Origin of the sequence: Levilactobacillus suantsaii, assembly GCF_014069315.1 — a bacterium.
Taxonomy (GTDB): Bacteria; Bacillota; Bacilli; order Lactobacillales; family Lactobacillaceae; genus Levilactobacillus; species Levilactobacillus suantsaii.
This window is the reverse complement of record NZ_CP059603.1, coordinates 919,638-977,308: the sequence shown is the minus strand read 5'-3', so window position 1 is coordinate 977,308 and position 57,671 is coordinate 919,638. Positions and strand designations below refer to the sequence as shown.

The 57,671-nt window shown below is 50.6% G+C and carries 44 protein-coding genes, 1 tRNA gene and 5 pseudogenes (1 of these 50 only partly in view); 13 read left to right on the top strand and 37 right to left on the bottom strand.

Features of this window, described 5'->3' with window-relative positions; genetic code table 11:
- A protein-coding gene (locus H3M12_RS04505) for a heavy metal translocating P-type ATPase (protein ID WP_404820028.1) crosses the window boundary here: on the top strand, nt 1-537 show its 3' portion. Its footprint begins 1,527 nt before the window's first position; the window shows 537 of its 2,064 coding nt (coding positions 1,528-2,064); its start codon lies off the left edge, out of view; the stop codon is at nt 535-537.
- A gap of 219 nt (nt 538-756) precedes the next feature.
- Here the strand turns inward: H3M12_RS04505 and H3M12_RS04500 are convergent, their stop codons facing one another.
- Nucleotides 757-1,566, bottom strand: a complete 810-nt coding sequence (locus H3M12_RS04500) for a sialate O-acetylesterase (protein WP_129032771.1) — start codon at nt 1,564-1,566, stop codon at nt 757-759.
- 45 nt (nt 1,567-1,611) lie between these two features.
- Complete coding sequence (locus tag H3M12_RS04495; RefSeq protein WP_233449223.1) at nt 1,612-3,660, bottom strand: glycosyl hydrolase 115 family protein; 2,049 nt, start codon at nt 3,658-3,660, stop codon at nt 1,612-1,614.
- Between the two features lie 186 nt (nt 3,661-3,846).
- Here H3M12_RS04495 and H3M12_RS04490 point away from each other — a divergent pair, with 186 nt between their 5' ends.
- Nucleotides 3,847-4,704, top strand: coding sequence for a helix-turn-helix transcriptional regulator (locus tag H3M12_RS04490; protein ID WP_129032769.1), 858 nt, complete (start codon nt 3,847-3,849; stop codon nt 4,702-4,704).
- 872 nt (nt 4,705-5,576) lie between these two features.
- Here the strand turns inward: H3M12_RS04490 and H3M12_RS04485 are convergent.
- The 3 genes from H3M12_RS04485 to H3M12_RS04475 all read right to left on the bottom strand — a co-directional run bounded on the left by H3M12_RS04485 (nt 5,577) and on the right by H3M12_RS04475 (nt 9,027).
- Nucleotides 5,577-5,879, bottom strand: a complete 303-nt coding sequence (locus H3M12_RS04485) for a hypothetical protein (RefSeq protein ID WP_129032768.1) — start codon at nt 5,877-5,879, stop codon at nt 5,577-5,579.
- Between the two features lie 494 nt (nt 5,880-6,373).
- Nucleotides 6,374-7,798, bottom strand: coding sequence for a C69 family dipeptidase (locus H3M12_RS04480; RefSeq protein ID WP_182150973.1), 1,425 nt, complete (start codon nt 7,796-7,798; stop codon nt 6,374-6,376).
- Nucleotides 7,799-7,977: 179 nt separating this feature from the next.
- Nucleotides 7,978-9,027 carry an FAD-binding protein gene (locus tag H3M12_RS04475; protein ID WP_182150972.1) on the bottom strand — a complete coding sequence of 350 codons (1,050 nt, stop codon included), beginning with the start codon at nt 9,025-9,027 and terminating at the stop codon, nt 7,978-7,980.
- A gap of 95 nt (nt 9,028-9,122) precedes the next feature.
- Between H3M12_RS04475 and H3M12_RS04470 the strand changes: the two genes are divergently transcribed.
- Nucleotides 9,123-10,154 carry an IS30 family transposase gene (locus H3M12_RS04470; protein WP_004270929.1) on the top strand — a complete coding sequence of 344 codons (1,032 nt, stop codon included), beginning with the start codon at nt 9,123-9,125 and terminating at the stop codon, nt 10,152-10,154.
- Between the two features lie 61 nt (nt 10,155-10,215).
- Here H3M12_RS04470 and H3M12_RS04465 read toward each other — a convergent pair whose 3' ends face one another.
- Nucleotides 10,216-10,764 carry an FAD-binding protein gene (locus H3M12_RS04465; RefSeq protein ID WP_182150971.1) on the bottom strand — a complete coding sequence of 183 codons (549 nt, stop codon included), beginning with the start codon at nt 10,762-10,764 and terminating at the stop codon, nt 10,216-10,218.
- A gap of 130 nt (nt 10,765-10,894) precedes the next feature.
- On the opposite strand from H3M12_RS04465, the gene H3M12_RS04460 reads away from it, so the two are divergent.
- Nucleotides 10,895-11,788 (top strand): LysR family transcriptional regulator, encoded by an 894-nt coding sequence (locus H3M12_RS04460; protein WP_129032765.1) that lies wholly within the window; start codon nt 10,895-10,897, stop codon nt 11,786-11,788.
- A 91-nt stretch (nt 11,789-11,879) separates the two neighbouring features.
- On the opposite strand, the pseudogene H3M12_RS04455 reads toward H3M12_RS04460, so the two are convergent.
- From H3M12_RS04455 to H3M12_RS04425, 7 genes and pseudogenes are all read right to left on the bottom strand, one after another.
- A pseudogene (locus H3M12_RS04455) lies at nt 11,880-14,880 on the bottom strand (type I restriction endonuclease subunit R).
- A 63-nt stretch (nt 14,881-14,943) separates the two neighbouring features.
- Nucleotides 14,944-15,582 (bottom strand): restriction endonuclease subunit S, encoded by a 639-nt coding sequence (locus H3M12_RS04450; protein ID WP_129032764.1) that lies wholly within the window; start codon nt 15,580-15,582, stop codon nt 14,944-14,946.
- A complete protein-coding gene (locus H3M12_RS04445; RefSeq protein WP_129032763.1) occupies nt 15,575-17,164 on the bottom strand; it encodes a type I restriction-modification system subunit M in 1,590 nt (529 codons plus the stop codon). Before H3M12_RS04445 ends, H3M12_RS04450 begins: the two co-directional genes overlap by 8 nt.
- A gap of 167 nt (nt 17,165-17,331) precedes the next feature.
- Entirely contained in the window at nt 17,332-17,547 is a 216-nt protein-coding gene (locus H3M12_RS04440; protein ID WP_129032762.1) for a hypothetical protein, read from the bottom strand.
- A gap of 331 nt (nt 17,548-17,878) precedes the next feature.
- Nucleotides 17,879-20,623: pseudogene (locus H3M12_RS04435) on the bottom strand (HAD-IC family P-type ATPase).
- 281 nt (nt 20,624-20,904) lie between these two features.
- Complete coding sequence (locus H3M12_RS04430; protein ID WP_129032761.1) at nt 20,905-21,753, bottom strand: aldo/keto reductase; 849 nt, start codon at nt 21,751-21,753, stop codon at nt 20,905-20,907.
- Between the two features lie 356 nt (nt 21,754-22,109).
- Nucleotides 22,110-22,571, bottom strand: coding sequence for a MarR family winged helix-turn-helix transcriptional regulator (locus tag H3M12_RS04425; RefSeq protein WP_182150970.1), 462 nt, complete (start codon nt 22,569-22,571; stop codon nt 22,110-22,112).
- Between the two features lie 75 nt (nt 22,572-22,646).
- Here H3M12_RS04425 and H3M12_RS04420 point away from each other — a divergent pair, with 75 nt between their 5' ends.
- The gene (locus H3M12_RS04420) at nt 22,647-23,201 is read left to right on the top strand and encodes an NADPH-dependent FMN reductase (protein ID WP_182150969.1); all 555 of its coding nucleotides are present in this window, start codon (nt 22,647-22,649) and stop codon (nt 23,199-23,201) included.
- 114 nt (nt 23,202-23,315) lie between these two features.
- Entirely contained in the window at nt 23,316-23,888 is a 573-nt protein-coding gene (locus H3M12_RS04415) for a GtrA family protein (protein WP_129032758.1), read from the top strand.
- Here H3M12_RS04415 and H3M12_RS04410 read toward each other — a convergent pair.
- From H3M12_RS04410 to H3M12_RS04395, 4 genes are all read right to left on the bottom strand, one after another.
- Complete coding sequence (locus H3M12_RS04410) at nt 23,818-24,738, bottom strand: IS30-like element ISLsa1 family transposase (RefSeq protein WP_182150673.1); 921 nt, start codon at nt 24,736-24,738, stop codon at nt 23,818-23,820. The two genes, H3M12_RS04415 and H3M12_RS04410, sit on opposite strands and share 71 nt — an antisense overlap.
- 217 nt (nt 24,739-24,955) lie before the next feature.
- Entirely contained in the window at nt 24,956-25,735 is a 780-nt protein-coding gene (locus H3M12_RS04405; RefSeq protein ID WP_129033322.1) for a hypothetical protein, read from the bottom strand.
- Nucleotides 25,736-25,888: 153 nt separating this feature from the next.
- Nucleotides 25,889-26,584: a glycerophosphodiester phosphodiesterase gene (locus H3M12_RS04400; protein WP_129033321.1), complete on the bottom strand. Its 696-nt coding sequence runs from the start codon at nt 26,582-26,584 to the stop codon at nt 25,889-25,891.
- Between the two features lie 93 nt (nt 26,585-26,677).
- Complete coding sequence (locus tag H3M12_RS04395) at nt 26,678-27,814, bottom strand: vitamin B12 independent methionine synthase (RefSeq protein ID WP_129033320.1); 1,137 nt, start codon at nt 27,812-27,814, stop codon at nt 26,678-26,680.
- A 534-nt stretch (nt 27,815-28,348) separates the two neighbouring features.
- Between H3M12_RS04395 and H3M12_RS04390 the strand changes: the two genes are divergently transcribed.
- Nucleotides 28,349-29,584 (top strand): ArgE/DapE family deacylase, encoded by a 1,236-nt coding sequence (locus H3M12_RS04390; RefSeq protein ID WP_129033319.1) that lies wholly within the window; start codon nt 28,349-28,351, stop codon nt 29,582-29,584.
- Nucleotides 29,585-29,823: 239 nt separating this feature from the next.
- Here H3M12_RS04390 and H3M12_RS04385 read toward each other — a convergent pair whose 3' ends face one another.
- The 7 genes from H3M12_RS04385 to H3M12_RS04355 all read right to left on the bottom strand — a co-directional run bounded on the left by H3M12_RS04385 (nt 29,824) and on the right by H3M12_RS04355 (nt 38,338).
- Nucleotides 29,824-31,953, bottom strand: a complete 2,130-nt coding sequence (locus H3M12_RS04385; protein WP_129033318.1) for a lectin-like domain-containing protein — start codon at nt 31,951-31,953, stop codon at nt 29,824-29,826.
- 28 nt (nt 31,954-31,981) lie between these two features.
- Nucleotides 31,982-32,992 (bottom strand): DUF916 and DUF3324 domain-containing protein, encoded by a 1,011-nt coding sequence (locus tag H3M12_RS04380; RefSeq protein ID WP_267905797.1) that lies wholly within the window; start codon nt 32,990-32,992, stop codon nt 31,982-31,984.
- 134 nt (nt 32,993-33,126) lie between these two features.
- Entirely contained in the window at nt 33,127-33,756 is a 630-nt protein-coding gene (locus H3M12_RS04375) for a WxL domain-containing protein (RefSeq protein ID WP_129033316.1), read from the bottom strand.
- A gap of 207 nt (nt 33,757-33,963) precedes the next feature.
- Entirely contained in the window at nt 33,964-34,626 is a 663-nt protein-coding gene (locus H3M12_RS04370) for a hypothetical protein (RefSeq protein WP_129033315.1), read from the bottom strand.
- 19 nt (nt 34,627-34,645) lie between these two features.
- Nucleotides 34,646-36,010 (bottom strand): amino acid permease, encoded by a 1,365-nt coding sequence (locus H3M12_RS04365; RefSeq protein ID WP_129033314.1) that lies wholly within the window; start codon nt 36,008-36,010, stop codon nt 34,646-34,648.
- A 448-nt stretch (nt 36,011-36,458) separates the two neighbouring features.
- Entirely contained in the window at nt 36,459-36,977 is a 519-nt protein-coding gene (locus tag H3M12_RS04360) for a GNAT family N-acetyltransferase (protein ID WP_129033313.1), read from the bottom strand.
- Nucleotides 36,978-37,339: 362 nt separating this feature from the next.
- Nucleotides 37,340-38,338: a tRNA dihydrouridine synthase gene (locus tag H3M12_RS04355; RefSeq protein ID WP_404820041.1), complete on the bottom strand. Its 999-nt coding sequence runs from the start codon at nt 38,336-38,338 to the stop codon at nt 37,340-37,342.
- Nucleotides 38,339-38,546: 208 nt separating this feature from the next.
- Here H3M12_RS04355 and H3M12_RS04350 point away from each other — a divergent pair, with 208 nt between their 5' ends.
- Both H3M12_RS04350 and H3M12_RS04345 read left to right on the top strand, forming a co-directional pair.
- Nucleotides 38,547-39,101: a cysteine hydrolase family protein gene (locus H3M12_RS04350; RefSeq protein WP_129033311.1), complete on the top strand. Its 555-nt coding sequence runs from the start codon at nt 38,547-38,549 to the stop codon at nt 39,099-39,101.
- 96 nt (nt 39,102-39,197) lie between these two features.
- Entirely contained in the window at nt 39,198-40,085 is an 888-nt protein-coding gene (locus H3M12_RS04345; RefSeq protein WP_129033310.1) for a C39 family peptidase, read from the top strand.
- A 246-nt stretch (nt 40,086-40,331) separates the two neighbouring features.
- On the opposite strand, the gene H3M12_RS04340 is transcribed toward H3M12_RS04345, so the two are convergent.
- From H3M12_RS04340 to H3M12_RS04330, 3 genes and pseudogenes are all read right to left on the bottom strand, one after another.
- A complete protein-coding gene (locus H3M12_RS04340) occupies nt 40,332-41,471 on the bottom strand; it encodes a glycerate kinase family protein (RefSeq protein ID WP_129032841.1) in 1,140 nt (379 codons plus the stop codon).
- Between the two features lie 23 nt (nt 41,472-41,494).
- A pseudogene (locus H3M12_RS04335) lies at nt 41,495-43,003 on the bottom strand (AMP-binding protein).
- Nucleotides 42,939-44,123: an acyltransferase gene (locus tag H3M12_RS04330; RefSeq protein WP_233449221.1), complete on the bottom strand. Its 1,185-nt coding sequence runs from the start codon at nt 44,121-44,123 to the stop codon at nt 42,939-42,941. Before H3M12_RS04330 ends, H3M12_RS04335 begins: the two are co-directional and overlap by 65 nt.
- A gap of 361 nt (nt 44,124-44,484) precedes the next feature.
- Here H3M12_RS04330 and H3M12_RS04325 point away from each other — a divergent pair, with 361 nt between their 5' ends.
- Nucleotides 44,485-46,224 (top strand): aryl-sulfate sulfotransferase, encoded by a 1,740-nt coding sequence (locus H3M12_RS04325; protein ID WP_137975626.1) that lies wholly within the window; start codon nt 44,485-44,487, stop codon nt 46,222-46,224.
- 161 nt (nt 46,225-46,385) lie between these two features.
- Here H3M12_RS04325 and H3M12_RS04320 read toward each other — a convergent pair.
- The 4 genes from H3M12_RS04320 to H3M12_RS04310 form a co-directional block, all read right to left on the bottom strand.
- A tRNA-Gln gene (locus H3M12_RS04320) sits at nt 46,386-46,457 on the bottom strand.
- Between the two features lie 98 nt (nt 46,458-46,555).
- The gene (locus tag H3M12_RS12860) at nt 46,556-46,912 is read right to left on the bottom strand and encodes a hypothetical protein (RefSeq protein ID WP_225423533.1); all 357 of its coding nucleotides are present in this window, start codon (nt 46,910-46,912) and stop codon (nt 46,556-46,558) included.
- 7 nt (nt 46,913-46,919) lie between these two features.
- Nucleotides 46,920-47,186, bottom strand: coding sequence for a hypothetical protein (locus tag H3M12_RS12855; RefSeq protein WP_225423532.1), 267 nt, complete (start codon nt 47,184-47,186; stop codon nt 46,920-46,922).
- Nucleotides 47,183-47,614: a MarR family winged helix-turn-helix transcriptional regulator gene (locus tag H3M12_RS04310; protein WP_170954985.1), complete on the bottom strand. Its 432-nt coding sequence runs from the start codon at nt 47,612-47,614 to the stop codon at nt 47,183-47,185. The genes H3M12_RS12855 and H3M12_RS04310 overlap by 4 nt, the downstream gene beginning before the upstream one ends.
- Before the next feature lie 197 nt (nt 47,615-47,811).
- On the opposite strand from H3M12_RS04310, the gene H3M12_RS04305 reads away from it, so the two are divergent.
- The gene (locus H3M12_RS04305; protein ID WP_182150966.1) at nt 47,812-48,819 is read left to right on the top strand and encodes a LacI family DNA-binding transcriptional regulator; all 1,008 of its coding nucleotides are present in this window, start codon (nt 47,812-47,814) and stop codon (nt 48,817-48,819) included.
- Between the two features lie 65 nt (nt 48,820-48,884).
- On the opposite strand, the pseudogene citC reads toward H3M12_RS04305, so the two are convergent.
- The 4 genes and pseudogenes from citC to citD form a co-directional block, all read right to left on the bottom strand.
- Nucleotides 48,885-49,945, bottom strand: a pseudogene (citC, locus tag H3M12_RS04300) ([citrate (pro-3S)-lyase] ligase).
- A gap of 26 nt (nt 49,946-49,971) precedes the next feature.
- Nucleotides 49,972-51,520: pseudogene (gene citF, locus H3M12_RS04295) on the bottom strand (citrate lyase subunit alpha).
- Nucleotides 51,517-52,416: an aldolase/citrate lyase family protein gene (locus tag H3M12_RS04290; protein WP_129032837.1), complete on the bottom strand. Its 900-nt coding sequence runs from the start codon at nt 52,414-52,416 to the stop codon at nt 51,517-51,519. The pseudogene citF and the gene H3M12_RS04290 overlap by 4 nt, the downstream one beginning before the upstream one ends.
- Nucleotides 52,417-52,710, bottom strand: coding sequence for a citrate lyase acyl carrier protein (citD, locus tag H3M12_RS04285; protein WP_182150965.1), 294 nt, complete (start codon nt 52,708-52,710; stop codon nt 52,417-52,419).
- Between the two features lie 172 nt (nt 52,711-52,882).
- On the opposite strand from citD, the gene H3M12_RS04280 reads away from it, so the two are divergent.
- Entirely contained in the window at nt 52,883-53,746 is an 864-nt protein-coding gene (locus tag H3M12_RS04280; protein WP_170954984.1) for a LysR family transcriptional regulator, read from the top strand.
- Nucleotides 53,747-53,813: 67 nt separating this feature from the next.
- Here the strand turns inward: H3M12_RS04280 and H3M12_RS04275 are convergent, their stop codons facing one another.
- Complete coding sequence (locus H3M12_RS04275) at nt 53,814-54,779, bottom strand: beta-galactosidase small subunit (protein ID WP_129032834.1); 966 nt, start codon at nt 54,777-54,779, stop codon at nt 53,814-53,816.
- Nucleotides 54,760-56,652, bottom strand: coding sequence for a glycoside hydrolase family 2 TIM barrel-domain containing protein (locus H3M12_RS04270; RefSeq protein ID WP_182150964.1), 1,893 nt, complete (start codon nt 56,650-56,652; stop codon nt 54,760-54,762). The genes H3M12_RS04275 and H3M12_RS04270 overlap by 20 nt, the downstream gene beginning before the upstream one ends.
- A 277-nt stretch (nt 56,653-56,929) precedes the next feature.
- Between H3M12_RS04270 and H3M12_RS04265 the strand changes: the two genes are divergently transcribed.
- Complete coding sequence (locus H3M12_RS04265) at nt 56,930-57,637, top strand: MIP/aquaporin family protein (protein WP_129032832.1); 708 nt, start codon at nt 56,930-56,932, stop codon at nt 57,635-57,637.
- Nucleotides 57,638-57,671 lie beyond the last annotated feature (34 nt).

Genomic DNA, 57,671 nt, shown 5'->3' with positions numbered 1-57,671 from the left:
ACCGCTGGTAAATTGATTAAGGCCCTGAAGCGCCATGGCATTACCCCGGTCATGTTAACTGGGGATAATCGGGAGACCGCCGACAAGGTAGCCCACGCCGTTGGTATCGACGACGTGCAAGCCCGCCTGTTGCCTGAGGACAAGGAAAAGTTGGTCCAAGAGTACCAGCAACGCGGCAAGGTCCTCTTTATCGGTGACGGGGTCAACGATGCCCCCAGCCTGGCCCGCGCCGATATCGGTATGGCGATTGGCTCCGGGACCGATGTCGCCATCGAAGCCGCCGATGTCATCTTAGTGGCCAGCAAGCCGGCCGATGTGATTCAGTTCTTAGCATTGGCCCGCGCCACCAACCGCAAGATGACCGAGAACCTCTGGTGGGGGGCTGGGTATAACCTAATTGCCATTCCCCTCGCCGCCGGGATTCTGGCACCTATCGGCTTCATCTTGAACCCAATGGTCGGGGCTATCGTCATGTCGTTGAGTACCGTTATCGTGGCTATCAACGCGTTGACGTTACACTTAGAGAAAATCGATTGAGCTTCGGCTTAAACTCAGTTTAGCGCAAACACCGTCAAACCCTTTCCGTTTGGCGGTGTTTTTGGTGTCTTGGTAATTTGTGTGTCCCAACATGAAAAAGGCCGGGAACTTTTTGAAGGGGTCATCATGGTTAAATCACTAACACTGAAGTGTCCCTTCATTTCATTTCCGGCCTTTCGGTCATTCACCATGTATGGCACCGTCATTTCATTGCCAACGTCAAAACACGTGTGTTTGGATATCAATTCTGGGTCCCATGATAATCTTTTGCGTAATCAACTCGTTATAAATCGCTTGGCCAAAGTACTGGCTACTTTGGGCATCAAAGTGGAAGTCATCGCGTAAGGTTGCGTGTTGGAGGTCAATCACGTGCAGGTCAGAGTCTTCTTGAGCCAATCGTAACAATCCCGCTTCTACCGTGGGGTCATACTGCTTGGAGTGGTGACTGATTGTCCCACAGATAATCGGGAGATCCGGCTTGCCCACAAACTCGCGACAGGCTTGAAATACAGCCTTTAAATTGTGGTAGTAATTGACCGGTGACACGGGAGAGAAGGTGCCCCGGTCGCCCTCTCCTTGGTGCCAAAGCATCGCTTGAATATCCAATTCATCCTGTGACGCTTGCAGGCAAGTCTGAACCAATCGCTTAAATTGTAAAAGCAATGAATGGCCCGGACTTTCCAGTTGACTGATATCTGCGGTCCAGTGGTCGTTGAACTTACCCGCTTCCCCATGAACGTCGATCGAGGTGCCGCCTTCGGAACACTTCATCACGTACAAATCGTACTTGGCGACCTGGGTAATCTGGTAATACGTAACTAAATCAAAACCCCAGCGATTATCTGACAGGTCACTAGCCTTCAAGGTTGGCTGGAAGACCCCTTCTTCATGTTGTGGGGTGTCATTACTACAGTAATGACAGTTGGTCAGTGGTAACGCCATTGCCGAAGGTAGCTCCGTGAGTGGTACCCGTCCGTCGATGTTCGACTGCCCCGCTGAAATCAAAGCTAATTTTTTCGCCGTTGCCATACGACTAATCTTCTTTCATACATTCATTTTGTATCACGACTTCTGTCAGGACTTCGAATGCTTCTGGGTTTCTATCCCCTTCGCTAGTAATCGTGACGCCAGCTCATGATCATCGTAAGCCTGATGGGTATTGGATAGTAACATAATGCGAGCATCCCCCTTGGTCATGAGGTAGTGGCGTTCCCATTGATCTTCGTCTGGTCCATCCCCCGTTATACGGAGATACCCCGCCAACGTCTTAAGGACCTGAATCGTCAATGAAATGTTCGTGTAGCAATCATTGTCGTAGAAGTGAGCCCACTTTTTAAGCGGATTGGATTGCCAAGCGGTCAAAATTCGTTGTAACGCCTGCTCTGCGGCGTCAATCTGCAGAAAAGCTGTAATCAAGTTTGGCGACTCTGGTTGGGTTGCAGCCTTAAACGCCGTCAACGTTCGTTGTAACGCCTCACTAGCGGCCGCATGAACGACCACACTCAACCACAAGTCGTTATACAGCCGATTAGCGTCCATCGTTGGTAAACTGGCCATTGCGGTTTGAATTTGCTGGTCCAGCCGGATAAATGGCGTGACGTGTCCGTGAAGCAGGTCCGCAATTTCGTCTAATTCCGCCTGAAGTGGCTTATCCCCCGTCAGCCAGGTCATAGCGGTCAATTGTTGGCTGTGGGCCAACCAAGCCGCCACGATTTTCCGTAGGGTGTAAGTGTAAAATTCGTCACCGGCCTTTTGGTCCGCTAACTGGCCGTAATTGAAAACCGTCGTGAAGTAGCGTTGATACAACGCCACGATCTTTTGCTGATTGGTCTCATAATACTGTTGCACGTAGGTGGTCAAGATGTCTGCGGTAGAGCGGACCTTAAAGTCCGTTCGCCACGATTGGGCCATGAGTGCTAAGAAAAGGATACTGGGCTTGATATTCCCCGTGTTACACAACACAAAGTCATCCATTCCAGCCTGGTGAACTTTATCCAATTCTGCCGCTACCGTATGGGGATCAATCTGCAACAGAGTCAAGAAATTCGATGCTTGTAAATCATGAAAGGCAACGTGGTAGTAAATCCCTTGCGATAGATTAGGATTCTGTCCGCTTAACACATCCGTCCGCGGATCGTCCTCGCCTTGCCGGCGTGACACCATCTTCCCGTAACCGTTATCCGCCCAAATCTGAATCACGTCTTGGGGGATCTTGATGAGACCCGCATGGTACAGCCCCGTTAACTCACCGTAAATATTGATGGCACATTGGGCATCCGGCACTGCCGCTTTGACCAGCCGATATTGCGTTTGAATCACATCGTTAATGACCTTGGCCCGGTCCGCTAACGTGTAGTGGTGGTCATCGTCTAACCAGAACGGTCGGTCACCCTGGCCCCGAAAACCCAAGGTCCACACAGTTTCGCTATCTTGTTGTTCCGCGATGGCCTTTTGCCATAAGCTCTTAAATAGGTCCGGGTGCTTAACGTACGATGCCGTTAAATCGGGATAGACCCGCGCAAACATTTGCGCACCCAAAGGTTCAGCGTGGTGATGGGTCACAATCAGCCCCATGGCTGCCGCGATTGCCCGGTGCGCGTGCGCATTGTTCCCCGTTCCCGGAATAATGATATTGCCACCGCAACGTAAAAGCGTCTCGTACACCATCTGCCAAACATTTTGGTTGGATTCTTGATATTGCCAATGATTTAAAAGAACTTCATCGTTAACGAACCACCCGCGATAGCTGACCCGATAATCGGGAAGCTTGAGTCGTGTAGGATTTCCCACAACGGCTTGCGGTACTTTTTTTGGCAACTTATCCAGCCAAAACCAAAAGTCGTTGACTTTCAGCACATTCTTGGAAATAGCCAACGCACCATACATCACCCCCCGAAGCGTACCAGATTGTACGACTAAGTGTGCCGCATCGGGTTGCGCCACGCTAAACTGTTCTGTTCTGGGTAACGCTGATGTGACTCGAAGGTCAATCTCATTATCAGTCTGTATTGTTGTCACCGTCATTTGAATGTCCCGAGTCAAAATTTGGGCGGCATTTCGTAAAACATCATTACCAAAATCCGTCACGATACGGGTAGCCTTTGAAATGACAAATTCTTCCATCATAAATCCCTCTTTTATTTCATTAAGATCAATTTAATCCACAATAAGAGCCAAAAAGCGGTACAACGTTTGCGAAACGACCATTTACTTCCAGTATCGCTTTCGCTACACTTATATTGTAAGCGCTTAACTTGACGTATTCCTTGCATTTATGCTATTAAACCTTACAAAAAAGGGGGTAATTTTTTGATTGATAATCTATCGATTGACGGGACCATCCCCATGCCCGTCTTCTGTAATCACGTCACTAGCCGGCACCATAATAGTCCGCTGCACGTTCATCCTCACCACATTGAAATGTTGCTATTGCTTTCCGGCAATGCGAGTTTTTACACGGAGAAACAGGCCTTCTTGCTCCTACCACGAACACTCGTCTTGGTTCCAAATGGCGTGTGGCATTGTATCTTGACCCACGACGACACACCTTACGAACGTGTGTACATCAATATCGAGCTTAACCTAATTCACCAATTATCGACTACCCGTACTAATTTATTGAAGTGTTTTGACCGTGCTCGGCATCAAGAAGTTGGTACTATGGCGTTGAATGAACAAGAAAGTACGCGGTTCACATCACTCTGCGATAACCTCGTTGACGTTATCGACCAACAACACGATGCGGCCGATATTTATCAACGTATCCTCCTGACCGAAATTCTACTGCTCGGTAACCAAGTGGCGCCGGTCCCACAACACCGGGAAAACCAAATGCCTCAACTCTTTTCAAAAATCATGCAATACATTGCCGAAAATATCGCGGGGGATTTACGATTATCGGCTCTAAGTCATCACTTTTATTTAAACCCCAATTATATTGACAAGTACTTCAAGAGCCAGATGAACATCTCTATCCACACCTACGTCATCGAAAAACGCATCGAGCTAGCCAAGCAGCTACTCGGGGGCGGTGAAAGTGTTGGCGAGACCAGCGTCCACTGTGGGTTTAGGAATTACAGTAGTTTTATCCGCACGTTTAAACAACACGTCGGCCAGTCGCCTGGTAAATATAAACAAACTCACCAACGAAAAACGCCACTATCCTAAAACTAGTTTGAAATAAAATGCTAAAGTGCACCGCCTTTAACTGAAAGATCCATTTGCAGGTGGTGCCCTTTTTAAATTATTTCAGTATCCGTATATGGTACCGAAACGTGTGCCAAAAGGCCGTTAGTTGCGCTTAGTTCAAATCCCGGGGATTCCATCAACCATAACGACCCACAAGTTTCGTTATAAAAAAAGGTCCCCGCTCCCAAGCGAAGACCCGCTCAACGCCTCATATAGAGGGAATCCTTAGGATGATGGTAGCCGCCGGACGACCCGTCTACTAAATTTGTTGACGGTGGGCGCCGGTCAAACCGCCGCCCACCTTGTCTGTAGTCTACCTGATTGGACCCCGTCACCTTGGCCGGGCCACTCAGTAAAGCAAGTCAACAACGTTTGCCCCTCAGCCACTAAGGGCCTCAAAACGACCGGTAGATTATTAGGGCTCTGATTGCTCTAAGCCAGCCGTAATTTTGATTAGCTGCCAAGCGTAGCCGTTGACGTTCGCGCCATCATCGTGAAAATCTCAGTTGATAATCCCAGGACATCGTTGATTTCTTGAAACTAAGTGTTGTCCCTTGGTCATCTCACAACTCAAAATAGCGTCAATGAATTTTAGCCATCAACACAAAATATCATAGACCTCAGATTAAAGGCCGCATCGATTATAAATAAGTTATTTTCTCTCGGGTGCTATGTATTCAACAAACTCAATAACCACGATGGCAACCAACAATCCAATAAACTTCCGCTTTAAGCTTGCCCAGTCGAATCTAAAAGTTGCTGGCCAAAGGAGAGGCAAAACAACTGCCATGATCCCTACCGTCACATAACATATCAGATAGTTGCGTAGTCTGATGTTCATATTATTGCCATCACCATTTAAATAACAACCCCAAAGCTAAGGTAGTTAGCCCAAATACTATGAAAGAAACGATGACCCCTAACAAGATACTAAAGATAAAATTGATACTTTTTTGTGCTAATTTAACTGATAAATAATCTGCAAACATAAAAAAGTCCAACCCAATTAGGCTAAATTCCCAAGATGCACGATCTGCCACAATAAAGGCAATGCCGATTAACAATACAATTATCATAACGTATGGAATCTTTTTCATTGTTGATGACCCATATTGACTAGCCAAAGCTACCGTCCAACGCGAGTTAGATTGCATTTAAATCACGCCCCCCCTTAGTTTGATAGGACCAGCTTTTATATTTCCTAACGTGAAAAATTCTTCCAGCTTTGAAATGAGACACATTAGCAGATGTTGCCGCCGCATAAGCCCCCTACTGGAGCGAATAGTGGCAATATTAATAAAACTGAGCAAAACTAATAATTCTATCTTTTCTCGTCATAAATCCCGCTAAAATAATTGTATAATCATTTCCCTTGAACTATGACATGATTTTAAGTGTACCATTATCTTAGTAATGTGTATACCTTTTAACTATTAAATTCAAATGTTGTTTAGTTAGCAATGGATTCCTTCTATGTGAAGGAATCCTTAGGCTGATGGTAGCCGTCAGACGATTCATCTCCTAAATCTATTAAATCACTACGCATCTTAGCTGAGTTCTTCAGTCACTAAGGGCCTCAAAACGACCGGCCAAATCCTCCATCCGGAGGACTTGACCGGTCGTTTAGTATTTTATTTCAACTCATCACTTACAGGTTTTGCCCCTTTTCCCAAGCGGTCAGTGACAGGTTCAAGCCCTGCTTGACCAGTTGGTCGAAGAGCGCGTGGGTCCGCTTCGAAATCTCCCCGGCGGTCTGCGCGTTACTCTGAGTCAAGAAGGCCGGCATATCGCTAGCGTCCTGGCTCGCTTGATCCGTAGCTTCGACCCGTTGACGGGCGTAGGACTGGCAGGCGTCACGGTAGGCGTTGACAGTCGCCACGTAGTCGTGGAAGTGCGGTTCGATAATTACGGACAACGTCTTTTCTAACCAGTACACGTTGTCGGTGGCCACCGTGGTGGTCGTGTTCTTGTAGTCGACCGGGGTGTCGGTGATGTTGGTGAAGAACGGCACGTAAGGACTGTAGGCAAAGAAGCCCATGGCGACCCACTGGATGGCCGCGTGATCCGCGTCGACGTCGTTTCGAATCTGCAAGATGGATGAGCATTGGTTGCGGTCCATCGCAATCGGCCGGTAGCGACGTCGCTGGTCAACCGTGCCGGACGCGTAGGTGCCAAATGGGTCGTACACGGTCCCGTTGTAGTGCGACGACAAGAAGAACTGCACGTCTTCGATGGCCAGCTTTTTAGCGGGCTTGCGCGTAAACGGCATGTCTTGACTCGTGGGTTCCTGCTCGATTTCAGGGTTGAACAACTTTTGGCCGTACCAAGTCCGTGGCGTGTTGTAGTAGGCGTCGGCTTCACTATGCGTGCCAAAGATCTCCCGGAAATTAAAGTGACCGGGCCGCGGGTTCAAGTGGTGTTGGGCCACAAACTGGGCCAAATCACTGGCCACCAAAAAGTTGGCGTCATCAGTCAAATCGATTTCCTGCATCAACGTCTGGTTGGGCGCAATGGCGTAACAGTCATCCGGCAGACGCATGGCAGCCCAGTGATGGCCCCCAGCCGTTTCTAAGTACCAAATCTCGTTTTGATCATTGAAGGCGATGCTGTTACTTTCGCCGGTCCCGTACTTCTCCAGCAGGGCGCCTAAGCGTTGGGCCCCCTCCTTAGCGGTCTTGATGTACGGTAAAACTAAGGTGACCATGGCCTCTTCATTGATGCCATCGTTCACTAATGGGTCATAGCCCAAGACCCGCGCGTTGGTCGCGGTAGTCTCCGTGGCGCTCATCCCCACGTTGAACGAATTGATGCCGGCCTCTTCGTACTGGCCGTCACTCTGGTCCGCTTGGGGCGTTCCGGTATAGCGAAACGCGTGCGCGGGCAGTGGGACCGTGACCCCCGTGGTGATGGAAGTAAACGTAGCGTTGGATTGGTCCTTCGCTGGATGCACGACAAACTTAATGGGATTGACCGGACCGTAACCATCTTCGTTGCGGGCGACAATCGTGGAACCGTCCATACTGGCGGCTTTACCGACTAAAATCTCGGTACAATCGGAACTCTTAGTAGTCAAAATGTTCCGCCCCCTTTGTTTAATAGTATAGGAGTCCGGGACGGTCCTGACCAGTGAGTTGACGAAAGTTCAACCGTTCATCTCAATTTCATCACAAAAATAATGATTCCAGTAAAGAATTGGTTTGCAATTCTCTACTGGAATCATTATCCTCAATCATTAAATTCAGCCAACGTTACTTAGTTTTCGGCAGCCTGTTGACCAGCTAATCTGCCAAAGGTCTGGGCATGGCTAGCTGCTAGACCAGGAACCCGATCTGGGTAGCTCCCAAAGAAGAAACCACCACTATCGTTTCCAGCTGCGTAGAGATGTTGGATAGGGTCAAACTGGTCGTTAACAACTTCCATTTTCTTGTTAACGCGTAACCCATCAAACGTGCATAAGATTCTGCCACCTAAGATACACCCATAATAAGGTTTCTTATTAATCGGCGTTAACCGAAAGGCTTCTTTTCCAAAGTCCTTATCAATATTATCAACGACAAGTTCATTGTTCCGCTTTACCGATTGCTTAACAGTTTTTACAGGAAGGTGCAACTTTTCTGCTAATTCTTCGATGGAATCAGCCTTAACAACTAGTCCTTTATCTACATACTGTTGTGTATCTTCGCGTAGTTTTTGTGCACTGGCCATATAACCAGGGAAGCCCACTCGAGCGCACCCTAACATGTGGAACTGCTTAGCGTACTCGGAAAAGTTGTCATCCCAAATCATACTGTAAAGGTAGCCGGGTTGCTTGCTGGCAGCATTCACAATAAATTGGTAAGGGATGGATTCGTTCGCAAACCGTTCTCCACGCATATTGAGTTTTAATAGCGGGTGACTAGCTAACCAAAGCCAATCTTTGTAAGTTGCCGTTTGAACATACATATCACCGGTCTTTGTCCCCACGGGAACCAATCCCCGATCAAAGATACATTCAGCAGGTTCCTCATCTTTAATCGCACCAACGTTCAGCGCCGAGGTAATTCCAGCACCATTATTGCGTGGACTGTCATTATAAACATTTTTCTTCAAAGCAACCGGATTCCATTGTTTCAACAAATCTTTGTTGGCTGAATAACCACCCGTGCAAAGAATGACACCTTTAGAAGCATTGATTTGAATGAATTCATCATTCTTTAAATCTTTGACGATAGCACCGGTGACTTGGTCTTCCGTTGTTAATAGTTTAACCAATGCCGTCTTAAATTGAAGTTTAACCGCGCGTTTTATAATCAAGTTAGCCAAATACTTTTAGCTAATTGATAAAATAAAAAACACCAAGACAAATCTCTGTTATCATTGATGTTCCTACACAAACAATGAAAGAGGTTATTGTCTTGATGCAAGAACAGAATACCACAGTCAGAAAAAAAGGTCAGCACCTAACTTCGTTTGAACGAGGCAGAATTGCTACGCTGCACAGCCAAGGCTATTCCAATCGTGCAATTGCCAGAGCGCTTAATGTTTGTCATCAAACAATCAATAATGAATTGTGCCGCGGCGAGATCGACCAAGTAAAAAAAGTGAATGGTCAACGCCAATATTACGCTGTATACTCACCAGAAACAGCACAAGCTAAGTACGAAGCTAATCGAGCCCACTGTCATCGACCTTTGAAACTCGTCGGTGTCGCTGATTTTATCGACTATTTTACGACTCATTTGCGTCAAGATGGTTGGTCGCCTGATGCAGCAGTAGGACGGGCCAAACTTGAAGGCTTATATCAGCCTGAGGAGATGGTCTCGACCAAGACGCTATACCACTATATTGATGCCCAGTTACTTGAAGTCCGCAATCTTGATCTACTCGAAAAAACGCGCCACCGTGCCAAACATCATCACTCGATCAAGCACAAGCGTCTGGCCGGACGGAGTATTGATGAACGGCCTAAAAGTATCGACCAGCGCCAAGAGTTCGGCCATTTCGAATTGGACACCGTGGTGGGCAAGCGCAACGGTCAAGAGAGTGTGATCTTAACGCTGATCGAGCGTCAATCCCGCTGCCAAATTCTACGTTTGATCGATGGTCGTGATGCCGATTCAGTCAACTATGAGCTGGCCAAGATCTGTCAAGAATACGGATCAATCATGAAGTCAGTTACTGCCGATAATGGCGCTGAGTTCTCGGAAGTTGGCGCTGTACTTACCGGTGTCGCTGACCTTTATTATGCCCATCCATATCGTTCCTCTGAGCGTGGGACTAACGAAGCGCATAATCGAATGATCCGCCGCGATGTACCCAAGGGTCTATCCATGGATATTTTGGGTCCTCATGATATCCAAGCAGTTGAGTCAAAGCTAAACAATTTACCGCGCCGGCAAACTGGCTATCAAACACCCAAAGAGCTTTTCTCCGCTGCTTCCGCCGGTTAAGTTAAGTCCATAAAATATGAATATTAATGAAAATACTGATTTAATAGGATTTGTCGTGTGGCTAATTTGTTCTTGCAATTTGGGATTGAAGTTTAACGCCCATATCTTCAACTTTTTCTTGGAACCATTTACCATAAGACGCAAACGTTTTATCATCAGTAGTAGGGTCATTTTCAGTTGGAAAGCCTTCATAAGCTGAGCTTGTAACCATGGCATCTGGTTCAGACCGTAAGTGAGCACCATGGGGCTTCAGAATATTATCTTCAACCCAATTAACAGCCTCGGCACTATGGTTTGCCCAGTGGTAAATCAAGCCTTCATCAACGTTGTGTTGTGCAAATGCCGCTAAGTATTCTACTAAATCATATTTATTAATAGTGAGACCGGCCCGCTTTTGAGCATTTGTTCCAACACCACCAATACCGAGTCGTAGTAAATTAATACTATCTTCCTTTTCAACGACTGTTACTTTTGTCCCCTTTTCGGCAGCGGCCGCAGCAGCCATCATCCCAGCGTTGCCAGCACCAACAACTAGTACTTCTGTATCAATCGTCTTCTGGACATCGCTGTCCTTAAATTGGTAATGATCAACATTTTGCAATTTTAACATTTCAAAGCCTCTATGTCTTTAAAGCATTGGTATCGCTTACATAGTTAAAATTATCACAAATACTAATTCCTGTGAAACGCAAAAATGTGGTCGCTTATAAGCAAAACTGATTACTAAATGGGGGGCTCAAATGAACATTGATCATTTAAAAATTTTTATTAATCTAGCAGAAACTTTGAACTTTTCTTTAACCGCTAAGACGTTGAATCTCTCTCAATCAGCGGTTTCCCAAGCCATTAAGTCCATTGAAAACGAGCTAGGCTTTTCACTGTTCAAACGTACCAAGCGCCAAGTTCGCTTAACAAAGAGTGGCACATTATTTTACCAGCGAGTTTTAACCATTCTAAGTAGTTTCGACAAAGCTGTCTGCGACAGTCGCGATGTTTATCAACGAGAAAAAAGCACCTTGACGATTGGGACTACCGGAACTAGTTTTGAAGCTCATACATTACCGCTCATCATTAAAGATTATCGAAAGCAACATCCAATGATTAAATTCTATCTGGAGTATTTTAGCCATAACCAGTTAAAACAACATTTACTTAACGAAGAATGTGATTTGATTTTTACAACCAAAGATGATTTAGACGACACCCCACAAATTGAATTTTCCCAATTAGCTAGTGGCTATTTTTGCGCACTAGTCCCTAACGAAAATCCACTAAGCCAACAAAAGAAATTAAAGTTTTCGGATTTCAACCACCAGAATCTAATTCTATTAAATGATAATTGGTGCCCGCCGGAACAACTTAAATTCCAGCGTTTATTGCAGACGTATAACACCAATCTCAAAGCCACTCTTGTAGATAATGTTTCAGTTGCGAATACCATGGTTGAAGCTGGTCTCGGTATCACCGTGATGCCCGACTTTATCAGCTTTTCAAGCCATCAGTTCTTTAATACTATTCCCATTGACTACCCTATTCAACTGATCTATGGTGTCGGAATTTTGTCACATCCCACTTCAAAAGCGACAGTTGATTTTACGAAGTGGCTAGCTACTTGCAAGGCTTTTAGTTATTAATAATCAGATATCTACTAAAAAGCTAACCCAAAATCGTCCCATTTACGGAACCTACTTTGAGTTAGCTCTTCTGGTATCTTATTCTGTTAGTTTAGAGTTTGCTAAAGAATCCGAGCAATTCATCTTCAAAATCCGCCGTTTCAAAGAAGCCCAAATTCTGGTCCTGTTCAATTCCAATAATCTTAGCCTTTAACTTCGGATTGTCATTTAAATCGACTCCTGGCAAATATACCTCATAAGCTTGATAGATATCATTTCCATTAGAGCCATGATCTGCCGACCAGCGCCGGAGCTTTAATTCTTTTTGTTCCGTCCGAATCATCTGTCGTACTTCTTGCAACATTAAAGTGTCGAAATGTTTCGTATACTGCCCATTTTTAATTCCATCCAAAACAGCTTCAATTTCAGCCCGATTAGCATCATCTAATGGCGCAATGTGCTTTTCCACGGCCGCATGCTTTTCCGCCGTAATTTCATCCATGTATTAGTTCTACTAATTTATCATAGTCAATGATTTCGTGGTTATACAAGTCAATGGCAATTTTAACATTCGTCAAATCGACCTGCTTGTCCGGTGGCAGCAACTCATTGACATCATTCAACCGGGCCTGGAGGGCGCTAAATTCCGATTCATCGGTAATATTTAACGTAAGCTTACTCCCCGTCGGTTGCCCTTGTTTATCTACCACATCAACCGCAGCACCAAATTGATAGCCTTGTTGGACTAACCGTTGAATCTTTTGATTGACTTCTGCTGCCAGTACCGCAAATTCTTGTTGCGCGTCTTCCGATCGCGGTGTTTGGCTAAAGTCTTCTCCGGCAATGGCCTTTAATCGTTCCAGTTTAGGTTGAAGTGCTTCGACCTGAGTAGCAAACTTAGGTGCCAAAATATCCGCATCCTCCAGATCCTGTTGATCAGTATCTTTTGGTGGCTTGCCAGTATCAGCTGCTGTGTCATTACCATCCTTAGTGTAAATAACTAAAGCTTCCTTAACGTTATCTTTCATGACATCACCTTTACGGAAAAAGCGAACTTTTCCGTGAGGCTTAGCATCCTTATCAATTGTTCGATTGGTCCGTGACATTGCCTGAATTAGGAGCCCTTCTTTAAGAATCTTATCCATATAGATAATGTTCACATATTTCGAATCAAATCCAGTTAACAGTTGATCGGAAACAATGACTAAATCTAATCGTTGCGGGTGGGCCGCCTCTTGTTTGTCCGTGAGCTTTTGGTTGTACGGCTTCTTGTGAGCTAAACGCTTGGTGATATCATTTAGATAATTTTGTTCGGCGTGCTTGTCATCCAAAAAGTTACGTGTTTGAAATCGAGTTGCATAGTCAAGCATGCCCTGTTTTAAGGCCGCTTGTAAATCAGATGATCCCTCACCATTGGTCTCATCACGCGAATAAGTCATCGCTACCCGTAACTGTGGGGCCAATTGTTTAAATAATTGGTAATAAGCCACCACGGCCTGCTTCCCCGACACCGCAAATAATCCGTGAAATTGATTAGGCCGGCGAACTCCCATCCGAATGGGCCCCGAATGATTTTCCGGCCAATGTTTAAGAATATCTTCTACGACCGCTTTCCGGTATGGCAAAGAACTATAGACTTCCTTTTCCAGCTCTTCTTCGGTAAGTTTTGTCTTTTCTGCAGCTTCAATATCCGGGGTATAGTAGCTGACGTCAAACCCCAGGACGTTACCATCCCCGATAGCGTCCTTAATCGTATAACGATGAAGCCGCTGACCAAAAATATCATATGTCGAAATATCGCGGGAAGTCTTAACTTCATTAGCTTCATTGCTATAAAAGTTAGGGGTCCCAGTAAAACCAAACCAAGTCGTTTGTGGAAAGTTCTTTTTAATCCGTTCGATTGCATCTCCACTTGCCGACCGATGAGCTTCGTCCATTAAAATAACGTTGCGTTCTGTTGAGGATAGTCCCCGTTTAACAGCTTTGTCCAGGCCTTGAACCGTAATTAAATAGATATGCGAGGGTGCTGATTTTTGCGCCAATCGTTTCCGTAGCATGTACCCTTTTACAACTTGGATCCGATTTTCAAAAGTTTTGTAGGCATACGACTTAAAGTTCTCATAGGTCTGATTTACTAAGTCGACCCGATCCACAATGAATAGGACATTACGAACCCGGGGCATCGCTGCCAATAATTGTGCAACTTTAAATGCTGTGACAGTTTTCCCAGAACCAGTGGTGTGCCAGATGTATCCCCCCTCCTTCTCAACGAAGTGATTGGCTTCCATGGTTCGCATCCGATCCATAATAGCGCGGGTGGCCTGAATCTGGTAGGACCGCATCACCATCAAATTATCATTAGAGGCATCGGGAATCATATTAACGGTAACCAAGCGGTGTAACGCCGGAATGCCCATTACCTGGTGAATAAACGTCATAGTGTCTGTGACGTCCTTACCGTTGGCATCTCGCCAACCAAAGACAAAATCTTTATTGTACGCCTCGGCGTTCCTTGGCCGAGCAAAATAATGGGCCGAATGTTGCGACAGGATAAATTGAACCTGCACAAACGAGAACAATCCGGTATACATCCCATCACTATCGTACTTTTGCAATTGTTCAAAGGCATTCCATTGATTTTGTAACGATTCATCCTTTTCTTCAATGTGGGCGACTGGTAACCCATTAATTAGTAGCATAATGTCAATTCGCCGTTTTTGACTTAACGTAAAAGGTAAATCGTTAAAGGTTACTTGATTCACCACCTCGTAACGGGACTGCCCACCTGCAACTTCGTCACCATAAAAAATTTCAATCTCTAGTCGAGTCCCATCATCACGAGTCAACGGAAGTGTTCCTACACCACCTGATCCAGCCAGGAGTAACTGAGCATCATAGGGTGTCTTATTTTTATTTAATTCAAGTTTCAAATTCTCAAATTCAGTATCGGATAATGGTACATTATCCAGTTTACGGACATTATTCTGATTTAAAATATGCCGCCAATGTTCATATAAAGCTTGTGTGCTTACGCCGGACAAATCATCACGATAAGTCCAACCCTCCGTTTTGAGCTTCGCAATCACGGCATCTTCAAATTTATTTTCTGCCATCCTCTTTGACTCCTTTCACGCCGTTATGCTATGTATCTGGAGAATAACTCCCCAGGTAAGCTTCTAAATAAACATTTTTTGTAATAACGCTTGCTTCATCTTTTTTAGAGCTTCGACTTTTCGTTGATTGGAAGCGATAAGGTTGTCAAGTCGCTGAAAAAGAATACCAACATTTCGTTGTTCATTTATATTCGGAAGCAAAATTTTTATCTTCTCAATATCACGGGCATTATATGAAGGTAACGCTCCGATTTGAACAAGTGAAGCCAAGTTTATTGTCTCAAATAATGCTTTTGTAAAACGAGTATCTAGAACGTTTTTATCCATAGAGTAAGCCATAGTATTATTATCTAAAAGGAATGGTACTCGGCATAACCTTTTTCGATTCAACAAAACGGCAGCTCCTACTTTTGCAAAAAAGATTGCAGGAACATCTTCAATTGGTTTCCATTTCTTTCGAGAAATCTGATTAGTTGTAACATAATTATTTGCACTGATCATTTCCTGTTCATTACCTGGAGTAGTCATATCTGAAACCTTATAAAAAGGTATTCCTTCTTTTCCGCCCTGTTCGGAAGCTGGGAAACCAATTCCTGAACGTACTTTCCCAAGTTCTCCAAGCTTACGCTGTTCCCAAGCGTCCGTATAACCTTTAAAGCGAATTTCTGGTTCTGTTGGTAGCTGTTTCCGAACATTACTCATAATCTAAGACTTCCTTTAAGTCATCTAAAATTTGCTGATCCTTAGGATTAGTCACGACTAAATCAGCCATCATATCTTTTAGGTTGGCTTTCAGCTGCGTCTCCTCAACAGATATTGCTTTCACATCAGCCACTAATTTTGCGGTATCCACGGGAGGTTCTTCCTCAAACGTATCCACGTAACGTGGAATGTTTAAGTTATAATCATTTTCCTGAATTTCAGCCAGGGACGCCACATGCGCATATTTCTCAACGTCCGTCCGGTTCAAATAGGTTTGGACAATTTTATCAATATCGACCTGCCGTAATTGGTTACTGTTCTTCTGTTTTTCGAAGCCCTTAGACGCATCAATAAAGAGGACGTCGTCTGCCTTTCGGTTCTTTTCTAATACTATGATGACCGTTGGAATGCCAGTATTGGTGAAAATTTTCTCCGGTAAACCAATAACTGTTACAATATTGTGGTTTTTAAGTAGCTCCTGACGAATTCGTGCCTCAGCAGCTCCGCGGAACAATACCCCATGTGGTAACACAATAGCCATCCAACCGTTTGATTTCAAATGATATAAACTATGTTGAAAAAAGGCATAATCCGCTTTCGTCTTTGGTGCGATTCCCGCCTTAAACCGTGGATCATCTTCTCGATTAGTATTATCCCAATGTTGAGAATACGGCGGGTTGGCCATCACCGCGTCAAACATGCGTGGGTTATCCTGGCCATCAACCACACCATCTGGCCAATCACCATCTAGTGTATCTGCATTTCGAAAGCTAATATCGTTATAATCGACGCCGTGCATCATGAGGTTCATCCGCGCTAAGTTATACGTGGTGGTATTTAGTTCTTGACCATAGTACTTGATAGCTCCTCGAACACCAGCCTCCTGCATGTAAGATGCCGTCGTCAACAGCAAAGATCCTGAACCTAGTGTTGGATCATAAAGACTATACTCTGCCATATCTTGGCGACCAGCCGTTAAAATCCGGGCCATCACGTCTGACACTTGATGTGGCGTATAAAATTCTCCTGCTTTAGCACCCGAATTGGCCGCAAACATCCCAATTAGATATTCATACAAATCTCCTAAAACATCCGTATTTTCGTCCAATTCAATCTGGTCCATCAAATTAATCCAGTCGATCATTGTTGCTGTTCGTGTTTGTGCGTTGACACCCAAACGCGATGAGGATAGATCCATATCCGCAAAAATACCGGCAAAATCATCCTTAGCGTCCGGGCTAATGCCTTGGTCAAATCGAGTCAAAGCATCCGCAACCATCATAATATTAAACTTATCCTCGTTGATGGCACGCTGCCAATCGGTAAACATGTCACCTGGTTGAATCACATATCCTAAGTTACGTTGCATAAATTCAGCGGCTTTCTCAGAATTTTGATTCCAAACGTTAGCCCAGGTCTCTCCCTTTAAAACGCCATCAAGCCATCGTTGAGCCTTTTCTGACAAAAACTTATAAAACATTACACCAAATATGTAGTTTTGATATTGAGAGGGCGAAATCTTTCCCCGCGTGTCATTTAACGTTTTCCAAATCAACGCTTCTTTTTCAGCTGTTAGTGCCATAATCTTTCCCCTATTCATATTCAATTTTGATTCATATCACTATTTTAACCATAATTATACCGTTTTCCCTAATTCTTTGACAAACCAGTTCAATTTTCAATCCAAAACAAAAAACGACCGCCCACCAATCTCACGGTGGTCCGGTCGTCATGCGTATTTAGCTGGTCTTAAGAGCCCCAGACATGCCCCATGACCCGTTGGCCATCGGCATGTTGGTACACCGTAATCTGTTCATTCTTAGTCACATTGCGGAATAAGAACACGTCTTTTTCGGCGGAAGTGGCAAATAGTTGCCACTTGCTGGCATCGCGACCACGACGCGTCAGTTCCTGTGCGGTCCAGGTTTTAATATCTTCGGTACTAATAGGGGGTCTTCCTTTCACGTGATTGCCGGTCATGACCGACAAAGATTTAATCATCAGGCCAATCAATTGTTTACAATTTATTAACTCACTAATAATTTGTAAGCCAAACGATTGTACCCATATCATACGCCCTTTAACGTTAAATACAACTTAAAGCTATCGCCGCGAATCGTGGAACCGCGACCATTTTAAGTCTGGGGGCGGCGCTACCCCTAGCCTTGAGCCAGTGCCCCCCATTTCACTGGTCCCGCCTTAAATTTTATCCAAATAACCAAAAAAGGGCAGTCCGGACACTCACGTCCGGACCCCCTTTTTCTGGACTCATTGAACCGTGACGACGGGCGTTAACTTAGTCCGTCGAGACGCGTTTTTCTTTAGCTTGCACCAGCCGTTCCCAACGGTGCCGTAAGGCTTTGGCAATTTCAGTCACCACGAGGACCACAATCCCCGCGATAATCGGAATCCCCCAGCCGTAGGTAAAGTTGGCGCTGGTGGTGTGGAAGACGCCTTGCATGGCGGGCCAGTAAATAATCATGGCTTGTAACGCCAGCAGGATCCCCACGATAATGAAACTCATTTTATTTCTAAACAGGTACTTTGATAACACCGGATGGTCGTTTTGCAGGTTGAACAGGTAGAAAATCTTCCCGAAAATAATCACGTTCAGCGTCATGGTACTGCCGACCACGGCCGACAAGCCCTGGTTGGTCAACATGTCGTAGAAGAACATCCCCAACCCGGAAATCAGCAGCGAGACGTAAACGACTTCGAACACGTCGTACTTCCCGAGGATGCCCTTGGTGACGTCCCGCGGCCCCCGCTTCATGATGCCACTTTCGGCGGGTTCGAAGATAAACGCGAACTGGATAGTCAACGCCGAGACCATGTTGATCTACAACAGTTGCGTCGGGAACAATGGTAAGGTTTGGTCCATCAAGATACTCAAGACCACGATCAACCCTTCGGCAAAACTCGTCGGCAGTAAGAAACGAATGGTCTTGCGGATATTATCGAAGACGTGGCGGCCTTCGCGGACCGCGCCCAGTAACGAGGTAAAGTCGTCATCGGCTAAGACCATGTCGGCGGAGTCCTTGGCGACGTCGGTCCCCCGAATCCCCATGGCGACCCCAATATTGGCTTGCTTCAAGGCCGGGGCATCGTTGACCCCGTCACCGGTCATTGACACGATGTGCCCGCGCTTCTGTTGGGCCCGCACGATCCGAAGCTTATCCGCCGGCGTGGTCCGCGCAAAGACGGTGTATTGGTCAATGGTCTTGACCAACTCATCATCACTCAACTGGTTCAGTTCAGGGCCGGTAATGGCCTTGGCCCGTTCCGCCAAGTTCAACTGTTCGGCGATTGCCGCGGCCGTTTCCGGGTCGTCCCCGGTAATCATCTTGACCTTGATGCCGGCGTAACGCAGTTGGCGCACGTCGTCGGCGACACCAGGACGCGGCGGGTCGATGATTCCAGTCATCCCGGTCAAGTGTAAGTCCTGGCCGACTACCAGTTGGTCGATATCGTCAACGTCAGCGGCCACCGGCTGGTACCCTAAGGCCACCACCCGCTTACCTTGGCGCGTCAATTGCGACAAACGCTTCTGCCAAGCGGCGGTATCGACGGTCTGACCCTGCTCTTGCATCAAGCGAATCAGCGTTTGCGGGGCCCCCTTGACCAGTAACCACCGTTTGCCCTTGTGGTCCACCAACCGCGCGGAGTACCGCACGGCCGAGTCAAAGGGTTGCGAGTCGATTTCGTGGGGGGCCGGGTCTTGCTGGGTCAGCTTGTGGTACAGCGAGGTTAGCGCCCCGTCGGTCGGTTCCCCAGTCAGAACCCACTGGCCGTCTTCCTCGTGGAATTCGGCGTCGGAAGTCTGCCCGGCGATTTGGACCAACCATTCGAGGTCGCTGTCCTCTTGCCAAGCAACGGCCTGACCGGACTGGTCTTCCAGTTCACCGGCCGCGTCGTAGCCGACCCCGGTCACCGTGTAAGTGGCGTTAGGGGTCAAGACGTCGGTCACAGTCATTTCGTTTTTGGTCAGCGTCCCGGTCTTATCGGTGTTGATGATGTCGACGGCCCCTAAAGTCTCGACGGCCGGTAAGGTCTTCACGATGACGTTTTGCTTGGTCATCTGCTGGGTCCCCATGGCCAGGACCACCGAGGTACTAGCCGGCAAGCCTTCGGGCATCGAGCCCACGACCATGGTGATGACGGCGATCAGTAACGTTGGCAGGCTGTAGACGTGGGTGATCATCCCCAAAATAAACAGCAGAACCGCCACAATCAAGATGGCGACCGACAGCCCCAAGCCTAAGCGGTTTAAGTTCTGCATCAATGGCGTGGTCTGGGCCTTCACCTTGGCGACGTGTTGCTGGATGGTCCCAATCTCGGTCTGCGTCCCAGTGACCGTGACGATGCCCCGGCCCGACCCGTTGGTGACAGCCGTCGACGCAAACGCTTGGTTGCGCCGTTCCGCCAGTGGCAGGTCGGCCGCGGCAATCGGGTCCTCTTCCTTTAAGACGGAATCGGTCTCCCCGGTCAGCGCGGATTCTTGAATCTTCAAATTATCCGCATCAATCAACCGCAAGTCAGCGGGAACGGTATCCCCGGCTTCCAGTTGGACGATATCCCCGACCACGACTTCGCGAGACGGTAACGTCAGTTTCTGTCCGTCACGGATGACCACGGCTTCCGAGACCAGTAACGCCTTGATTCTCGCCAGCGCGTTATCCGCGGAACGTTCCTGGAAAAAGCCAATAAAGGCGTTAGCGACAATCACTAACCCAATAACGATCGAGTCGGAGTAATGGTGCATCAGAAAAGTCATGATGGCCGCCGCGGCCAGGATATAAATGATACTGTTGTTGAACTGCTTTAAGAACCGCAAGAGATTGGATTGCGGTTTCGCCGTCAACTCGTTGGGCCCATTTTCGGCCAGCCGCTTCTTAGCAACGGCGGGGCTCAACCCAGTGGCGGTATCGGTGTGATAGTCCGCCTGCAGTTGCGCCGTGCTCCGTTGCCAAAGCGGCTGCTCCGGTCCAGGGTCGGTAGTTTCAGAGATTGGGGTACTACTTACTTTCGGCTGTTCTGCCATAGATTAAAATCATCCTTTCAAAGCTCGATTAAATTAACGATCTGGTACGCGAAAAGTCTCGTAACCGTGGTACAAGACGGCCACCCCCTTAGCTAGTTTTGGTAAATCTATTCTATCAGGTTTATTTACCCGTTGCACGATTTCACCCCAAAAGTCTTAAAAGCTTCACATTATTGACGGTCGTATCCGCTAAATGAACTGAAACAGGACGAGCACGTCTCATGCGACGGCCCGTCCTGTAACTCGCTTATTCGGTTATGCTGAGGCGTTTGGCGTTAACCTTAGCCCTGCGTGCCATTGTGGGTATGGTTCGTGGCCGTATCCGCCATGGCATTTAAGGTCGCCATGTCCGCCGCGTCGATGGAGAAGTCCAACTGCGCGTTAGCTTCGATGTGGGCTTGATGGGTCGCCTTTGGTAGCGGTAAGATACCGTTTTCCAGGCAGAACCGTAAAGCCAGTTGCGCCGGCGAAACGTGGTACTTGTTGGCCATCTCCTGGATGTCGGTATTGTTCAACATGTCCCCGGTGGCTAATGGCGAGTACGCTTCGACCAACATATTGTGGTCCTGGGCAAACTTCGTGATCTTGGGTTCCGTGTAGCCCACGTAGTATTGAATCTGGTCAACCATCGGCAGTACCTTCGCGTTACTGATGATGTTTTGTAAGTCGTGGACGTTAAAGTTTGAGACTCCGATGGCCTTGGCCTTGCCACTGGCATAGATTTTTTCCATGGCCCGCCAAACCTCGAGGTTCTGCGCGTCACAATCCTTACCAATGTCGTTCCATGGCCACGGGGCGTGGATCAAGTACAAATCCACATAACCCAAGTCCAGGTTGTCCAGCGTGGTCTGAAAGTCGGCCAGCGCGCCGTCGTAGGTCTTGGTCTCGGCCGGCAACTTGGTGGTCACAAACACGTCTTCACGTTTGAGACCGGAATCGCGAATCGCCTTGCCCACGCTGGATTCATTGGCGTAAGCCTTGGCGGTATCGATGTGCCGGTAACCGGTCTTTAACGCGTTTGCGACCGCGTCATAGGCCGTTTGCCCACCGGGAATTTGCCAGGTGCCGAAACCGACTTGGGGAATGGACGTCCCGTTTGCTAACTTGAATGTATCCGTTAAAACTGCCATAAATTAGCCTCCATTTCGTGTCATTAAAATCAGTATACCCCCTAAAGCCTACTTGAAGGCAACTAATTTGGAAACGAATTCAGCAAAAAATTTATGACGGTCAACCCTAAAATTGGTTATTTGTCAAATTGTAATATTACAAATCGTCCAGAACGCCCAAATCAGGCCGTTTCTTTGTTATGATGAATCTGTCGTAAAGATTGCTTAACAAACAGACGACAAACTAAAGCTTTTTTGATAATTGCCCGGCGGGTACCCGGAAACTACCCGATGGATCACCGATTATCAATCCCATACCATAACCCCATTGAATCAGACTAAATCCCAGTTTGATTCAATGGGGTTAGTTGTCGTCCCTAGTTTTCCCGTTTTTGCGGTCGCTGTGGTGGCGTGGTCAATGTGAGAGCCAACCGTTGCAGCGTCGCGGCTAATTGCCGCTGGTCGGCAGCTGTATACCCAGCGGCTGTTAACCGTTGTTTCACAATGTTTTCCTGCGTCATTTTCAAGCGGACCCAGACCCGTTGCCCGTGTTCGCTTAAGTCCAATCGCCGAATCCGCCGGTCCGACCGGTCCGTTTCGACCACCCACCCCGCTTTCACTAACCGGTCGACCTGCCGACTGACCGACGAATGGTGTCGGCCCACCTGTTCCGCCAACTCCCCGACACTGATGCCGGGGTACTGGGCAATCCGGATCATCACCGGCAACGCCGCCGGCTCCAGATTGTCCCCCGTTGTTTGCAACAATTGGCGTTCGGCTTTGGGCTGCTGAACGACCAATAAAATCTCTAAGAGTGCCTCAAAAATTTCATTATCCATAATTGTGATTATAGCAGAGACGTGCTACGATGTGACCAACATCACAATTAATTTTGATTTGGAGGGATTATCGAAATGAGTGTTTCTAAAATTGCGATTATCATTGGCTCGACCCGACCTAGTCGAATCAGCCCTAGTATTGCCCAGTGGTTGCAGACCAATCTGCAAACGGCCGACTTGGCGGTCGACCTCATTGACCTGGCCAAGGTCGACCTACCGTTACTCGACGAAGCGGCGATGCCAAGCGATGGTAACTATACGCTGCCGCATACTAAGAAGTGGCACGATCTCATTACCGGTTACCAGGGCTACGTCCTCCTCTTCCCCCAATATAATTGGGGCTACCCCGCACCACTCAAAAACGCATTGGATTGCCTGTATAGTGAATGGCGTCATAATCCGGTCAGCATGGTCAGCTACGGCGGTCACGGCGGCTTTCAAGCGGCCTTAGCCTTATCCCTGGTCCTCCGCGGGTTAAAGATGCGCTGGTTGACCAACAACCTTGAAATCACCCTCAAGCCTGACGAACTAGACGACAACGGCCAGTTCAAAGATGCCGAACAGGCCCTGGCCCCTTATAAATTCGATGTGCGCCAACTCAGCGCGGAATTCACCCACTTATTGCATTGATTGTGCCCTCAAGTGGGTTGGCCGCTTAATCAGTTAGCCCTGTGGCCGTTGCAGAGTAACCCGAAAACGGTATAATTAAGTCGTTAAATCGTTTAAGAAAGGTTCGCGGCGTCTATGGATAATCAAGCCCCTTTGCAACATAATCACTATCCCGCTACCGAGTCCGAATATGAGGCCGAACTCACCGAAACGGAAGCCGAATTTTCCGACCAAATGGAAGCGGTTGAAGAAAAAGTCCACAAAGAGATTCAACGGTACATTCTCTGGGGATCCCTTGGTGTGGTGGTCAACATCGGTGTCTTCTACCTCTTCAATAATATCTTTGGCGTGGAGTACCAGCTGTCTAACCTGATTGCCTGGGTCTGCAGTGTGCAGGCCTCGTTCTGGATCGATAAGAAACTGGTCTTCAAGCACCGTTCCGCCCACCCGTTTCGCGACATGGGCAAGTTTTACGGCACCCGGAGCTTCACCTATGTGCTGGAAGCTCTGATTCTTTACGTCGTCATCTCGCTGTTGAGCTTCCATTCCACCATCACCAAGGTCATCGGTCACGGGCTAGCCATCGTTGGCAACTACTTCTTCTCCAAGTGGTTCATTTTCAAGGCAAATTACAAGTTTAATCCGAACAAGCCCGGAATCTTTCAATGGCAGTCTGTTGATGATGTATTTTTAATGGTCGTTGATTAATTAGTTCAAGTGCTGCTAGGATCTCATCAGTCGTTACTTGGCTAAAATTGGTCTTTTTCGGGAAGAACCAGCGTAACCGTCTATTAAAATATTCATTGGAACCTCGCTCCCATGGTGAATATGGATGGCAAAAATAAACTTTGATCTGATAATCCTGTTCTAAGGCCTGATAATTGGCAAACTCTTTACCATGATCAACAGTAATGGATTTTACTTGGGGACCGAAGGCCCCCATAAACTTGCCAAAGGCGGTGTTTAGAGCCTTAGCCGTTCTATTAGGGGCTTTGATGGCCCATAGAAGTCGGGTCTTACGTTCTACGAATGTAACCAGACATGATCGTGACTCACTTCGACTAGAAAGCACCGTATCTACTTCCCAATGACCAAAAGCTAACCGTTGATTAACAGTTGTTGGCCGTTGTTCGATGGAAGTCCCACTTGTAAATTTCCCACGATTTTCGCTCACTCGGTGCTGGCGGACATTCCGATTGGGTAGATCAGTCAATTTGAAGGGGAGCCAGCCACGATTAAGCCAATTATAAATTGACGCAGTGCTCAAGTTATAAGCGGCCGCAATGATTTCTGGTGACCAGGTTAATCGTAAGTGATTGGTAATTAAAGTCGCTAATGCTGCCGTCAGCATCGAACGACGACCGCAATTCCGCCTTTTGCGATCTGCATCTTGCTGAGCTAATTCTGGATCATAAGGTTTAACCCGGTCCAACTCATAGCTAATCGTAGCTTTGGCGACGCCTAAGGCGTCAGCCATTACTTGGTAAGATTTATTCCCCTCATTGACCAGTTGTGCTAGTGCGCCACGTTGAAAACGTGATAAAGTAGATGTACCCAAAGTAATCACTCCCTATATTGGTTGGAATTAGCTACTACCATTGTAAGTGATTGCTTGGGGCTTTTTAATTTCTGTTCGGATTAATTATAGAATTTGCCTCAATAAAAAGACTAATCAAACAACCGATTAACCAGGGCGATAACCATAAAAGGACCGTCAGTGGAAGTCGGATCAAAAAAGCTGTGCCATCTTCGTGATGGCACAGTTTTTTTAGTTGCTATTCAGCTTTTCTAAGTAGTTCCTTTTGTTGCGGGGATAGTTTCAACCGATTGAACCAGTTGATCCGTTTTACCGCATCTGCATCTAGGCATTTAGTCATTTCCTCGGCTAAGACCACAATCAGAACACTAAAATTCCCGTTAGGCATTTCTCGTGTAACCGTTAATTGGCGCGAAATGTTGTGAACATAATAATGCCGATACACGTATTTACCAATCTGCCAAACCTGGTGATTATCCAAACTAAGCAAAAAAGTCACGATTGGGTTTTCAGCCCCATCCTGCTTAACACATTCTTCACAATAGTCTTGTATGTAGGACACTAATAGGTTAACTCTGCCGGAATTAACATTCGAGTTGACCACATCCACCACATCAAAGCCCTCAACGATGCGTTGAAAAGCGTCCTGTTCCGACGCTATTCGGCCTGTTCTAATATCATCCACAACGGCTGAATAACCTTTATGCTCAACCATACTACTGATGATGAGGGGAGACAGGCCTTTATGCTGTTTGCTGAGTTCAATACCCTGTTTACCCCACCATTCTTCCTTAACTAAATTAATGATGCTAGCCATAATCAAACAAACCGTAGCAGCTTCTAAAACCGAGACTAAAATCCGATGCGTCGATGATAAGAAGATTGCCGCCAACCCGGTCACAATAACCGCTAAAGTTATCGTAAACTTCTGCGAAAAACTATTCGTAATGTATTCAACGATAAAACTATGAAACTGATTGTAAAGACCTTCCTTAAATTCATACCGTTTTCCCGACATAAAACCCCTCTAATCTACGAGACTAATCCAATTCCCTCTAAATTCTAACACTCACTCAACTCAAAAATATCCGTCATTAACAATCAAGTTTATCTTGACCATCAATCACAGATATTAGTGAACCGCTTTTTCGCGGCTGATAATTCTTTTAAGTTAAGCTTGGTTCAACCGCTGCTTCAAGGCCATCATGGTCTCAAAATCATCTGTGAAGATGCCGGCCACCTGGTCTTCGAACAACTGGGTCGCCTGTTCAACGCTATCGACCGTCCAGATACGTTCGACCACCGGGATATCGTCCTGGTAGTGGCTCAGATGCAGCCCCGCCAAACCTTCCTTTTTCACGAAGGCCGGGGCGTTTTTGACCCGCTTATCCGTTAGCCAACAGTAAATCTCATTGGGCGCCAATTGTTGGCACCGCTTGAGCGTCGGCAGATGAAACGACGAGTAAATGACCGGGTAGACCAGCGATGTGGCGTGGACCATCCCCAAAACAATCCGTTCGATCTGCGGGTACTGAATCTTATCGGTCTTAAACTCCAGGTTCAGATGAACTGGCTGGTCGGCCACCACCTGTAAAAAGGCGGCCAAAGTCGGCACCGTTTCGCCGTTGGCCAGGTGAAACGCTTGAAGTTCCGCCAACGTGTAATCGCGCAGGTAGCCCTTGCCATCCGTAGTCCGGTTGATCTTTTCGTCGTGCATGATGACCGGCACGTCATCGCGGGTCAAATGCACGTCAAATTCCAGGCCCTCGATCTGGTGGGCCACCGCGTAGCGAAACCCCGCCAGCGAGTTCTCCGGGAATTTTGCCGGATATCCCCGATGGCCAAATACCATGGTTGTTGCTGTCATTATTCTCTTCCTCCTCGAGCGGGGCCCCAAGCGCTTCGCTCGAGGGTCATCCCCGTTCGTTAGTTTACCGTGAGCGCCCCCCTCTTGGTCGGCTTAGCAGTCCCAGACGTCTTGGGCGATTTGCCGCACCAGCTTCAACTTGGCCCACTGCTGGTCTTCGGTCAAGTGGTTCCCCTCTTCGGTGGACGCGAAGCCACACTGAGTGGACAAGCCCAGGTTTTCAAGCGGCACGCTTTCAGCTGCCTGCTGGATTTTAGCCTTGATTTCATCCGGGTCCTCCAGGTCGGGGAACTTCGACGTAATCAGACCCAAAATGAGGCGCTTATGGGTATCGTGGTTCCAGATTCGCGCTAACGGACTGAAATCGCCATCCCGGGAACTATCATACTCCAAAAATAAGCCGTCATAATGTAATTGTCCCAGATAATCGGCCACGACATCGTAACCGCCCGAGAATAAGTACGTTGACTGGAAATTACCGCGGCAAATGTGCGTGGTCACGGTTAAGTCCGTCGGCAAGCCATTTAAGACTTGGTTGATGACCCGAACGGCGTCTTCGGCCAGCCCCACGTACTTAGCGTGAGCCGTGGCATCGTCCGCCGTCGCGTTCAACTGGCTGATGAGAAAGGCCCAGGTGGTGTCATCGAGTTGTAGATAGCGGCAACCCAGCTCGTAGAAGTGTTCAATCGTTTGATGGTAGGCTTTTGCCAGATCATCTAAGTAGGCGTCCCAGGTCTCATAGAATTGGGACCAATTGTCACTGCGGTTATCCCGGAACAACATGCTGGGTGACGGGATAGTCTGCTTGACCACGACGCCGGCTGGCGCCATCGCTTGCAAAGCACTAAAGGTCTTGAAAAACGGGTGGTCGGGGTTAAAGGCAATCTTACCCACCAAATCCGCGTTGTCCGTCCGGGTCTTTTCGCCGTGGAACTTATAACTTTGGTGATAATCATAGTGCCCCACGCCGGTCAGGCCCCACAGAAAATCAAGGTGCCACCAGCTTCGGTTGAACTCGCCGTCGGTTACGGCCTTGAACCCCAAGTCGGCCTGTGCGGTCACGACCCGTTGCGTTTCGTCGTGTTGAATGGCCGCCAATTCGTCGGCGGGAATCTTACCGGCCGCGAACTTACCGCGGGCGTCCTTTAACGTATCCGGGCGCAGTAAGCTCCCGACCACGTCGTAACGGTATGGGTACACGAGACTGGTAGTACTAGCTGTTGTCGTCATAAAATCATCCTCCTATCAAGTTGCTTTCTCAGTCGTCAATCGGTCCCGGGACGCAAAAAACGCGGTCCTCCCCAGAACTAAGCACTTAGTTCTAGGGACGATCGCGTCGTTGTACCACCCTAATTCACCTGCCGCTCACACGTCAGGCCTCAACGGTACTGCTCAAGCAATACCCGGAAAGTTAACGGTTCCTACCGATTGGGCAGCGTTGACCGCCCGCTAGCTATTGGGAGTTCATCTTCATGGCGGCGGGACCGACCCGCTTGCACCTACCGGGTTCTCTGTGACGGTTCGCCGACCATTACTCTTCTCCTAGCCGATTTATGACAAAGACATGAGAAATTAATTGCAATCTTAGACGCAATTTTAATGCTTGTCAAGCGCAAGTTGCCCGCCAGTGACTGGCTTTGTCCCCATTAGACTTAAGTCCCAAGCGCTTCTTGACCCCCTTCATAAAAAGTGCTGTAATCAAGTTAAGCGGCCCGTGCAGGTGCCGACCCGCAGAACCGCCAAACTAAACGAGGTGGACAAAACATGGATGAAGTCGTGCAAACACTACAGAATATCGTCAAATTAAATACCGTCAACGGTGCCGAAAAACAGGTCACTGACTATCTCAGTCACTTATTGGCCCAGCATGGCATCGCCAGTCATACGGTGGCTTACGCTGCTGACCGGACCAGTCTGGTTGCGGAAATCGGTAGCGACCAGGGTCCCGTGGTCGGCTTCGACGGCCACGCCGATGTGGTTGCCTTGGGAGACCAAGACAAATGGACCGTGGATCCCTTGTCCGCCACCATCCAAGGCCAGCACATGATTGGCCGGGGCACGTCAGACATGAAGTCCGGGCTGATGGCCGGGGTCTGGGCCATGATTCATTTGAAAGACAGCGGCGTCCCGTTACGCGGAACTTTACGGTTACTGGTCACTGTGGGCGAAGAATATGGCCAGTACGGTGCCCAACAACTGGCCAAGGCTGGTTACGTCGATGACATGACCAGCCTCATCGTGGGCGAACCTAGTGGGGCCGACAAGCAGCTCTTACAACGGCCCGAACTCCAACAGATGTTAGGCACCGACGCCGCGAACGCCCAAAAGTTAGCGGCTGCGAACCATACTAGTGAACAACACTTTATCGAGCTGGCCCACAAGGGGTCATTCACCTTCACGGTCCACTCCCGCGGGGTCGCGGCCCACAGTTCGATGCCTGAAATCGGCAAAAATGCGATTACGGCCCTCCTGAATTTCTATCAGCGGGAACAAGACTACTTCTACAGTATCAAGGACTATCGCAACCCGGTCTTGGGTGCCGTGACGCCCGTTGTGACCCTGATCAAGGGCGGCGAACAGATCAACACGGTCCCCGCCAGCGCCGAACTGTCCGTCAAGATTCGGACCATTCCGGAACTGCCGAACGCTAAACTAAAACAGGACTTACAACAGATCATCACCGACTTGAACCACGAAGGCGCCCAGCTCAGCATGGACATTTTAAGTGACTTACGGCCGATGCACACCGCGGCCGATGCGCCGCTGATTGCTGCGACTACCGATATCGGCCAGGCCGTCTTGGAACAGCATCTGCCCAAAATTGGGGTGCCCGGGGGAACCGATGCGTCATCGTTCTTGGCCGCCAATCCAGACCTAGACGTCGTGGTCTTCGGTCCTGGCAACATCACCGCCCACCAGGTCAACGAATACGTCGACCTTGACATGTACCAGCGCTATATCAAGATTTATGAACGGATGATCACTCGGTTATTATCCTAACTAATCATTTAAACTTAACTCCCAAAACAGGTTTCTCCTAGTCCAGGAGAAACCTGTTTTTAGGTGACCATCTTTTTTGGACACACCAAACGCGCGGCCGAACGAGGGAGTCGCTTGCCAGCGGACGGGACCTGTCTCCAGGTGACCCGTCATGGCTTCAGCGACGACGATCGTTCGTCACGCGCGTTGGTTAGTCAGCTTGCACTTTCTCAAAAGACAACCTCTTTCTGCCCCGCTAGTTAGCTGGGTGCGTTGGTTAGCGTCCAGGTGATCGTACCGTGATAAGTCCCCGCTGCGGTCCCCGAACCGACGTTAAGCAAGAGTCCGGTGTCGCCGGTCCAAGTCCCGGAAACATCGGTCAGCCCATCATCCACACTATCGTCAGTCGTGTGGATCATGACTTGCGTTGGCTGGCTATTCAACTGTTGGGTGCCGTACCGGCCCACGTAGACCGGTACGCCATCCATCGGTTGGTCATCATCATCAACAAACGGCGTAGTTTGGGCATCCAAGACCCATGACTGCCCCGTACCGCGAGTATCCTGGACGGTCAGGTTCCAGTCGCTGCTCCGTTGAACCAACTCCGGGCTCCCGGTCAGCGAACTATCCGCAAAACTACTGTGGGCCGCCACGTTAACGAACTGCAAGGTGCCGACCACCGTAATGGTCACGGTAATGGTCTTTGACGTATCACCATTTGCCGTTTGCGCCGTTAGATCAACCGTATTGGTCCCCATCTGCAACTGGTCAGCGGCGATATCCAGACTGAAGCTCCCGTCACTGTTGACCGGCGTGTCCGGTAAGGCCGCTCCGTTCAAGGACGTGGCCAGCGTGGTGGTCGGCTTAGTGGCCGCCGCCGTGTTGACCGTGACGTTGCCGGTAATCGTGGTGTCTTCCTTGTCGTGGAGGGTCACGTCATTAGGCGAGGTTAAGGCTAAGTCCAGCGTGACGCTCGGGTTGATGGCAAACGACGGGGTATCCGCCGTGGCGACCAAAGCGTTAGACGAGAAGGTACTGGCCTGCGGAAGATTGTACTGGGTCTCCGTGACGTTATCGGCCGTTCCCAAGAGTTTCAACTTGGCCGTCGAGTTATCACTATCTAGTGATTGCCCCAACTCAGCATCCAACTTGGCATCGCTGATTTTGTCCGGCGAAAGGTCCTCCGTGTCCCCGTTTTCGTACGTGATCTCCCCCGACGTGTAGTTGATATAGTTCGGTAGTTTCAACCGGCCATCAATACTCGACCAGCTTTGCCGGCCACCGTTGTAGGTCAGATTGTAGTCCAGTTCGACTTGGTCGTTGCCTATGATTTGACTATCCGTGGTAATCGGCTTGTTGTGGGTCAGATCCGTCATGCTGGCATCCGCCGTCCCGTCAACCAGGCCCGGCGTGTTGTCCATGACGATCAGGTTGTTTTCGTAGTCCTCACCGGTGGTCCCAGTGAAGCCCCAGCGCGCATACCCCGTGTTGTCCGGGTCGATCTTGGACAGGTCAATCGGGACCGTTTCGCTTTGACCCGTTTCTTCAATGCCCGTCGTGGGGTTGCGGTCATCAAAGGTATAGGTCATGGTCTTTGCGCTGGCATCCCACTTCAAAGTCATGTGGTGCCACAAGCCGTTCGACAGGAAGTTGGTCTGGGTACTATCCGAGATGACGCCTAAGTGGTTCATTTCGTAGTAGTACTTCGCCTTACTCAACAACCCCGCATCGTACGTCATCTTTTTGTAGGTGTCGCCACTGCCCGGGTAGTTGGACGCGATGTGGACAGCCGGGTACCCCACGTCAAAGGCGTTGGCGTTGCCCGGGGCCCCGGAACCCGTGGTCCCGTTGAAGTGGGTGTCGAATTCCAACGCCCAACTATTTTGGATCGCGGTTTTTGCAAAACTGCTGACGTAGTCTTGTGACGCGTTGGTATCAACGCCCCACACGCCTAACGTTTCGCCGACGACCTTGCTACCAAACGTGGGTGTCGCAGCAATCCCGTTCGGGTCATTTTGCAACACGAACGCCATGCCGTCACCGGCGTTACTGCCCTGGTCACCGAAGTAGAACCAAAAGCCAATCGTCTGGTCGTGGGACAGATCCATCAAGTTGTCGTCGGTCGACCAGGCGGCCCCAAATTGATAGGGTGCCGTGTTGACCACGACGGCCTGCGTCCCAACCGAATTTGGGTTGGTCACGTCGACCACGGACGCCGTATCCAGCGGTGCCGTGCCGATGGCGATGATTGAGTTGGCCTTGTTAAGCGAGATACCTTGTGGCGCCGTGGACAGCGCTTCGTCGTAGTCGCTATCGGCGTGGGCCTGAAGCCCCCCGGCCAGGCCCAGGGTCAAGGCCGCTAACCCCAAATATAACCACCGTTTCAACATTTCCAATCCCTCCTTACATCACTAACGACTACTCCTTTTTACGCCGCCGGTTGCGGGCAATCAGGTAGCCGATAATGGCGAGTAGCAAGGCAATAATCGCTGCTAACAACCAGTAGAGCCAACTGGTTGGGGTAGCCGTTGGCGTGACGGCCGATCCACCCAGGCCCCGCAATTGCTTTGGCGTGACCACGAAGTTACGGGTGAAGTGCCACTGGCGTTGGCCAGATTGCGCCGTCAAATTCAGGGTGTAGGTTCCAGCCTTCAATTGCGTATTGCCCCAGGGCAACGCGGCGTTGAAGTTACTGTTGGGGGCCATCCCCAAACTCTTGAGATCCTGTTTCAACAACACCTGGCTGGAGTTTTGCGCCGTTACCGTTTCGTGGAGGCTTAACGGCGACAAAACCCCCGGTTCGAAGTTTTGCAGGTTCGCAAAGACCTGATCCCGTTGATTCAATTGTCCCACCTTGACCTGTCGTAACCGTAAGTCGGGCGTGACCTTGCGTGTGCTCTCCGTCAGTAAGATGCTGATGGCATACGCGAATTGGTTATTTACGGTCAATTTCCGTTGTGAGTGGGACACTGGATGCGACGTGGTCAGTTGTTCGACGTAGATTCCTCCCAAGGCGCAACCCCGTAGCCTTTCTGCCGGCATCTTCAGCGCTAAAGTGACCCGCTTAGCGCCGGATTCTGGGACCGAGACGGTCTGGACCGGTTGACTGAAGAGCTGCTTCATCGGCAGTTGTAGGCTCGGGTCTAAATCTGGGTCGGCCTGGCTGTAATCGATGATGCCATTGGCGTTGGTCACGGCTTGGTTCACCCTGACTCGAAACCGTTGGGTCGTGCTACTTTGGTTCCGAATCACGATGGTCAGCTTTTGTTGCTGTTGTGGGGCCATGCGCAACGAAAAATACCCCAATGTCGTATTAGTCTGGTTGCTGGGCTTTTTACGGGCTGAACCGTAAACCCAACGCCTTGTGCATGAGCTATCCCCACACCACCTAGTAATCCGAGCCAAATGCCCACCAACATTACAAACCATTGCCATCCCCGACGCATCATTCATCCCCCCAAACAGTCATACCGGTCCCCAAAAGGTCGGTCCCACACAAGCGGCACCGACCCAGTTGATACAAGTTGTCACGTTCGTTTTACGCGGACGCGACCGGTTCGATGCTACTGAACCGTATCGCCTAACTGCCAAGTCAAGTTGGCACTGTAACTCCCGGCCAATTGCCCAGCGGGAACGTCTAACGTGACGTCACCCAGTGAGAAGTCGGAATCCCAGACACCTAAGCCACCCTTAGCCGGCGCGGTCAGTAAGACCTCGTTCGTGCCGTTACCATTTAGACTAACGGCATTCGCTACCGGTGCTGCGGACGGGTTGCCTGTGTTCGCGGCTTCCGGATCCGGGGCACCCAGATTCAAAACAGCACCACCTAGGACACTGCCATCTGACGTGACAAAGTTAGAATCCTTGACTTGAACGTTCCAGCCACCCGGAACCCCAGGGTTCGAGACCTCGACCGGATTATCTGCCGATAGGGCTGGATAGGTCACGTTATCTTTGCCGTTAGGAGTCGGGTTAGCCCCGAAACCAAAGTTTGGCGCGGAAGTTAATGAAACTGCTGCATCGGCACTCGTATCGAATTCCGACTTAGCTTGCGTACTGGTCGTCGTTTGGACCGATGAAGATGATGACGAGGAACTCGTTGCATCCGCGAAGGCCACCATGCCAGCACCGCTTAACCCCAATGCGAGTGCGGCTGCACTCCGCATCAAAGTGACGTATACTCGACGCTTCATCGTATGTCACCCTCCTTGAAGATTTACACCTAGCCAGCAATTAACCGCCTCAGCAGCTAACCGTGGTTGAATCAACACCTAACTTATTCCTTAAGTTCTAAAACAAACCGATGTCGTCATGACTGATTCATCCGGTGGTTCAGGATCGATAATAATCGGTGCCGAAAAAAAAGACCAGCACTTGGCTGGTCTTTCGTATCGATAGTTTTAGTTATGAAAGTCGCTCACGGTTAAGGCCCGTAACTCGTTGAGCCACTGCCGGGTCGTGGTATCACTACCGGCTGTGACTTGAAACCCTAACGGGGCAAAGAGTCCCGCGACTGCGGACCATTGCACCTGCCCCTGTGCCAACAAGCTGGTCACCAGCTGCTGACGTTGGGTCGCCGTGATGGGTGTTGCGGTTACCGTTAGTAAGTTAACCGCCAATTGCTCGGCAATTAGTTGCTGACTCGTCGCCGCAGTGAATGGCATCACCAGTTGGCGCCGCGATGCAAGCGGCACGGCCGGCCCTTCCTTTTGTAAGAAGTGTTGCCAAGGCAGCAATTGCGGTGCTAGCACAGCGTAGAATTGCCAAGGTACCTGGTTGCCGATGCGCTTTAAGGTGGCTTGCGTCACCGCCGTAAGGTCCCATTGGACTTGCGTCTCACCAGCCGCCTGGGCCACGGCCAGCCACTCGCTTAAGAAGCGCTGGACCGTCGCGGCCACAACGGGCGGTTGTTGCCGGCCCCGAGTCAATTGGTAACGGCCCAACAAGAAATCGGTGACCTGCTCCCAGGGAATCGTATCACCGGCCTGCTGGTGCTTACGGCGTTTGAACTGCCGGAGTTGCTTGACCCGACTCGACTTTGCAAATTTTCCTGGACGACTCACTTTCAAACGCCTCCTGACGTTATTTCTTCGCTGCCTCGCGCGGCGCAAACTTCTTGAAGTACACCAACGTCATGATGGCCAAGAAGATCACTCCCACGATGATTGAGACCCGCGTTTCGGGATTCAGGAACATGAAAAGCAACGTAACGCCTAAGAAAGCCAACGTAATGTAATTCGACCAAGGTGAAAACGGCATCTTGAACGGATGGTTGGCCATGTGTTGCGGGTTACGTTTCCGAAACGCAATCTCACTGACCAGAATCACGAACCACGGCACCATGCCAGGTAAGACACTGGAACTGTAGACCATCACGAAGATTTGACTGGCGTCCTTGAAGTACATGGGTAAGACCACGTTCAAGACAATTCCAATCGCAATCCCTAACGAAATAGCAATCACGGAGTAAAATGGTACCCCGTGACGGTTCAACAGCGTCATCTTCTTCGGGAGTTGGTGGTTTTCGGCCAACGTAAAGGTCATCCGACTAGCACTGTAAATCCCGGAGTTCGACCCAGACAAAGCGGCGGTAATGACCACGAAGTTGATGATCGACGCCGCAGCGGTAATCCCAATTTTAGCGAAGGTCTGCACGAACGGGGAACCTAACTGGTTCAGCTTGTCCCACGGGTAGATGCTGACAATCACGAAGATAGCGCCCACGTAGAAAATCAAGATTCGGGCCACCGTCGATTGGATAGCCGCCACTAAGGTGTGTTGCGGGTTCTCCGCTTCACCAGCCGTGACCCCAATCAGTTCGATACCCTGATAGGAGGCCAACACGATGGCCAACGCAAAGATGAAGCCCTTAACACCCCCGGTGAAGAAGCCCCCGTTGCGCCACAGGTTACTGATGCCGACCGCGTCGCCACCGTTACCGAAGCCAAAGAGAATGACCCCTAGACCGGCAATGATCATCAGAACGATGGTCACCACTTTGATCAGAGCAAACCAGAATTCGAGTTCACCAAACATTTTAACGGAGATCAGATTGGCCACGCACAGGAAGGTAATTGCGACGAGACCGGGAATCCAGTCTGGCAAATTCGGCCACCAGAAGCGGAAGTAGCCGCCCAACGCAATCATTTCACTCATCCCCACCACAATAAATTGGAAAATATTACTCCAGGCGGTTAAAAACCCAAATACGGGATGCATGTATTCGGAGGCGAAGGTCGCAAACGACCCGGTCGTCGGGTGCACATAAAGCATTTCCCCCAACGCCCGCATAATTAAGTACAGGAAGACTCCGGAAATAATGTACGCAATGAGAACGGAAGGCCCCGTCCACTTGATGGTGGAACCAGACCCCATGAATAATCCGACGCCGATGGTCCCGCCGAGTGCAATCATCTGCATCTGGCGCGAGCTAAGTTTTCTCTGCAATCTAATTCCTTCTTTCTATCTATTCACTTGTCAAATATCAAACTCTTCGTGTTCCCTCCTTGCAGCCCCGCTTGGTCTGCTGCCAGGCAAGATCACCCTGGGTTACCCCAAGGTGACCGTAGCCAAGCGGCGCGCAATTATGATAAAACACTAAGATTATGTCATAGGTTACCTGGTTATGGCCCATAACGCAAGGCCTAATTTAACCAATATGCCCCTAAACATAGTCTAAATTATCGCGCAAGGTCCTCGTTAATTCAAACGCAACCCCAATAAAAACGGGGCGTTGGCCGCCAGTTGACGGTCACGCCCCGTACGTGAAAAAATTTTTTCGAGTTCACAAATCTTTTTGAGTTGCATCCAACGTTTGTCAGCCTTACTCCGGCATCAGCCTAGCCAGTTAACCGCCAAATCGTTGCATGAGAAAATTATCAGAAATCAGCCCGGCTTAGACGAGCTTCTCGTAAACGTAGCATTCGTCTTCCGGTTGGTAAACACCCTTGATCTCGCCGACCTTTTGAAAACCAAACTTCTCGATCAAATGTTGCATCTTCGCGTTGTCGCGGTGGGTATCGATCCGGATACTTTCGGCTTCCGGATGGTGCTCAGCGATGTACGCGAAGAGTTCCTTAAAGAGCTTCGACGCATACCCTTGGCCTTGGTGGTGCGAGTAAATGGCCACCCGGTGAACGGTCACGTAATGGTCCGTGTCCTTTAACCAGTTCCCAACTAAGGTGTCGTAAGAGTCGTCGGGCGCCTCCACAACGGCGGCAACGCCAACCGTTTCATGGTCATCACTGTTAAAAATGGTCGCGCGGCCCAGGTCAATATCCGTCTTAATCGTTTCGCGGTTAGGATAGTTATCCTGCCATTGGTCGATGCCGGCATCCGCTAATTGTTGTTTACCGTCTTCGATAATGTCACATACTAGGTCTAATTCATCCGTTTTTGCTTTGCGTAAATACATCTTACTTCACCTCGTCTTAAAGTCATGATTCTAAACTGGTTGGCTCAGGCCCCGCGCAAGACGCGTTGACCCCGGCCCTTTCCGGGCTAAAGGGCCTACCGTCGCGGACCCCCGGTCATACCCGGCGGACCCGTTTCGGTAGGCTATTATAGTTGCTCGTGGAAAAAAACCTTAGCTATCATACCTGAACTCAAATAATTTATCAATCCTATTTAAAATACCTTATTAAATCGGCACCGTTTTCACGAGTCAAAAGCCCCGCCAGGCTTGACGAACACCGGCGAAAAATTTTTTTGTGACTGGTCACTGACCGAACAAAGACCCCCGCAGCGCTACGCCACAAGGGTCAGGTCACGTTACGCTTATTTAGTTAGCGGCGAGTCTGCCAGTAACTGGCGCACTTCGTCGGTACTCTTGGTCTCCATCATGGCGTTACGTAACTCCGCGGCGTGCGGTTGGTTGCGCACGTAAATCTTAAAGAAGCGCTTGAGTGACGCGAACCGTTGGGTATCGAACCGGGCCGCAAAATCATCAAATAAATCTAACTGGTAATTCAATAATTCTAGCAATTCCTTCACACTGTGCTCGTGCGGCGTCTTTTCGAAGGCAAACGGGCTGGTGAAGATGCCCCGGCCGATCATGATGCCGTCAACACCAGGATGGGCAGCGGCTAACGCACAGCCTTCCTGGTAATTGGCGATGTCACCGTTCACTTGAAGCAGCGTGTGCGGGGCCACCTCATCGCGCAATTGCACGATTTGGTCAATCAATTCGTTATGGGCCGGCACCCGGCTCATTTCCTTTTTGGTTCGCAAGTGCACCGTTAACAACGGGATATCTTGTTCCAGCAAGAACTTCAACCAGTCGTGCCACTCATCGACGCGGCTATAGCCCAGGCGCGTCTTGACGCTGACGGGGAGGCCAGCGGTCTTGGCCGCCGCAATCACCGCCGCGGCGTCTTCGGGATGGCGAATCAGGTCACTGCCCCCGTGGTTTTTGATGACCGTGGAATCTGGGCACCCCATGTTCATGTCGATGGCTTGGTACCCGCGGCTCTTCACGTCAGCCGCCGCTTTTTCAAAAGCCTCGGGCTGGTTGCCCCAGAGTTGGACAACCGGCATCTTGGCCTCTTCTGGGGCCACGTAGAGCCGGCCCTGGACCGTGAATTTAGCTTTCGGATGGGTCACACTGATGGCGTTGGTAAATTCGGTAAAAAAGGCATCGGGCGCCGCAGCTCGGGCGACCACCCGCCGAAAGATAGCGTTGGTCACGGCCTCCATCGGCGCTAAGGTAAAGAATGGCCGGTGCTCAGCACGAGCGTGGTCGGCAAGATCTTGCCAGTAAGTCGTTACTTCAGACACGTTAAAAATCTCCTTGTTCATAAAATAGTCCGTGTCACGGTGCTGGCTACTGCGACACAAGTCCCTTTATTCTACCATCATCGTCAAGCCCCCGTGTGAGAAATGGCTCTGGATATAAATTAATTGATGAGCCGAACCGTTGACAGGCTGGTGCAGAACCCAGATACTGGACCTTAAAGATATTAGATCCGCATGAGGAGGAATTTTTATGGCAACCCAACAAGCCCTACTGATCATCGATTACACCAACGACTTCGTGGCCGACCACGGGGCCCTCACCTGTGGCCAACCCGGTCAGGCTATCGCAACGACTATCGTGACTCTCGCCGACCAGATGGCGGTCGAACACGATTGGGTGCTGCTACCCACCGACGTCCACACCCCGAATGACCCTTACCACCCGGAAAGTAAGCTCTTCCCGCCGCATAACGTCCGCGGCACCTGGGGCCGCGACCTGTACGGCCCCCTGGCGGATTGGTACACCCACCATCAGACCGACGAGACAGTCTGGCAGTTCGACAAGACGCGTTACAGTAGTTTTGCCGGGACTGACCTAGACTTGCGCTTACGTGAACGCCACGTGACCACCTTGCACCTGGTCGGCGTCTGTACCAACATCTGCGTGCTCCACACTGCCATCGATGCGTATAACCTGGGTTATCAACTCATTATTCACCGTGATGCCGTCGCCAGTTTCAACCCCGCGGGCCACGACTGGGCCTTGAGCCATTTCAAAAACACGTTGGGTGCCGAAATCGTTTAGTGTATGTTTTCTCGTGGTTTGGTGTTTTAGGCGTCGATATAGATTGTTCCCCGTCCCCGCAAGGCCTATAATAGGTCTATCGGAGGAGGGAGTTCTATGTTTCAGCACCATCATCAGTTATACCTTATCGGAGTGACCTTATTGGCCCTTTGCGGTGGTCCCGCCATCACGGCCCACGCTACGACCAGCCAAACGACCACGAGTTCTTCGTCATCAACGACGTCGGCGCCGGCTTACCGCCCGGTCCTTGCGCACAAGACCGTCAATTACTACACCGAAATCGGGGCGAACCAGAAACACAACTACCAGGTCTATGCCACGGGAGGTGCTCAGACCAGTGCCAAGAACATGACGCCTATCAGCACCGGTAGGGTCTACGCCCACAAGATGGTCCACGTGACCCGTGAAGAAAGACAGGCCAACGGAACCTGGCTCAAATTCACCTATCACCACACCCAGACCGGTTGGATCCACCGCAACGGCACGGTCAAATCGCGGCGGCAGTTGAACGTGCCGCTGGTTGGCCAACGCCCACAATTACCCACGGGTTGTGAGATTACCGCCACGACCATGATGTTGAAGTATGCGGGGGCCAAGGTCACCAAGTTACAATTGGCCAAGGAAATGCCCCGGACCAAGACCCATAACGGGAATCTGGGCTTCGTCGGTAATCCCTATTCATCGTCCGGTTGGTGGATCTACCCGAAGGCCCTCACCAAGTTGGTCAAGCACCACGTAGGGTCCGCCAAAAACATGACGGGCGCCTCGTTTGCCAAGCTCAAGCACCAAATCGACTTGGGGCATCCGGTCGTGGTCTGGGTCGCTAACGTGGACGGTTTCGTCAACCACGCCGTGACCCTCAGCGGCTACAGTGCCCACCGGGCTTATTACAACGACCCCTGGACCAAAAAGAAGACCAGTATGACCCAAAAGCAATTCGCTACGCACCGGAAGCACGATGCTTACCGAGCGTTGAGTTATTAACGGTTTGGCGGGAACTCAAGTTAATTAATTTTTCAGACGCGCCCAACACCTATCGCTTGCCAGTCACTTTTGATCTTTTACATATAAAGTATATTGATCGAGTACCATAGCTATTTAAAAGTTCAGGATAAAAATAACCCGGGAAATGTGTCCACATTTCCCGGGTTATTTTTTCGTTTTATGGCTTGCTACCCACTACAACTAAATCAAGCATTACTCGCGGTAACAAGTCACTTGGTTCTTACTTTATTTTGCATCATCACGACTAGCCAAGTACGTCAACATGGCTTTAGCTCCCGCCGACGTCAGGAGGGCTGGCGTCTGGCGCATGGCGTCGGCCACCGGCATATCCGCCGGGGTGGACACCACCACGTCATCCACGCCAGCGGCATGAATCGCAGCGACATCACCCAGGACACTACCGGCTACTAAGGCGGTCGGAACGTTTTGAGTTCGCGCCAGTTGAACTACCGCAATCGGGGCCTTGCCCCGCAAGGATTGTCCGTCGACCCGGCCTTCGCCGGTAATCACCAGGTCGGCACCGTTTATCCGCTGCGCCATGTGGGTTAGTTGCTGGACCGCTTGGGCCCCAGATTGTAACTGACCGCCCAGAGCCAGGAGACCAAAGCCGGTCCCACCGGCTGCGCCAGCCCCCGGCGTACGACTGAGTGCTAAGGCATTTGGAATCGGGACGAAGGTGCGCAAGCGCGCCAGACCTTGATTCAAGCGAGCCACCATTTCGTGTTCAGCGCCCTTTTGTGGGCCAAACACCGCGGCGGCGCCTTCCGGTCCGGTCAACGGGTTCGTCACGTCGGTCAACCCAATCAAAGTGGTCTGTTTCAACCGCGGGTCAAGTCCCAAGAAGCTGACGTGCCCCAGGCGCATCAAACTCCCGCCACCCAGGTCGAGCTTCTGTTGGTTACTGTCGATGATGCCGGCCCCTAAGGCCGCCATCATCCCCGCACCACCATCGGTAGTCGCACTGTCACCTAAACCCACGTAGATCGTGGTCGCACCCTGGTCCAGAGCGGCACTAATCAATTGGCCCACCCCGAAGGTACTCGAGGAGACCGGGGCCAGATTAGGTTGGGCCAATGTCAAGCCCACGGCCGCCGATACTTCGATGATGGCCGTGTGAGCATCTAATAGCCCCCACTGAGCCTCAACGGGTTGGCCTAACGGGCCCAAGACTTGGGTCGTCTTGAACTGGCCTCCCACGGCATTGATCACCGTTTTCACGGTGCCCGCACCGCCATCGGCAATCACCGCTTTTTCCACGGTCGTTCCCGGAGCGACCCGGGTCACGCCCGCGGCTAAATAAGCATTGACCTCATTGGCCGTTGCACTACCCTTGAATGAATCCGCCGCAATTACTACTCGCGTCATATCGTCACAATCCTTTAATCAGATTAGCCGGCGTTCCCCTGGGCAACCACTTGTTGTCGTAACTGGGGCCGGACGACTTTACCGGTGGCGTTGCGTGGGTAATCACGGACGAACAAGACCCGCTTAGGCTGCTCATATGGGGCTAAGGTCTGCTTAGCTTGGTCCAAAATGGCCTGTTGTTGTTCCGTCTGGTCACCAGGTTGACTGATGACTACCGCGGTCACCGCTTAACCATAGAGGTCGTCCGGTGTGCCAATTACCGTGACTTCCTTAACGAATGGTAACTGACTCAATACATTTTCCACGTGAGCCGGGGCGACCTTTTCACCACCTACACTAATAATATCCTTTTTCCGGCCATTAATAAATAAGTACCCGTCTTCATCGAAGTACCCTAAATCACCGGTCAAGAACCAGCCCTTGTAAAAGGCATCGGGATGTGGATCCAGGTAAGACTGAATCACGTGGTCTCCACGAACGGCGATTTCGCCGCTGACCCGGGCAGCGTGGCTCACGTTGCCATCCACTAAGATTCCAACGTCGGTCCCCACGGGTTTGCCCACGGAACCAACTTTCGGTGCATCAAACGGATTCAATGTGCATTGGCTAGCGGTTTCCGTCATCCCATAGCCTTCAAGGATACGGGTGTGATACGTTTTTTCAAACTGCGTTAATTTGTCGAGGGGTAAGGAGAACGATGAGCAACGAACGAACCGCAAATGGGTCTTACCCGTGTAGCTCTCCCGGGCCGCCGTGTTCAACAATAGAATGTTGATGATCGTTGGCACAGCGGAGACCCAAGTCACGTTGTTCTCCTGAATTTGCGGCCAGAACCGGTGCGCCGAGAACTTCGGTGTGATGACGATTTTCCCACCAGACAAGCGGGTCGAAAGGACCGAGACCACTTGCGCGTTGATGTGGAATAGCGGCATCACAATCATTGTCGTGTCCCGTTCCGTCAACCGGTGACTGTCAATATCGTGTTGCGCCCCGTTGCGCAAAAGCTCATGGGTCAAACCGACCCGCTTAGGCTTCCCGGTCGTCCCCGACGTGTTGAGAATCAACGCCAGGTCCTTTTCGGTTGGGGTCGCGGCGGCATGCCCAGTCACATCAAGGTCCCGAATCAGACTTAGATGGGGCGCAGTATTGAGTTGTAATGCTGCCACCGTGGTGTTCCGGTCAGTCATGACCGCGTCAACTAAAGTTGGGGCCACAACACTGGCAGCGTAATCGTGTTCGGCTAGTGCCGCTTGTAATTCGGCAGCTGGCGTCTTAGCGGCGATGGGATGCATGATTGCGCCGACTTCCCAGATAGCCTGGGTCAAAACGGGGTAAAGTGCGGTGTTGGGTAAGCAGACCAGAACCACGTCACCGGATCCGACATTGAGACTCCGGAAATGGTCAGTCAACTGATCCACGTCGGCGGCTAGTTCGCCGCCGGTAAACCAACGATCTTGCGTGGTATCTTTAATGGTTTTCTGATTTGTCATTCGCTGCAATTGCTGCGTGAGGCTTAGTGTGATTTTGGACATAAGCATAAACTCCTTTCAACGGGTGCCATTGTGGCCGATCAATTAAGGCGCCAAATGGTGGGACCCGGTAACAGAACCAAGAAATAGCAAATGAGCCGCCTAATACCCAGGCATAACCCACAGGTAACAGAATCAATAAGAGCCAGGCTGGCAGATGAATCAATGGGAGCACGGCGTCAAGGACGAACAAGGGCAAGCTTTGGACCAGATACAACCCAAAGGACACTTTGGCTAAGGACCTAATGCCCCGGTCCAAACCGGCCGGCAAGCCATGCTCACGGGCATAGGCGTACCGCCGACCGATCCAGAAGACGAAGGCGATCATAAAGAGGTCGTAAACCATAATGTAAGGTTGGTGCACCGAATGCGTGGCAGCCATGCTGAGGTGCAAAATCTTTTGGTCGCCAAAGTACAGGGCGATGGTCCCCAACGCGAGAAGCCCGGTAAAGCGCCCAATCAACTTAGCGTGCGCTTTAATCCAGTTATCGACTTCGTGGTAGTGAATGGCCACGAAAGCCCCCGCCAAGAAGTAGACCTGGTAAACCAAGACGTTGTTGCCGTAGTAACGGAACAAATACCACCACTGGGTCCGATCAACCGATGGCAACCAGTACTTCAAGTAGATCAACAGGAAGAACTGGAGGGCAATACTGACCCCCATGATGACCTTGTGCCCGTCCGGAAAACATTTAAACAGGGCAATCAATAACGGGAAAATCAAGTACAGCTGGAAAGTCACTAAGATATAGTACATATAGTAGCGATTCCCATACTGAATGGCATTACCGAGATGCGACCAGTAAGCCGGCCAATTGATAATCCCCCCAGCGCCCAGGGTCGCCACCAACATAATGATGGCGTTCCACCCGACGTAAGGAATACCGACACTGATATAGCGCTTCTGCCAGAAGTACAACCAGTGTTGATCACGATGGTAGTAATTCAAGACCAGTACCAAACCGGTCATGAACATGAAACCCATCCGGGTAAAATGAAGCATCAGATGGGTCATTTCCAGAAACAAGTGACTATTACTCGTGGCCGCCAAACGTTGCGTGAAGGCGGTCGTGGTGTGGTTCAATAGCACCCCACCGATGAAGATAACTCGTATCAAGTCCACTTCATATAGGTAGGGGCGTTTCTTTGTGGAGGTCACCCACTCACCTCTTTTTCTAAACTCGTTGCTGAAAATCAAACAACATGGTTTCGTTATAGCACCAGTCTCCGGCGCCGTCTTAACGATCCTCTAAGCGTCAAATATGAATTTCTTAGAAAGCGTTACCAAAAAGTCAAGTGTTTAGCCGGTGTTGCTAAGTTTTCCTGCCAAACTTCATAACTTCATCACACTTTCTCCCCAAAAATGTCGAGCTTTTGTAATCGCTCTGATTTATAGGCATGGTATATTATATGTGTTACGGATTCTGGGGGGAGTGCGGCGAAGGCCGCAATACCCCTTTTTTTGACTCAAATTTATTAAGGAGATGGATTTCTTGCAAACAACTCATCGGCGTTGGCGGCGGCTCGTCATTGCTTCCCTCGCCCTAGTCACGGTCGGCTTAGCAGGCTGCTCTGCCAACAGTTCAGAGGCGGATAAGTCTTACGGTATCAAGGACAACAAGGTAGCGTTAAGTACGGCTCAAATCAAAAAGAACCTGGACGTTAAGGTTCTGACGACGCGACAGGACAAACAGAAGAAGGCAACCGCGACCTATAAGGCGGCGGCCCAAAATTCGAAATACACGTTGGACGACCCCTACGTCAAAGTTAATCCTTACGGAACGTCACCCCTTTCGGCGTTAGTGACGTTCAGTACGGATGACGCTGAGAAGGTTTCCTATACAGTAGTAGGAAAGACGGATCACACATCAATCACCAACACGGTTAAGGGTGGCTACACTAAGAGTCACCAAGTCCCAGTTGTGGGCCTGTACGCGGACACCACCAACAAGGTCAAGATTACGATGACCAACAAGAACGGCAACACTAAGACCAAGACGTTATCCATGAAGACCGGTGAACTTCCGAAGTACATCAAGAGCGCTAAGCTGACGGTCTCCAAGAACGATAAGGATAAAATGAGTATTGGGAAGAACAAGTTGACGATCATGAATCGGACCACCAAGGAACCTTTCGCTATCGATGCGGACGGTGAAGTTCGGTGGTACGACACGAATTACTCCCAACACACTATTGAACAATGGCAAAATGGGCACATCATGATTCTGTCCAAAAAGAATGTGAAGTCCGAAGTTTACAACGACTTGTTGGAAACCGACTACTTAGGTCGGGTTTACAAGGAATACAGTTTCTCTAGCAAAACCAGTAGTACCGATGCCGGAACTGGACAAGGCAGTAAAAAAGCAGCTAAGTCCAAAAAGGAAACTACGGTTATTCACCATGACTTGCTTGAATTACCCAACCATAACTTCTTAGCCACGGTCTCCGACGGATCGAAGTACAAGGAAGACACTATGATTGAGGTCAACCACAAGACTGGGAAGATCGTGAAGGTCATCGACATGAAGAAGCTCTTGCCGAAGTCCATGTGGTCTTCTTACAAGAAGGGATCCGATGGTAAGGTCGATTGGCTCCACCAAAACGCCGTCGATTATGATAAGAATGACAAGAGTATCATTATCTCCAGTCGGAATCAAGATATGATTATGAAGCTCGATTACAAGACCAACCACATCAAGTGGATTTACAGTGGGAAGAAGAAGTCGAGCTGGCCAAAGGCTTACCGGCAATATCTCTTGAAGCCTACTAAGGGGACGACCATCACCGGTGGTCAACACGGGTTATACCTGTTGAACAACGGTAACGGCGCCAAGGCTTCCAGCGAAAACATCATGTTGTACGATAACAATATCGATGTTACGAACGGGAACAAGAAGACGTCAGGTAAATACTCTCAAGCGGTTGAGTATCACGTTAACAGTAAGAAGATGACCATCGACCAAACTTGGGCCTATGGGAAGTCTCTGGGCAAGGACAACTTCACGTCCGTTATCGGGTACGCTGAAAAGCAACCAAACAACAACGTCTTAATCGACTTTGGATACAAGCACAAAGGTGCTGAAAGTAACGTCATCGAAGTCACCAAGTCAGGCAAGCAAGTCTTCAACGTCACGATGAAGAATGCCAGTTCCAAGGCATACGCTTACCGGGCTTACCGGGTACCGTTCTACAGCTCCAGTTACCAATTTGACGCCACAAAATAACAAGGTTCGTTAGCTCAAAAAGCTAACTAGCGCCTTAAAAAGGACCACCCGCAACTGTTGCGGGTGGTCCTTTTAGGTCTGGGTTGGCATCAGACAGCGGTTAAAAATGGCTAAAAAAAAACGCTCAAGGAATTTTCCTCGAACGGCATCTCTCGCTTTGATTGGGCTAGCTGGGTTCGAACCAGCGCATCACGGGATCAAAACCCGTTGCCTTACCACTTGGCTATAGCCCAATGAGTGTGCGTCATCACTGACCCAACAGATAATAATTTTAGCATTGAACCCATGAGTGGCGCAACCCTTTTTTGTATTTTTTTCTAAATGAGTCCCCTTAATCTTGGACCCACGCGGTCAGGCGGGGAAAATACGTCGTGATTCCATTGACCAAGCGTCCGGTGAGAATGGCGGACAACACGGTCCCTTCCCGCACGCCAATCAAGCTGTGCGCGCCCAATAACACCAACGCCACGGCCCCCACCACCATGGCCAGGTCACAGCGGACCTTCATGGTGCCAAACGGGCGGTGAGTCCGCAAGGAAACGGCCGCCGCGATGCCCTCACCGGCCATTACCAACGTCCGCGAGTTGACCTCTAAGAAGACGCCCAGGGCCAGAACTACCAGGCTGATGAGGGTAAGCCCTAGCTGTTGCCAGTAGACGACCGGTTGCAGGGCGTGAAACAACCGCATACAGCCGTCAATCAGCGTGCCGAACACTGCCGAGGGTAGTGTTCCCCCAGCCAAACTCACGGCGTAAGATCGCCCATTCTAAGGCGATAAGCACCACCATAAAGATGATGGTCACCTGACCAATCGTCAGCGGCGTCAAGAGGCTGCCCACGTTGGGGATACTTGAGATGGGCGACGTTCCCAATCCTGCCAACTTCGCTAACTCGACGCTAGCTGCCATTAAGAAGATCCCCAGTAACAATAGAATGATGTGTTTCAGATACCACCGGATCATACGTCACGCTCCCGGGCAATCAAGGTCCGATAAACCGTGGCAAGTTGTCGGTCAAGTTCCGGCGCCGCTACCCCGGCAGCTTGCATCAGTTGTTGCCACCAAGCCGTCATGGTTGTAGTCAACTGGGTCGCGACACGTTGCCCCGTCGCCGTCAGGGTGATTTCCTTGGCCCGCCCATCCGTAGTCGACGGGGTCCGGGTCACCCAGCCTTTTTGGGTCAGAACGGTCAGATCACGGGCCAATAAGCTCGCATCCACGCTCATTTCTCGAGCGATTTGTTGCTGTTGCCGTCCAGGGTGCTCCGCGATGAACATCATCAGGTCACTTTGCGTGGCGCGGATATTCAAGGCTGTCAGTTGCCGATTGGTCTCGTTTTTCGACCGCCGATAAATTCCTGCGATGTACTGGCTAAAATGCATATCCGGCATCGAAATTCCTCCTTAAATTTAATGGACTTATCCACCTTACGCGTTCCTGGCAACCATTGTCAATCCCCAGTTCCCCTGAGTTGACGTTACCGTCCTTGGCACGCTACCATAGAGGTTGTGCACCAGTGATCAACTAATACGCACTTATTTTATGCATTTTTATAATTAGTTATTATTAATAACAAGGAGGTAGTCCTATGGCACCTAAAGTCACCATTAAAACGGTCGCGGCTCAAGCTGGCGTTTCCGAAGCGACCGTTTCGCGGGCCCTAAACGATAGTCCCCAAGTCAAACCCGCGACGCGTCGACGAATCCGCCAACTCGCACAGGATTTGGGCTATCATCCCAACGGGTTGGCCCGCAGTATTCGTACGCAACGCACCAATACCTTGGGTGTGATCATTCCCGACATTCTCAACAACTTCTTCACCAAAATCAGCCGTGCCATCGAAGACACGGCTGCCCAAGCCGGATACAACGTCCTGCTGGTCAACACCGACGAACACTTGGACCGCGAAGCCGATGCCATTGATCTGATGCTCGAAAAACAAGCGGCCGGTATCATCATCGCCAGTGCGGGAGACGCCACCGACTACGCGACACGGTTGGTCACCACCCCCGCCGTCTTCGTTGACCGCATGCCGCCCGCCCAACTTGTGCCGCACTTTGACCGCATCTTAGTCGATAACATCCGTGGGACGCAAGAGCTGGTCAGCGAGATGCTAGCCCAGGGCGCTCAACGCATCGGCATCCTCAACAGTGCCGTGTCCACGACCGCGACCGAACGACTGACTGGTTACCACCAGGCTTTGAAGCGCGCCGGCATTGCGTTTGACCCCGCCATTGAGGTAGCCGCCCGTAGTGACAACAGCAACGTGGCGCAGATGACGCGTCAACTGCTAGTCAACCAACAATGTGACGGCTTGTTAGCAGCGGACAACACCATCGCTAACGGGGTCCTGCGTAAGTTGCCTGACCTCCACCTGCATGGGGTGCATCTGGGGAGTTTCGACGACCAGGACTGGTTCGATTTTCTCCCCCAGCCCATCGTCACTGCCAAGCAACCCATCGCGGCCATTGGCCAAACCGCGGTCGAACGCCTCATTGCCCGCATCAATGAGCCCACCCTAGCTCCTGAAGAATTCCGGTTAACGGCCCAAATCATTACCCACCGACTGACCGCGGACCAAGTTCAAACCGATTAAATAGACCCCAAAACGAGCTGTTCAAGACCTAAAATCCGTCTTGAACAGCTCGTTATTGTTAGTTGTTAATTTCCAGCGACCTTGGCTCCCTGGTCAATTCGGGTCGTTAGGTCAGCTTGATGGGCTTTAATGAAACTTAGTGTCGTAGGCGGAACCAACTGGTCTAATCCCGTCAGATTATGTGCCGCAATGGCCCGCCGCACTTGAGTTGCTGTGATGATTTGCTGACTTGTTTGGGTCGTCTGACGCTCAACGATTTTCACCGCCACTTTGGGGGGCAGTTCCCGTTGAAGGACCTGGTTATAAGTCGCCGTGGTCGTTGAAAACGGCTCGGCACCCAGATACCGGGTGGTGATATTCAAGGCTGGCGCAATCTCATCCCGAAAGAGGCGCGCATCCAAGGTCGTCTGGTAAGTGACCGTTTGGGTCGTCGAAGGTAGGAAGTACGCCGGAAAGGTGGCGTAACTCACCATGTAGTCCCCACCGTTGACGACTACGACGTTATCAAACGCCGCGGTGCCTTGCTGGACGAGCTTGACCCGCTCAGTGGTCCGAAACAGGGACGCATCCGTGTTGACCACGAAAACGTAAACCAGGTCATTTTCGTGGGCGGCTTGATCGATTAGGGCATAGTGCCCGTAGGTAAAAGGGTTGGCATTCATCACGATGCCGGCGACCTTAGCCGTTTTGCTCAACGACGCCGGGGGACGCTCTGCAGGTAATCCTGCACGGTGGGACTACCGGTCTCCAATAAGGCGGCTACCGCAGAGTGCGTTAGCTCGGTGAAACCCACGTGCTGAAAGCTCTGCGAATACTTCAACTTTGTGAAGACCATCAGGTGGAAGATTCCCCGCCGAAAGAGGCGGGTCGTCAGTTCACTGACGATTTGGTTGAAACGCGCCCCGTTGGTCACATCCTGGTTGCAGACGCCGATGTATTTCAAGACGTTGCCCGCTGCAGAGCCCGTCGCGACTAACCGGTCCCCCTCGTAAATACCAATGGTGAAATCGATCTGCTGGACCTCTTTGGCCGAAAAATTCGTAATCCCCAACGATGTGAGAAACGTTTGCCACTCGTTTTTCACCGCTGGATCGGTCAAGAAGAGATCTACGGTACTTGCTGCCATTTTCTAATTCCTCCCGTTCAACGGTCTTAATCTAAGCTTTTCGGTTTCCGAATCGCATCGATGATGGTCCCGTCACGGTATTCGACTAAGGCAACGACCTGGTCGGTAAATTCGACTGGCTTTGGCTTGCCGGCATATTGGTAAGCCAAATCACGCAGTTCTTCGATGGTCTTCAATGGAATGTTGGTATCCTTGAAGGCGGCTAACAAATCCTTGCGCCGTGGGTTGACTGCAACCCCGTAGTCCGTGACCACGATGTCGATACTTTCACCTGGCGTGGTGACAGAAGTCACCTTGTCCCGCACCGTTGGCATCCGGCTCCGAATCAAGGGCGCAACGATGATGGAGACTGAAGCCCCGGCAGCCGTGTCTGGGTGACCACCTGGAGCGCCCCGTAAGATGCCGTTGGACCCTTGAACCACGTTGACGTTGAAGTCCGTATCAATTTCCAACGCCCCTAAGATGACGAAGCTTAATTGGTTAACGAACGCGCCCTTGTTGAATGGGTTGGCGTACTGAGACGCCGAAATTTCAAAGTGATTTTGCGTGTGGGCCGAGGCAACCGCCGCCAAGTCAAAGGACTGGTCGTCCAAGATTTCATTGACGTAGCCGGCTTTGAAGAGGTCTACGATGGGTTCAGTGACCCCACCCATGGCCCAACCGCACTTGATGTGATCCTTTTCCATGTATTGCTTGAGGAAGGTCGTCGTGGCGAGTGATGGGCCACCGGCACCGGTCTGGAAACTAAAGCCGTCTTTGAAGTAGCCGGAGTAGTATATGCATTTCGCCACTTCTTTGGCCATGTTGAGTTCTCGGGTGTCCTTGGTCAACCGCAGGGCACCGGTCGCAATCTTTTCGGGATCCCCGATGGAGTCGACCTTGACCACGTAGTCCACGTCGACACCTTCGATGCTGGCTGGGAAGTTCGGCCCATCGACCAAGGTATCGGTGATGACCACGACCTTATCGGCGTACTTGGCATCGCCGTCCGCGTAAGCTAAGACCCCGGTATCAGACTTACCACCTTTCCCGCTGGCATTACCGTACGCATCACTAGTCGAGGCCCCGATAAAGGCCACGTCGATCTTGACGGTGCCGTCTTCAATCGCGCGGGCCCGACCACCGTGCGACCGGATCACAGCCGGGTGTTTGAGCTTACCTTCGGAGACCACTTCCCCGATTTCGTCACGAATCCCACTGGTGGAGATGCCCGTGACCGTGCCATCTTCAATGCAGGTGACTAAGTAATTATGCGCTTTCCCTAAACTCGTGGCACAAACGGTCAGGTCCTTGATGCCTAACTTATGGATTTCCTTCATGACCATGTTGACCACGTAGTCCCCATCACGTAAATGGTGGTGGAATGAAATCGTCATGCCGTCCTTTAAACCGGACTTCACAACGGCATCATGGATCGAGTCGACCAACTTGTTGCCATCAGGCTTAACGTAGGCCCGAACCGTTGGTGCCGCCTTCTTGTATTGATAACCGTCACGGTAATAGATGCCTTGGAACGGTTCCACACCATTCTTTAAATATTCATCTGGGATGTCGCCGTCCGATTTTGTTAATCATACTAGTGCCCCCTTGTAAATGCCGGCCGCTTTAGCCAGCTTTAAGTTCCGTTGTGCACCTTCGACCCATGCCACGTCGACCATCTTGCCGTCGACCGTTAAGACCCCGACACCATTTTCCTTGCTGTCGTTGACCGCTTGTAACACGTGTTCCGCGTGCTTGATCTCGGCAGCCGATGGGTTGAAGATTTCGTGGGTGATTCCGATTTGCTTGGGGTTGATGCAGGATTTACCATCAAAGCCCATATCCTTAATCAGTTGTAATTCTTTCTTGAAGCCCTCTTCGTTGTCGGTATCGGTGTAGACCGTATCGAAGGCCATGACCCCGGCTGCCCGAGCGGCAATCAACATCTGCGAACGGGCGCCAAAGAGTTCGGTCCCGGCAACGGTCCGCTTAGCGTGCATGGTCCGGGTGTAGTCCCCGGCACTGAGCGCGATCCCCATCATCCGGTCATCGGCCGTGGCGATTTCGTAAGCGTTCATCACGCCTAATGGCGATTCCAACGCCGCCATCAGCATGGTACTGCCGACTGGCCGGTCAAATTCTTTTTCGGCCGCGGTGATCTTTGCGGACGCTTCTTTGACTTCCGCCGCCGTTTCGGTCTTCGGTAACCGAATCCCTTCGGTTCCCCCGGCAACGGCCGCGCGAATATCTTCATTGACGAGGTCCGAATCCAACGCATTGACCCGCACCCAGCGTTCAACACCCTGATAATCCACGTGCTTCAACGTTTGGTAAAGTTGGATCCGAGCTGAATCCTTTTCTCCTTCAGCCACAGCATCTTCCAAGTCGAAGATGACACAGTCCGGATGGTAGACGAACGCGTCCTTAACCAGGGCTGCCCGTTGGGTATTCAAGAAAATCATGGACCGGCGAATACGATTTGTTACAGCCATTTAGAGCACCTCCCAAGGTAAATCAGCCGTTTGGCCTGTCGTCCGGTAAAAGGCCGTTTCAATCCGGGCCTTAATCGTGCAGTCCAACGCCCCTTTATCGACAATCTTAATCAGGCCATCTTCCAGGCCCAACGTCTTCGCCGTGTCCTTGGCGAGTGCGATGATGTGATCACCGTACTGGTCAAACACGCTACTGGTCAATTCCACTTTCACACTTCCGGAATGCGGTAAAATCATGACTTGTGCGTCACTTGATTCCAGCGTTCCAGCAATGGCTTGCGTCGTTACTTTCATCTTGTTCCCTCCCAAGTTAATTTCTTTACAACTTTATCTTAGCCACCGGTCGTTGCCGCTGTAAAAGGTTAAAAAAGCATTGGCGCCATGCACAAACCGCCTGGCGGTAAAACTTGATTAGGCCGATTTGCAATGGCCGGGTATAATGAACCATAAGAAGGGATGGGTTTGTATGGATGCTAAAGATATCGAAATGTTGCTGGCCCTCGATCGGACCCACAGCATTACCCGCGCGGCCGAGTTGCTCTTCATCAACCAATCGTCACTCTCCAAACGCCTCAAGCACTTGGAGACCAGTCTCCACCGAACATTGGTCATCCGGTCGAACCAGGGCATCACGCTGAGCCCCGCGGGAAACTTAGCGGTCAAAACAGCGAAGCAAATGCGCCAACTCGATACCGAACTACGCCAGACTTTAGCGACTCCAAACGACCTGCCCATGCAAGGGACTTTAAATCTAGGGTGTTCCGTCAATTATGCTCAATATGGGTTACCAGACCTGTTGGTAGCGTTTCGGCGGGCCTATCCGCAGGTACAATTGAACATCACCATTGACTACAGCCGAACCATCTTTCAACGGCTGCAGGCCGATGACATCGACATCGGCATCGTACGCGGCGAATTCACGGGGCACCTCTATAAACAGGTGATGACCCGCGAACCCATCGCCCTGATCTGCAAAGAAGAACGGGACCTGACCCGGTTGGGAGAGCTCCCGTTCATCCACCGAAAAACGGACTACCATTTCCAAGGCCAAATGCACCGTTGGTTGGCGGCCCATCACATTTCCGCCATCACCCACCAGACCATCACGGTCGATAGCCTGTCCTCGTGCGTGGCGTTCGTGGCCCACGGTCTCGGTTGGGCTTTGGTCCCAAACATTGCGTTGCACCACTTCACCGGCTACCGTCAAATCCTCACGTTAGATGGCCAACCCTTCACCCGGCAGACCTACTTGATGGTCAAACCGGCCCGGGCCAACACGCCCATCGTGAGTGCGTTTCGCGCCCTCGTCCCCCCGGTCTCAGCGGGTTAATCAAAAAAGCTGCCACCTCTCATGCGTTGATACGCGTGAGAGGTGGCAGTTTTTACAAATAAGAGGACTAGTCTTTAGGCCCCATGATTTCAAATTCAAAGTCGTAATCCCGGTCGGCGGGCAACCGGTACTGCGGTTCGATGTCGGCGCCCCAACTGTCGATGCCGCCAACACCCCGGACGGCCCCGAAAACGGTCAGAACCGTCCGCCGCAGCGGTGGCAATTCCTCGATATGGGTCGCATTTTCCAATTCTTCGGCCGTGTACGGCAAACAACTGAAATTGAACGGTTGACTGGTCTGTTGCACGGTCAGGGTAAATGGGTCGTCATCCGGATCCGCGTTGTTCAGCGTGGTCGTCCGGGTCACCGTGACCTGACTGTTGGTCATGTGCATCCCGCATTCCTGCGGCACTAAGTAAGGCGTGACCGGTAAACCCGTGACGTCATAAGTCCCAGGTTGGCCGCCAGCTAGCCGGTCCGGGTAGGTTTCTCCAGACAGGCCCTGGTACTGAAAGCCCTGAGCAGCGGTCGGCATGATGACTCGCAACCCTAACGCCGGTAACGCGGGCAAGCGGTCTTGCCCCGTAAAGTGAGCGTGGACCACGATAGTTCCCGTCCCATCGACGCGGTAGCTGACCGTCATGGTGGTCTGCGGTTGGGTGGCCGTGGTGTAGGTGAAGGTCACGGTCACGCTGTTGGCTTGTTCGTGGTCGGTGTACTGGTTGTTGACCGGCGCAATCGGCAGTGGAATCGGTTGATCATCCACGGCCACCTCGACTTTAGTGCAGGTGCTGAACAAGTCCGCTCCCAGCCACATTGCCGAGGTCTCCGAGAAATGGTTGCCGCGGTCATTATCGGTCGTGGCCCGCCAAAAGGTCGGCTTGGGCACCCGGTAGAGCCATTCCTTGCCGTGGTGCTTGAGCGACTCCAAGCCACCCCGTTCATAACTGAAAATGTACTGGAATCCGGAACCGTTCAATCCCAGGGTCCCATCACCATAAACCACGTTCACTTTAGCGGTCGTATTTGCCATAGTAGTAGCTCACCTCCTGCAGTGCGGGCTTGGGCGTCCGGTCCGCAAATAATAAGCCATCGCCCGAAAATTCATAGTCGGAGTGCCGGTCGTCGAAATCCCCGCCGTAACGCAGGACTGGCCGCCCGGTCACTTCATCGTCAATCAATAATGCTTGATCGATATAGTCCCAGATGAACCCGCCTTGATACATCGGATACTGGTCAATCAGATCCGTGTAACTATTCATACCACCTAAGGAGTTGCCCATGTCGTGCATGTACTCACAGTTGACGAACGGCTTTTGCGGGTCGTGGTCGAGGTACTCGCGAATGGCCTTGGGTGGATCATACATCATACTTTCCATGTCCGAGATGCGGTCCTGGTAGACCCGGTTGCGGCAAACGCCTTCGTAGTGGGTCAAACGTGTCTGGTCATGGTCGTGGTAGTACTTATCCATCGCCGCGATGTCATCGCCGGCATAGGACTCATTGCCTAATGACCAGAAGAGGATTGCCGGATGATTCTTGAAGGCCTGGTAATTACTCCGGGCCCGGTCCAAGACCGCCCCCTGCCATTGTGGCAGTGACCCGGGAACGTTATCAGAAGGTTCCACGGCGCCCATTTTTTGCCAGGTCCCATGGGTCTCCAAATTGTTTTCGGCCATCATGTAAATACCGTTTTGATCACACAGGTAGTACCAGATAATCTGGTCCGGATAATGACAAGTCCGCACTGCGTTGATGTGGTGGGCCTCAAAGACTTGCAGATCGTATCGCATATCGGCCAAGGTCACACTGCGACCGCGCTTAGCATCCCATTCGTGGCGGTTGACGCCGTTTAAAATAATGCGGTGACCATTCAACTGCATGACCTTGTCCTTGAGTTCGACACGCCGGAAACCAACACCATAGGGGATGACCTCTAAAATCTTTCCCGTGGCGTCCAGGACTTCCAGACGTAATTGGTAAAGGAATGGATCCTGATGGTCCCATAAATGAACGTTGGGGACTGAGACGTGGTCGACGTGCACTTCGGCCTTGACGGGCAGCGTCTGGTCAATGACCACGTGGTCGTCAGTTTGCAACATGACTCTGACCTGCGCCTGAGCTTGCGCCGCATCATCATTCAACTTGAGGCGCAAATTAAAGTCTCCGGTCGTCAGATCGTCCAACACGTTGGCTCGAATCGTCAGGTCGTTGACGTGTACGGTCGGTTGGGCAACTAGCCGCACGCTGCGAAAAATACCAGAAAAACGGAAGAAGTCCTGGTCTTCCAAGAAGGCCGCGGTACTGCGCTTAAAGACCTCGACCGCGAGTAGATTTTTGCCGGCTTGTAAGTACGGCGTCAGGTCAAATTCCGACTGGCTGAAACTGTCTTCGGCATAGCCGATGAAGTGACCGTTGAGCCACAGGTACATGGCTTCTTCGACCCCGTCGAATTGAATGACCACTCGGTGTCCCTGGAGCTCGGGGTTCAGGGTGAAGGCTTTGAGATAGGCGCCGACCGTGTTGTCAGCCCCCTGGCTAAACATCCCCGGCATCCCGGTGGTGTCACCTAAGGTGTAGGCCGGACGTCGATAAGCCTTTCCTTCCCACGGGTACAGCGTATTGGTGTAATGGAGCTGACCATAACCGGCTAACTCGATGTGTCCCGGCACCTGGATCTCGTTAAAATCATGATGGTCATAATCCGGCTGTTCAAAACCTACCGGCCGCTCGCTGGGCGTTTGCGCAAAGGCGAAACGCCAGGTCCCGTCCAGGCTTTGAACAAAGCTGCTTTGCTGCGCCTGCACTTCAGCCACGGACCGGTAGTAGCGGTGGTCACTGTGCGCGGGTAACTGGTTGACCCGGTAAGTCTGCGGATCATCTAACCATTTCAAATCAGCTTGCAACAATAAGACCTCCTTTTCAAGTTTATAAAGCGTTTACATTTACTTCCATGATTATTGTACTACAGGCGACCGGTGATTGTCGCCACCGGTCGGTATTTTTCGTCTCCTGGCCCCCAGCCCCTTAATTTTCACAAAGAAGCGCTTTAGTTTGAAAATATTGCTGAAAACGCCCGGCATTAAGCGTATGATTAGAAATGCTGCTGTTTCACCCACGCTTTCTCACGAAAACGCTTGTTCACTGAGTGGTAGAAAAAATTAAATGGGGTTTAAATTGCACATGCACTATTCATTATTGATTCGCTGTTTCGCCGAGTTCCTCGGGACTGCTATCATGGTCGGTTTAGGAAACGGATCCGTAGCTAACGTTGAGCTCAAAGGTACCAAGGGTTACCACGGTGGCTGGGTCTTGATCGGCATCGGGGTCATGATTCCGGCGCTGATGTTCGGCACCATCTCTGGCGCCCAAATCAACCCGGCCATGACCATCGCCCAAGCGGTAGTCGGCAACTTTGCCTGGGGTGAGGTCCTTCCCTACATAGTGGCGCAACTACTCGGCGCCATCGTCGGCCAACTGGCCATCGTCTTGGCCTACAAGCCGTACTACGACAAGACCGAAGATGCCGAAGCCATTCTGGGCACCTTCGCCACCATCGACGCGGCCGACAGTAAACTGAACGGGTTTATCACCGAATTTATCGGGACCTTCCTTTTAGTCTTAGGGGCGGTCTTCATGACGGCCGACAAACTCGACCCGCGCGCCGATTTCATCGGCCTGGGCTTTCTGGTGATGTGTCTGGTCATCTCCTTCGGGGGCCCGACCGGACCCGCCTTGAACCCAGCCCGGGACTTAGGTCCACGCCCGCTACACGCGTTGTGGCCGTTCAAGTATAAGGGTGGTTCGCAATTCGGTTACAGTTGGGTGCCCATCGTGGCGCCAATTGCTGGAGCCACGGCGGCCACGTTACTCTACCAAGTATTTAGCTAATCGAAAAGGATGCTTAGTGACTACCTCCGTAGCC

What these genes read in the sequence shown, in the direction of transcription:
- H3M12_RS04280 (WP_170954984.1), top strand. Translation starts at nt 52,883, where the DNA reads ATGGATGCTAAAGATATCGAAATGTTGCTGGCCCTCGATCGGACCCAC.
- H3M12_RS04415 (WP_129032758.1), top strand. Translation starts at nt 23,316, where the DNA reads ATGGATAATCAAGCCCCTTTGCAACATAATCACTATCCCGCTACCGAG.
- H3M12_RS04420 (WP_182150969.1), top strand. Translation starts at nt 22,647, where the DNA reads ATGAGTGTTTCTAAAATTGCGATTATCATTGGCTCGACCCGACCTAGT.
- H3M12_RS04345 (WP_129033310.1), top strand. Translation starts at nt 39,198, where the DNA reads ATGTTTCAGCACCATCATCAGTTATACCTTATCGGAGTGACCTTATTG.
- H3M12_RS04325 (WP_137975626.1), top strand. Translation starts at nt 44,485, where the DNA reads ATGGATTTCTTGCAAACAACTCATCGGCGTTGGCGGCGGCTCGTCATT.
- H3M12_RS04350 (WP_129033311.1), top strand. Translation starts at nt 38,547, where the DNA reads ATGGCAACCCAACAAGCCCTACTGATCATCGATTACACCAACGACTTC.
- H3M12_RS04465 (WP_182150971.1), bottom strand. Translation starts at nt 10,764, where the DNA reads ATGTTAAAATTGCAAAATGTTGATCATTACCAATTTAAGGACAGCGAT.
- H3M12_RS04310 (WP_170954985.1), bottom strand. Translation starts at nt 47,614, where the DNA reads ATGCCGGATATGCATTTTAGCCAGTACATCGCAGGAATTTATCGGCGG.
- H3M12_RS04380 (WP_267905797.1), bottom strand. Translation starts at nt 32,992, where the DNA reads ATGGTTTGTAATGTTGGTGGGCATTTGGCTCGGATTACTAGGTGGTGT.
- H3M12_RS04495 (WP_233449223.1), bottom strand. Translation starts at nt 3,660, where the DNA reads ATGGAAGAATTTGTCATTTCAAAGGCTACCCGTATCGTGACGGATTTT.
- H3M12_RS04425 (WP_182150970.1), bottom strand. Translation starts at nt 22,571, where the DNA reads ATGGATAATGAAATTTTTGAGGCACTCTTAGAGATTTTATTGGTCGTT.
- H3M12_RS04485 (WP_129032768.1), bottom strand. Translation starts at nt 5,879, where the DNA reads ATGCAATCTAACTCGCGTTGGACGGTAGCTTTGGCTAGTCAATATGGG.
- H3M12_RS04390 (WP_129033319.1), top strand. Translation starts at nt 28,349, where the DNA reads ATGGATGAAGTCGTGCAAACACTACAGAATATCGTCAAATTAAATACC.
- H3M12_RS04395 (WP_129033320.1), bottom strand. Translation starts at nt 27,814, where the DNA reads ATGACGACAACAGCTAGTACTACCAGTCTCGTGTACCCATACCGTTAC.
- H3M12_RS04265 (WP_129032832.1), top strand. Translation starts at nt 56,930, where the DNA reads ATGCACTATTCATTATTGATTCGCTGTTTCGCCGAGTTCCTCGGGACT.
- H3M12_RS04340 (WP_129032841.1), bottom strand. Translation starts at nt 41,471, where the DNA reads ATGACGCGAGTAGTAATTGCGGCGGATTCATTCAAGGGTAGTGCAACG.
- H3M12_RS04290 (WP_129032837.1), bottom strand. Translation starts at nt 52,416, where the DNA reads ATGGCTGTAACAAATCGTATTCGCCGGTCCATGATTTTCTTGAATACC.
- H3M12_RS12860 (WP_225423533.1), bottom strand. Translation starts at nt 46,912, where the DNA reads ATGCGGTTGTTTCACGCCCTGCAACCGGTCGTCTACTGGCAACAGCTA.
- citD (WP_182150965.1), bottom strand. Translation starts at nt 52,710, where the DNA reads ATGAAAGTAACGACGCAAGCCATTGCTGGAACGCTGGAATCAAGTGAC.
- H3M12_RS04375 (WP_129033316.1), bottom strand. Translation starts at nt 33,756, where the DNA reads ATGAAGCGTCGAGTATACGTCACTTTGATGCGGAGTGCAGCCGCACTC.
- H3M12_RS04500 (WP_129032771.1), bottom strand. Translation starts at nt 1,566, where the DNA reads ATGGCAACGGCGAAAAAATTAGCTTTGATTTCAGCGGGGCAGTCGAAC.
- H3M12_RS04400 (WP_129033321.1), bottom strand. Translation starts at nt 26,584, where the DNA reads ATGACAGCAACAACCATGGTATTTGGCCATCGGGGATATCCGGCAAAA.
- H3M12_RS04430 (WP_129032761.1), bottom strand. Translation starts at nt 21,753, where the DNA reads ATGGCAGTTTTAACGGATACATTCAAGTTAGCAAACGGGACGTCCATT.
- H3M12_RS04460 (WP_129032765.1), top strand. Translation starts at nt 10,895, where the DNA reads ATGAACATTGATCATTTAAAAATTTTTATTAATCTAGCAGAAACTTTG.
- H3M12_RS04305 (WP_182150966.1), top strand. Translation starts at nt 47,812, where the DNA reads ATGGCACCTAAAGTCACCATTAAAACGGTCGCGGCTCAAGCTGGCGTT.
- H3M12_RS04445 (WP_129032763.1), bottom strand. Translation starts at nt 17,164, where the DNA reads ATGGCACTAACAGCTGAAAAAGAAGCGTTGATTTGGAAAACGTTAAAT.
- H3M12_RS04275 (WP_129032834.1), bottom strand. Translation starts at nt 54,779, where the DNA reads ATGGCAAATACGACCGCTAAAGTGAACGTGGTTTATGGTGATGGGACC.
- H3M12_RS12855 (WP_225423532.1), bottom strand. Translation starts at nt 47,186, where the DNA reads ATGATCCGGTGGTATCTGAAACACATCATTCTATTGTTACTGGGGATC.
- H3M12_RS04405 (WP_129033322.1), bottom strand. Translation starts at nt 25,735, where the DNA reads ATGTCGGGAAAACGGTATGAATTTAAGGAAGGTCTTTACAATCAGTTT.
- H3M12_RS04450 (WP_129032764.1), bottom strand. Translation starts at nt 15,582, where the DNA reads ATGAGTAATGTTCGGAAACAGCTACCAACAGAACCAGAAATTCGCTTT.
- H3M12_RS04360 (WP_129033313.1), bottom strand. Translation starts at nt 36,977, where the DNA reads ATGTATTTACGCAAAGCAAAAACGGATGAATTAGACCTAGTATGTGAC.
- H3M12_RS04470 (WP_004270929.1), top strand. Translation starts at nt 9,123, where the DNA reads ATGCAAGAACAGAATACCACAGTCAGAAAAAAAGGTCAGCACCTAACT.
- H3M12_RS04385 (WP_129033318.1), bottom strand. Translation starts at nt 31,953, where the DNA reads ATGTTGAAACGGTGGTTATATTTGGGGTTAGCGGCCTTGACCCTGGGC.